Origin of the sequence: Streptomyces sp. NPDC001634 (assembly GCF_040298185.1) — a bacterium.
GTDB lineage: Bacteria > Actinomycetota > Actinomycetes > Streptomycetales > Streptomycetaceae > Streptomyces.
In genome coordinates, this window is the sequence record NZ_JBEOZU010000055.1 from 1 (window position 1) to 48,654 (window position 48,654).

Annotated in this window: 41 protein-coding genes and 2 pseudogenes; 25 read left to right on the forward strand and 18 right to left on the reverse strand. The window is 69.5% G+C overall.

The window, feature by feature from the left end; translation table 11 throughout:
* Positions 1-405: 405 nt before the first annotated feature.
* The 5 genes from ABT186_RS30395 to ABT186_RS30415 all read left to right on the forward strand — a co-directional run bounded on the left by ABT186_RS30395 (position 406) and on the right by ABT186_RS30415 (position 6,062).
* Positions 406-1,023: an aldo/keto reductase gene (locus ABT186_RS30395; RefSeq protein WP_351927754.1), complete on the forward strand. Its 618-nt coding sequence runs from the start codon at positions 406-408 to the stop codon at positions 1,021-1,023.
* 43 nt (positions 1,024-1,066) lie between these two features.
* Positions 1,067-1,984 (forward strand): NAD(P)-dependent oxidoreductase, encoded by a 918-nt coding sequence (locus ABT186_RS30400; protein ID WP_351927756.1) that lies wholly within the window; start codon positions 1,067-1,069, stop codon positions 1,982-1,984.
* 31 nt (positions 1,985-2,015) lie between these two features.
* Positions 2,016-3,494, forward strand: a complete 1,479-nt coding sequence (locus tag ABT186_RS30405; protein ID WP_351232306.1) for an MFS transporter — start codon at positions 2,016-2,018, stop codon at positions 3,492-3,494.
* A gap of 171 nt (positions 3,495-3,665) precedes the next feature.
* Positions 3,666-4,970 carry a Dyp-type peroxidase gene (locus ABT186_RS30410; RefSeq protein ID WP_351927758.1) on the forward strand — a complete coding sequence of 435 codons (1,305 nt, stop codon included), beginning with the start codon at positions 3,666-3,668 and terminating at the stop codon, positions 4,968-4,970.
* A gap of 51 nt (positions 4,971-5,021) precedes the next feature.
* Positions 5,022-6,062: a YVTN family beta-propeller repeat protein gene (locus tag ABT186_RS30415; RefSeq protein WP_351232310.1), complete on the forward strand. Its 1,041-nt coding sequence runs from the start codon at positions 5,022-5,024 to the stop codon at positions 6,060-6,062.
* Positions 6,063-6,377: 315 nt separating this feature from the next.
* Here ABT186_RS30415 and ABT186_RS30420 read toward each other — a convergent pair whose 3' ends face one another.
* Entirely contained in the window at positions 6,378-7,436 is a 1,059-nt protein-coding gene (locus ABT186_RS30420; RefSeq protein WP_351232312.1) for a sulfite oxidase, read from the reverse strand.
* A gap of 73 nt (positions 7,437-7,509) precedes the next feature.
* Between ABT186_RS30420 and ABT186_RS48065 the strand changes: the two are divergent.
* From ABT186_RS48065 to ABT186_RS30430, 3 genes and pseudogenes are all read left to right on the forward strand, one after another.
* Positions 7,510-7,656 (forward strand): annotated as a pseudogene (locus tag ABT186_RS48065) (IS110 family transposase); the annotation flags it as partial.
* 813 nt (positions 7,657-8,469) lie between these two features.
* The gene (locus ABT186_RS30425; protein ID WP_351927799.1) at positions 8,470-9,939 is read left to right on the forward strand and encodes a YncE family protein; all 1,470 of its coding nucleotides are present in this window, start codon (positions 8,470-8,472) and stop codon (positions 9,937-9,939) included.
* 100 nt (positions 9,940-10,039) lie between these two features.
* Positions 10,040-10,414, forward strand: a complete 375-nt coding sequence (locus ABT186_RS30430; RefSeq protein WP_351927760.1) for a CPCC family cysteine-rich protein — start codon at positions 10,040-10,042, stop codon at positions 10,412-10,414.
* A 379-nt stretch (positions 10,415-10,793) separates the two neighbouring features.
* Here ABT186_RS30430 and ABT186_RS30435 read toward each other — a convergent pair whose 3' ends face one another.
* The 8 genes from ABT186_RS30435 to ABT186_RS30470 form a co-directional block, all read right to left on the reverse strand.
* The gene (locus ABT186_RS30435) at positions 10,794-11,768 is read right to left on the reverse strand and encodes an aldo/keto reductase (RefSeq protein ID WP_351927762.1); all 975 of its coding nucleotides are present in this window, start codon (positions 11,766-11,768) and stop codon (positions 10,794-10,796) included.
* Positions 11,769-11,914: 146 nt separating this feature from the next.
* The gene (locus ABT186_RS30440; protein ID WP_351927764.1) at positions 11,915-13,216 is read right to left on the reverse strand and encodes an MFS transporter; all 1,302 of its coding nucleotides are present in this window, start codon (positions 13,214-13,216) and stop codon (positions 11,915-11,917) included.
* A 161-nt stretch (positions 13,217-13,377) separates the two neighbouring features.
* Complete coding sequence (locus ABT186_RS30445) at positions 13,378-13,572, reverse strand: DUF2180 family protein (RefSeq protein ID WP_351232320.1); 195 nt, start codon at positions 13,570-13,572, stop codon at positions 13,378-13,380.
* Between the two features lie 59 nt (positions 13,573-13,631).
* A complete protein-coding gene (locus ABT186_RS30450) occupies positions 13,632-13,934 on the reverse strand; it encodes a catalase-related domain-containing protein (protein WP_351232322.1) in 303 nt (100 codons plus the stop codon).
* Positions 13,935-14,062: 128 nt separating this feature from the next.
* Positions 14,063-15,256 (reverse strand): PP2C family protein-serine/threonine phosphatase, encoded by a 1,194-nt coding sequence (locus ABT186_RS30455; protein WP_351232324.1) that lies wholly within the window; start codon positions 15,254-15,256, stop codon positions 14,063-14,065.
* 12 nt (positions 15,257-15,268) lie between these two features.
* Positions 15,269-16,933, reverse strand: coding sequence for an ATP-binding SpoIIE family protein phosphatase (locus tag ABT186_RS30460; RefSeq protein ID WP_351927766.1), 1,665 nt, complete (start codon positions 16,931-16,933; stop codon positions 15,269-15,271).
* A 611-nt stretch (positions 16,934-17,544) separates the two neighbouring features.
* The gene (locus ABT186_RS30465; RefSeq protein ID WP_351927801.1) at positions 17,545-18,060 is read right to left on the reverse strand and encodes a Fur family transcriptional regulator; all 516 of its coding nucleotides are present in this window, start codon (positions 18,058-18,060) and stop codon (positions 17,545-17,547) included.
* Between the two features lie 133 nt (positions 18,061-18,193).
* Positions 18,194-18,373, reverse strand: a complete 180-nt coding sequence (locus ABT186_RS30470) for a hypothetical protein (RefSeq protein ID WP_351927768.1) — start codon at positions 18,371-18,373, stop codon at positions 18,194-18,196.
* 642 nt (positions 18,374-19,015) lie between these two features.
* Here ABT186_RS30470 and ABT186_RS30475 point away from each other — a divergent pair.
* From ABT186_RS30475 to ABT186_RS30495, 5 genes are all read left to right on the forward strand, one after another.
* Positions 19,016-19,678, forward strand: coding sequence for a hydrolase (locus ABT186_RS30475; protein WP_228626459.1), 663 nt, complete (start codon positions 19,016-19,018; stop codon positions 19,676-19,678).
* Positions 19,679-19,966: 288 nt separating this feature from the next.
* Positions 19,967-20,587 carry a YoaK family protein gene (locus ABT186_RS30480; RefSeq protein WP_351237861.1) on the forward strand — a complete coding sequence of 207 codons (621 nt, stop codon included), beginning with the start codon at positions 19,967-19,969 and terminating at the stop codon, positions 20,585-20,587.
* 99 nt (positions 20,588-20,686) lie between these two features.
* The gene (locus tag ABT186_RS30485; RefSeq protein WP_351237860.1) at positions 20,687-22,576 is read left to right on the forward strand and encodes an amidohydrolase; all 1,890 of its coding nucleotides are present in this window, start codon (positions 20,687-20,689) and stop codon (positions 22,574-22,576) included.
* A 52-nt stretch (positions 22,577-22,628) separates the two neighbouring features.
* A complete protein-coding gene (locus ABT186_RS30490) occupies positions 22,629-23,123 on the forward strand; it encodes a DoxX family protein (protein WP_351605471.1) in 495 nt (164 codons plus the stop codon).
* A 41-nt stretch (positions 23,124-23,164) separates the two neighbouring features.
* Positions 23,165-23,758: a MarR family winged helix-turn-helix transcriptional regulator gene (locus ABT186_RS30495; RefSeq protein ID WP_351927770.1), complete on the forward strand. Its 594-nt coding sequence runs from the start codon at positions 23,165-23,167 to the stop codon at positions 23,756-23,758.
* 36 nt (positions 23,759-23,794) lie between these two features.
* Here ABT186_RS30495 and ABT186_RS30500 read toward each other — a convergent pair whose 3' ends face one another.
* The 6 genes from ABT186_RS30500 to ABT186_RS30525 all read right to left on the reverse strand — a co-directional run bounded on the left by ABT186_RS30500 (position 23,795) and on the right by ABT186_RS30525 (position 29,571).
* On the reverse strand, positions 23,795-24,298 hold the full coding sequence (locus ABT186_RS30500; RefSeq protein WP_351234090.1) for a MarR family winged helix-turn-helix transcriptional regulator: 504 nt from the start codon (positions 24,296-24,298) through the stop codon (positions 23,795-23,797).
* A gap of 79 nt (positions 24,299-24,377) precedes the next feature.
* On the reverse strand, positions 24,378-25,283 hold the full coding sequence (locus ABT186_RS30505; protein WP_351234088.1) for a 3-hydroxyacyl-CoA dehydrogenase: 906 nt from the start codon (positions 25,281-25,283) through the stop codon (positions 24,378-24,380).
* Positions 25,280-26,239, reverse strand: coding sequence for a 3-hydroxyacyl-CoA dehydrogenase NAD-binding domain-containing protein (locus tag ABT186_RS30510; protein WP_351927772.1), 960 nt, complete (start codon positions 26,237-26,239; stop codon positions 25,280-25,282). The genes ABT186_RS30505 and ABT186_RS30510 overlap by 4 nt, the downstream gene beginning before the upstream one ends.
* An 88-nt stretch (positions 26,240-26,327) precedes the next feature.
* Positions 26,328-27,110: a crotonase/enoyl-CoA hydratase family protein gene (locus tag ABT186_RS30515; RefSeq protein WP_351234084.1), complete on the reverse strand. Its 783-nt coding sequence runs from the start codon at positions 27,108-27,110 to the stop codon at positions 26,328-26,330.
* Positions 27,107-28,339, reverse strand: a complete 1,233-nt coding sequence (locus ABT186_RS30520; protein WP_351234082.1) for a CaiB/BaiF CoA transferase family protein — start codon at positions 28,337-28,339, stop codon at positions 27,107-27,109. Before ABT186_RS30520 ends, ABT186_RS30515 begins: the two co-directional genes overlap by 4 nt.
* Before the next feature lie 5 nt (positions 28,340-28,344).
* Positions 28,345-29,571 carry an acyl-CoA dehydrogenase family protein gene (locus tag ABT186_RS30525; RefSeq protein ID WP_351234080.1) on the reverse strand — a complete coding sequence of 409 codons (1,227 nt, stop codon included), beginning with the start codon at positions 29,569-29,571 and terminating at the stop codon, positions 28,345-28,347.
* A gap of 403 nt (positions 29,572-29,974) precedes the next feature.
* Between ABT186_RS30525 and ABT186_RS30530 the strand changes: the two genes are divergently transcribed.
* From ABT186_RS30530 to ABT186_RS30550, 5 genes are read left to right on the forward strand one after another with little or no spacing between them, the layout of a single operon-like run.
* The gene (locus tag ABT186_RS30530) at positions 29,975-31,903 is read left to right on the forward strand and encodes a maleylacetate reductase and hydroxyquinol 1,2-dioxygenase domain-containing protein (RefSeq protein ID WP_351927774.1); all 1,929 of its coding nucleotides are present in this window, start codon (positions 29,975-29,977) and stop codon (positions 31,901-31,903) included.
* Positions 31,904-31,920: 17 nt separating this feature from the next.
* Positions 31,921-33,693, forward strand: a complete 1,773-nt coding sequence (locus ABT186_RS30535) for an FAD-dependent oxidoreductase (protein ID WP_351234076.1) — start codon at positions 31,921-31,923, stop codon at positions 33,691-33,693.
* Positions 33,694-33,704: 11 nt separating this feature from the next.
* Complete coding sequence (locus ABT186_RS30540; RefSeq protein ID WP_351234074.1) at positions 33,705-34,463, forward strand: CoA transferase subunit A; 759 nt, start codon at positions 33,705-33,707, stop codon at positions 34,461-34,463.
* Positions 34,460-35,107, forward strand: coding sequence for a CoA transferase subunit B (locus ABT186_RS30545; RefSeq protein ID WP_351234072.1), 648 nt, complete (start codon positions 34,460-34,462; stop codon positions 35,105-35,107). Before ABT186_RS30540 ends, ABT186_RS30545 begins: the two co-directional genes overlap by 4 nt.
* Entirely contained in the window at positions 35,107-36,297 is a 1,191-nt protein-coding gene (locus tag ABT186_RS30550; protein WP_351927776.1) for a thiolase family protein, read from the forward strand. Before ABT186_RS30545 ends, ABT186_RS30550 begins: the two co-directional genes overlap by 1 nt.
* A 25-nt stretch (positions 36,298-36,322) precedes the next feature.
* Here ABT186_RS30550 and ABT186_RS30555 read toward each other — a convergent pair whose 3' ends face one another.
* On the reverse strand, positions 36,323-37,192 hold the full coding sequence (locus ABT186_RS30555) for a helix-turn-helix domain-containing protein (RefSeq protein WP_351234068.1): 870 nt from the start codon (positions 37,190-37,192) through the stop codon (positions 36,323-36,325).
* Positions 37,193-37,348: 156 nt separating this feature from the next.
* Here ABT186_RS30555 and ABT186_RS30560 point away from each other — a divergent pair, with 156 nt between their 5' ends.
* Both ABT186_RS30560 and ABT186_RS30565 read left to right on the forward strand, forming a co-directional pair.
* Positions 37,349-37,795 (forward strand): zinc-binding dehydrogenase, encoded by a 447-nt coding sequence (locus tag ABT186_RS30560; protein WP_351927778.1) that lies wholly within the window; start codon positions 37,349-37,351, stop codon positions 37,793-37,795.
* Positions 37,796-37,967: 172 nt separating this feature from the next.
* The gene (locus tag ABT186_RS30565) at positions 37,968-38,897 is read left to right on the forward strand and encodes an NAD(P)H-binding protein (RefSeq protein WP_351234064.1); all 930 of its coding nucleotides are present in this window, start codon (positions 37,968-37,970) and stop codon (positions 38,895-38,897) included.
* Between the two features lie 350 nt (positions 38,898-39,247).
* Here the strand turns inward: ABT186_RS30565 and ABT186_RS30570 are convergent, their stop codons facing one another.
* Positions 39,248-40,282, reverse strand: a complete 1,035-nt coding sequence (locus ABT186_RS30570; RefSeq protein ID WP_351927780.1) for an Lrp/AsnC family transcriptional regulator — start codon at positions 40,280-40,282, stop codon at positions 39,248-39,250.
* 107 nt (positions 40,283-40,389) lie between these two features.
* Here ABT186_RS30570 and ABT186_RS30575 point away from each other — a divergent pair, with 107 nt between their 5' ends.
* The 4 genes from ABT186_RS30575 (at position 40,390) to ABT186_RS30590 (ending at position 47,301) form a co-directional block, all read left to right on the forward strand.
* Positions 40,390-41,550, forward strand: a complete 1,161-nt coding sequence (locus ABT186_RS30575) for an alpha-hydroxy-acid oxidizing protein (protein ID WP_351234060.1) — start codon at positions 40,390-40,392, stop codon at positions 41,548-41,550.
* 280 nt (positions 41,551-41,830) lie between these two features.
* Complete coding sequence (mdlC, locus tag ABT186_RS30580) at positions 41,831-43,450, forward strand: benzoylformate decarboxylase (protein WP_351927782.1); 1,620 nt, start codon at positions 41,831-41,833, stop codon at positions 43,448-43,450.
* A 52-nt stretch (positions 43,451-43,502) separates the two neighbouring features.
* Complete coding sequence (locus ABT186_RS30585; RefSeq protein WP_351224952.1) at positions 43,503-44,264, forward strand: SDR family oxidoreductase; 762 nt, start codon at positions 43,503-43,505, stop codon at positions 44,262-44,264.
* Between the two features lie 208 nt (positions 44,265-44,472).
* Complete coding sequence (locus ABT186_RS30590; protein ID WP_351927784.1) at positions 44,473-47,301, forward strand: LuxR C-terminal-related transcriptional regulator; 2,829 nt, start codon at positions 44,473-44,475, stop codon at positions 47,299-47,301.
* A 174-nt stretch (positions 47,302-47,475) separates the two neighbouring features.
* On the opposite strand, the gene ABT186_RS30595 is transcribed toward ABT186_RS30590, so the two are convergent.
* A complete protein-coding gene (locus ABT186_RS30595; protein ID WP_351224948.1) occupies positions 47,476-48,108 on the reverse strand; it encodes a UbiX family flavin prenyltransferase in 633 nt (210 codons plus the stop codon).
* A gap of 298 nt (positions 48,109-48,406) precedes the next feature.
* On the opposite strand from ABT186_RS30595, the pseudogene ABT186_RS30600 reads away from it, so the two are divergent.
* Positions 48,407-48,654: pseudogene (locus ABT186_RS30600) on the forward strand (hypothetical protein); the annotation flags it as partial.

A 48,654-nucleotide genomic window follows, 5' to 3' on the forward strand; every position in this document is an offset into this window, starting at 1 on the left:
TGCGCAGGACTCTGCGCGTCATCTGGGACGGCGCCTCTACTCCGCCGAGCGGTGTGGCACGGGACCTGATCGCTCACATCACCCGCCGCGATCAACCTTGGCGGACACGCAGGCCCGCATTCGGCCAGGAGCCGGCCACCGGCGCCGGTATCTCCCGCCGTTCTGCCTCCTGACCTCGCTGGACCCGCACCATGCGTTCTCTGCGTGCGTCTGCGGTCGCCGGCCTGGCCCCGGCCTCCGGCATCGGCTGACCGCCCCGTCGGCAGCGTTGTGCAGCCCTCGGGGATTGTGACGCCTGTCCGCTACAGGAACGGTTTGTATCCCGGCAAGCACAGGGCCACTACCGGCGGCTTCCGGTGGGTGTGAGCGTCGAGGCAGGAGATTCCACCCACCAAGGGGGTCGACATGCAGACGGTGAGACCGGGCGCATCCGGCCTGGCGGTGACGCCTGTCGCGTGCGGCACATGGCAGTACGGCGCGGACCGGGGCCCCATGGCCAAGCCCGGCGCGTTCCAGCCGATCGAATACGCGAGGCCGCTGGGCGCCAACTTCTTCGACACCGCCCGGGCCTACGGGTCCGGCAGCTCCGAGCGGCCGCTCAAAGTGGCAGCGCCAGACGAACTCGGCTCGGCCCGCGAGTCGGTCGTGATCGCCGCCAAGGGCGGCCTGCGCAGGGACGGGGACCGGCTGGTCCACGACGTCGGTCCGGCATGGCTGCACAAGGGTGTCGAGGCCGGCGCTGCTGCGCTCGCTGAACTGGTGGCGCAAGGCCTGATCCCTCACGTGGGGGTCTCCGACTGCACCGTGGCGCAGATGGCCGACTTCGCCACCGTGCTGCCGGTGGCAACCGGCCAGCCGCCCTACCGTCTCTTCCGCCGCGACATCGAATCGGACCTGCCGGGCCGCCCGCCGTGCAGATCGCCGGCGTCGGTGGCCGCACCCCGGCCCACCTGGCGCAGAGCCTCGGCGCACGCCGCCGCCACCTCAGCCTGTCCGACCTGGCCGAGACCGACCACACCATGACCGCCACAATCCCGTTCGGCGATCCCACCCTGGAGGCAATGTCATGACCACTACCCAGCCCACATCGCCGGCCGACACACCGGCCTCCCCCGGCGGCCGCGCGCCGAAGACACCCGTCATCGCCTTCCTGGGCACCGGGCGGATGGGCGGCCCCATGGCCGTGAACCTGGCCCGGGGCGGCTTCCAGCTTCGGGTGTGGAACCGAACCAGTAGCCGTGCCGCCGCCCTGGCCGGTCACGGAGCGTTCGTCGCACACACCCCTGCGGAAGCGGTCCAGGGCGCCGGAATCCTCATCACCATGTTCGCCGACGGGCCGGCCACCGAGCGGGCCGCGAACGGCCCGGACGGGTTCCTGGCCCGGTGCCCCGGACTGATCTGGGTGCAGATGGCCACCATCGGAGCCCGCTGGTCGGCCCGACTCGCCGTGGCCGCCGCCCGCCACGGGGTGACGTTCGTGGACGCCCCGGTCTCCGGCAGCCAGGGACCGGCCGAGGCCGGACAGCTGATCATCCTGGCCAGCGGTCCCGATCGGGTGCGTGACGTCCTCAACCCGGTGTTCGGCGCACTGGGCCGAGCCACCGTCTGGCTGGGACCGGCCGGCGACGGCACCAGGGCGAAGCTGGTGCTGAACAGCTGGCTCGTGGACCTCGTCGAAGCCACCGCGGAGGCTCTGTCCTTCGCCGGCCGGCTCGGCCTGGACCCCGCCTCGATCGTGGAACTGCTGCAGTCCACCCCGCTCGGCTCGCCGTATGCGGTACAGAAGGCCACCACCATGCTCGCCGGCGACTTCACCCCCGCTTTCGCGCTCAAGCACGCGGTCAAGGACGCCGAACTGGCCGTACAGGCCGCGTACGGCCTCGGCACCCACCTGCCGCTCACCGAAGCGCTGCTGCCCCGCTGGCGGCACACCGCCCTCGAGCACGCCGACGACGACCTGTCCGCGGTATACATCACCGCGTGATCGAACCGGCCCGACGAAGGGTTGCACGGCCATGAGGACACACGCCGGGCCCATCGGCCCCTCCTCGCCGTACGCCGCCACGACGCGGTCCCACGACTGCACGACCACGGACCACCACGACCACCCCGGAACGGGCGCGCATGGACGGCTGGGGCTGGCCCTCATCCTGGTGGCCGCCTTCATGGTGGTCCTGGACTTCAGCATCGTGAACGTCGCCCTGTCGTCGATCCAGCGTGAACTCCACGTCTCCGCAGCCTCGGTCCAGTGGGTGGTCACGGCCTATGCCATCGCCTTCGGCGGCCTGCTCATCCTCGGCGGCCGAGCCGGCGACCTCTACGGGCGCCGGCGTCTGTTCCTCTCGGGGATCGGCGTGTTCACGGCCGCATCCCTGGCCGGGGGGCTCGCCCGCGACCCGGTACTGCTGATCGCCGCACGCGTGGTGCAAGGCACCGGGGCCGCGATGGTCGCGCCCGCCGCGCTGTCACTCATCACCACGGGTTTCGCCGAAGGCCCGCGCCGGACCAGAGCACTGGGCCTCTACGGTGCGACGGCGTCCATCGGCTTCGTCGCCGGCCAAGTGCTCGGCGGCGTACTGGTGGAGTTCCTCAGCTGGCGTTCAGTGTTCCTGGTGAACGTTCCGGTGGGGCTGGCCGCCCTGCTGCTGGCCCCCCATGTCCTGCGGGAGTCGAGACTGGCGCGTGCCGGTCGGAAGCTGGACACCTTGGGTGCGGTCCTGATCACCCTGGCCGTGGCCGCCCTGGTTTTCGGTGTCTCCCAGATCGCCACCACCGGTATCGGCTCCGTCCCCGTGCTGGCCCCGCTCGCACTCTCCATCCTCGCGGGCACGGCCTTCGCGGCGAACGAACACCGGCACGCCGACCCGCTCGTGCGTCCGGCGCTGCTGCACACCTACGGCTTGCGCAACGCCAGCACTCTCATGCTGCTGCTCGGCATGTGGAACGGCGGTGAAATGCTCGTGCTCTCCGGATACCTCCAGCAAATTTTGCACATGTCCCCGCTCGATGCCGGGCTGAGCATCGCTCCGCAGGGGATGGTCGGACTGGCCACCGGCCTACTGGGCGCACGGCTGACCCGGCACCTCGGCATTCAACGCGTGCTGGTGGTGACCGGAACAGCCGCCACCGCCGGCTTCGCCGCCCTGACCCAACTCCCCCTGGCCGGCGGTTCCCACCTGCCGCTCGCGGCCGTGATGCTCGTCGGATTCGGCACCGCCGGCATGGCATTCGGCAGCATGGTCACCGCGAGCGCCGGAGTCGCCGACCATGACCAGGGCCTGGTCGGCGGAGTGATCAACACCAGTCGGCAACTGGGTGCCGCGACGGGGGCCGCGCTGCTTCCCGCGGTCGCCGACGCGGTCGACCGAACGAGGCACACCTCCATGGCAGCCGGCGATCGAGCAGCCATGCTCGCCGGGCTGCTGACAGCCGCACTCGCCACCCTCGTGGCGCTGAAGACCTGGCATGGGGCACCGCGGCACTCTGTCACCTGACTCATGTCAATGAAGCTTGACGGCGGAGACACTTTCGTGTAAAAGCCTGCTCGCCCGAATCTCCACGGCGTGATCTCGCCATGCCGTCGTACTCCCGAGTGGTGGGACTGACGCGTCCGAAATAGCGTATGAAGCAGAAGTTCGGCGGATGTTCGGTCGATGGAGGACATCATGACCGACAACACGTCTCCGGACGGAGAATGGAGCGGGACGGAATGCCCGATGGGGGCGTTCGCCCGGCGGACGTTTCTGCAGGGCACCGCTGCCGGCCTCGTGGTCGGCACGGCGGGCGAAGCCGCCCTCAGAGGCGGTACAGCGGCCGCCGCAACGGCGCCCGAGGCCGACGCAGAACCCACGTCCCGGACGATCCCATTCCACGGCTACCACCAGGCGGGCATCGCCCTTCCTCCTCACCCGCAACGGGTCGCCATTTTTGTCGCGCTCGACGTCACTGCGTCCGGCCGCAAGGAACTCACCGAGCTGTTCCGCACGCTGACTGCGCGCGCCCGCTTCCTCACGGCGGGCGGAAGACCGCCCGAAACGTCTCCGACTGCGGCACCGTCAAGCTCGGGCATCCTGGGACCCACGGTCGTGGCAGACGGTCTCACGGTGACCGTGGGTGTGGGCGCCTCTCTCTTCGACGACCGATACGGTCTGCGCGCCCGGAAGCCGGTCCAGCTCGTCACGATGAAGGCATTCGAGCATGACGACCTGGATCCGGCGCTGAGCCAGGGGGACCTGCTGCTCCAGATATGCGCCGATAACCGGGACACGACGGTGAACGCCCTGCTCGACATCCTGATGCACACCAAATCCGTGGCGAAACTGCGCTGGCGCATCGACGGACAGCGCAATCCGCACCGCCCCGTCGGTGTCCGGCGCGACTGGTTCGGTTTCAAGGACGGCATCTCCAACCCTGACACCACCAGCGCCTCCCAGATGGACCAGGCGGTCTGGGTCCAGCCGAAGAGCGCCGAACCGGCCTGGACCGCGGGCGGCACCTATCACGTGGTGCGTATCGTGCACTTCTTTATCGAGGCGTGGCAGAAGGTGCCCGTCGCCCAACAGGAGCGCATCTTCGGCCGTCGCAAGGCGAGCGGCGCCCCCCTGTACGCGCTGGGCGAGAACGACAACGACAAGTTCGACCCCATCTACACGAACGACCCCCAGGGACTCATCACCCCGCTCAACTGCCATATCCGGCTCGCCAACCCCCAGACCCCGGAGACCGCGGCGACCAGCACCATCCTGCGCCGGAGCTTCGACTACGACCGCAGTCCCAACCTGCCCGAGCTCGACATGGGACACGCGTTCAACTGCTTCCAGCAGGAACTCAACACCTACATCGCCATGCAGACCCGGCTGGAGAACGAAGCACTCGTGCCTTTCATCAGCCCTCGGGGTGGAGGCTACTTCTTCACGCTTCCCGGCGTCCGGGACAAAAGTGACTACTACGCCCGCGGGCTGCTGACCTGATACCGGGCCGAACCATCGGACCGGACCACGGCACCGCGCACAGGAGGCGAGATGTTGTCTGCCGCGCGGACCCCAGCAGCGAGCCGCCGAAGCCGCGGCGGGACACCACGGCCGGTCCTCGCGGCGGGAGTTGCCGCGCTGGTGGTCCTCTGTGTGCCCACCGCCTCCGTGCACACGGTGGCCGCCGACCTGCCGTCCGCGGCTGCCCGCGCGGACAGCCGCGTCTACGTCACCAACCAGCAGGACGACACCGTCTCGGTGATCGACGGCCACACCCACAAGGTGGTCGCGACCGTGCAGGCCGGCAGGGCGCCCGAGGGCGTGACGGTCGCCAAGGACGGCAGACGCCTGTACGTCGCCGACAGCGGCTCGGCCCGCGTCTCGGTCCTCGACACCCACACCTACAAGACCGTCGCCACGGTGCCCGTGGGCAAGAGCCCCACCGGAGTCGCCTTGAGCCCGGACGGCGGGTCCCTCTACGTCACCAACGGCACCTCGAACACGGTCTCCGTGATCGACACCCATACCCAGCGGGCCTCAGCCACCATCCCCGTCGGCAGGTCCCCGGTGAACGTGGCCCTCAGCCGCGACGGCACCCAGGCGTACGTCGCGAACGCCGGATCGGGCACCCTGTCGGTCATCGACACCCGCACCCACAAGGTCACCCGGCAGCTCCCCGCGGGTCGCTCCCCGGTGGCCGTCGCCGTCACCAAGGACGGCAAGGCGGCCTACGTCGCCGACGAGGTCGGGACGCACGTCCTCGCCATCGCCACCGACAGCGGCAAGGCGACCACCGTCAACGTCGGCACAGGCCCCTTCGGCGTCGCCATCAGCCCGGACGGCCGCTACGCCTACTCCGCGAACCTCGGTCCCGGCAACGTCTCCGTGATCGACACCGGCAGCACACACGTCTCGGCGACCATCGCCCTCGGCCCGCCCGGCACCGACCCGTTCAACCTGGCGGTCACCGACGACGCGATCTACGTCACCAACCAGGGAGCGGGCACCCTCGCCGTCATCGATTCCGCATCCCACAAGGTCGTCGCGACGGTCACCGTGGGCGCCCAGCCGTACGGGGTGGCGGTGAGCTGAGGCAGCCGATCACGACGAACGGGTTCGGCCCAGGGAGTATCACACCGCTCACGGGGAGTCGCGTGCGGCAGTCGCGCCAGATCCCGGTCCGCGCTCCGCTGGAGGGCGGATCACGCACCGTCTCCGCTGACTCCTCCAGGGCGAACAGTGCCTCGCGGCTCTCTCCGCTGCTTACCCAGGTCGATCTTGCCCTGCTGGAGCACCTGACTTCGCGCGCCACGCTCCGTCAAGCCGGGTCTTCAAAGGTGAGCGGTGCGGAGGTGTCCGCGGGCTCACCGTCGTGCCGTCGGGATCTGCGGCCTGGCCGCCCGCCTTTCAGCGGTCGCAGGTGACGTGGAGGCGGGCCCAGGCGTTGTTGGCGTAGCCCTTTGGGTTCCAGACCGTCCCTGGGGACTCGGGCTGTACGGCTGCGGCGGAGTCCCAGGCGCGGGCGAGGACTTCCGTCTCCCCCGCCGGGAGCATGAGCGTGGCGCGCCAGTGCTGCCACGTCCACGGGTTGTCCGGTGCGTTCAGATCGGCGTGGACCCACGTGGTGCCGCCGTCGGCGGACACGTCCACGCGTGTCACCGTGCGGTCGTCGCCGGCGAAGGCCACGCCGACGACCTCGGTAGCTCCGGACGGCAGCTGGGCGCCCTTGCCAGGCCGCAGGATGGCGATGTGAATGACGACCGGCCCGAGCGTGATGCCGTCGCCTGGTCCTGCCTTGTGGGGGTCTGCCTCGGGAGGCAAGAGGCTGTATTCCCACTGGAAGTAGTTGTCGGACGGCTCGGTCTGTGCGGTGATGCGCTGGAGCCATTTGACGCTGCGGGCGCCGATGTAGCCCGGGACGACGGCGCGCAGCGGGGCACCGTGCGCGACGGGAAGAGCCTGATCGTTCATCGCCCAGGCAAGGAGCACCTCGCTGGAGGTGGCCTTCGCCGCCGGTATGGAGGCGCCGAAGGGCTGTGGTGGGTCGGCGTCCTGTGACATGTCGGCACCGGTGAAGGCGATGTGGGCCGCTTCTGCGTGCAGCCCTGCCTCTGCCAGTACATCCGCCAGGCTCACACCGGTCCACCATGCCGTGGAGATGGCTCCGGGGCCCCAGGGGACCTGGCCGGGTATGTCGTGGAACTCCATGAGGTCGGCGCGGCGGTTGCCCGCGCACTGCAAAGTGGCGAGCACTTTCCGTTCGGGGAAGCCACGCCGCAGGTCGTCCAGCGACAATTCCAGCGGGCGGTCGACCGCGCCGTCCACCCCTAGCCGCCAGCTCGCCCCGTCCACGCGGGGGATCGGGGCATGGTTGCGGCCATAGAAAGTGTCCAGAGGGGTGACCGGGTCCACGAGCGCGCCACAAGGTGGTTCAGCATTGAAGGGCTCGGTCTGGTGCACGATCATGTCATCCCGTTTGCCCCATATACCCATACCGCCACTATGCTCGAAGTTCTTCCAAGCGGCACCTTCGATCCCGCTCAAGAAACCAGCCCACGGCCACAAACACATCCCCGCCGTCATCGCCCTCGCCCGCCGCCGCGTCGACGTCCCGTGGGCCCTGCTCCGCGACAACCGCCCCTTCACCACCGCGCCACCAACACGGACAGCGACGAGCGCAGCCTGACGGGCACGAAGCCCTCGGCCCTCCCGATCGCCTGCGACGCACACCGGGGTTGGCTACGTTGACGATCAACCGACCGACATGCTGCATGCGGCCACGCACTCATTCGCCCACACCGCGTCCCCGCCGCGGAGCAGCAACCGACCGCGTCCCCACCGTGATCGCCCCCACCACAACCGACGAGGACGATCTCTTCCGCATCACACACAGCACATCAGAGTCACCGCCCACACCCCCCACCTGCGCCGACTGCCGTCACGGGTGGGCACGGGAAGAAGGGACCGGCACCCCGAAGGGTTGACCCGGTCATTGAGACTCCGCCGACCGTGCGGGCTACTGCCCCGCCTGACCTGCGATCGCATTTGTGGTCGGCACGTCGCGAACCAACGTGAACCCGTTCGGCGTACACCGCACGAAGCCTGAACACTCGTACATTTGTTCGCAATTCACCGACAGATGGCCCATCCGAGTGAAGACCTCCGATCAAGGTGAGTATGTCTAAATTATCGGTTAGATTCCTTTAGGGCTCGAGACGTTCCAGGTGACCAGCATCAGGCGTTCAGGCGTCACGGACCTCGGCGCCACGATGACAAGCGCTGCCCTCACTAGCGGCCTTTGATGAACACGGCGACCAAGCCCGCCCGAAAAACCTCTCACGCCACGCGGCGCCGTCCCCACGACTCAAGCGCCGCGGCAGCTTGCAATGCGGGGCATCCGTCGGCGACGTGACCACAAGGAGTGAACATGGGCATAAGACCCACCTTGACCCACATGCTCATAGCGATGGTCGTGTACGCATCAGTCACCGCTTGTGTGATGCCCGGGACGCCGGAATCTGCGTCCTCCCCCCTGGATCCGGTGCAGGGCCCCATAGTCGGGTCGAACGCCAGCCCCTCAGTGCATGGCACGCCGATCCAGGCTCCGGCGCTGCCCGGGGCACAACCGATCTCGGGGAACGACCGGGTATACACCGCCGACCAGGACTCCAACACGGTGAGTGTCATCAACCCGGCGACGAACACGGTGCTGGGCACCATCGCCCTGGGCAAGCCGCGGTTGAGTCCCAGCGCGGACGTGCTGGGGGCCATGTACGACGGGGAGATCGACGTGCACGGCCTGGGCTTCTCCCGGGACGGAAAGTGGCTCGACGTCATCGACGTGACCACCAACGCCATCCATGTCATCGACACCGCAACCAACAAGGTAGTGCGCACCATGTACGTCGGCCGGGCGCCGCACGAGGGGTTCTTCTCGCCGGACGGCACACGGCTGTGGGTGGCGGTGCGCGGCCAGGACTACATCTCGGTGCTTGACTGGCGGGCCGGCAAGGAGGTCGACCGGATCTACAGCGAGGACGGGCCGTCGAAGGTGGTCTTCAGCGCCGACGGCAAACTCGCCTACGTCAACCACCTGCGCGCCTCGAGGCTGGACATGATCGATGTGGCCTCCCGCCGGATCATCAAGCGCCTGCCGATCCCCCAACAGGCGGGTGGGTCCTCCGACGAGGCCATCTCACCCGACGGCCGGGACATCTGGCTCGGCATGCCCACCAACGGCCGGACCACCGCTGTGGTCAATGCACACACCTTCCGTGTGGAGGCGGTGCTGAACACGGGACCGCGCACCAACCACCCCAACTTCGTCACGGTCGGCGGCGTCGACTACGCCTACATGACCGTGGGCGGACTGAACGAAACCTTGGTGTACCGCCGATCGAAAACCGGGGCGCCGCCCACGCTGGTGAAGACCATCCACAACAACGGCCACGGTCCCCACGGCATCTGGCCGAGCCCCGACAACACCAGGATCTACGTCGCCCTGCAGAACTCCGACGCCCTCGACGTCATCGACACGCACACGAACTCGGTGATCAAGACCCTCCCCATCGGCCAGTCACCCATGGCGCTGGTGTACGTGGCCCGCAGCACTCCGGCCACGAGCACAAACAACCTGGGCCGGCAAGGTCTGGGCATGCGCACACAGAACATCGCCCTGCGCGTCGAGGGCAGCTCCGGCCAAGGCACGGCCCTGATCCGGGAACTCCCGGGCATCAACGAAGTCACCATCGGGGCCACCGGGTTGCCACCCAACCAGCAGTTCACCGCCTACGCCGGCGACGGCACCCGCACGACCGCTCTGATGTCCATGATGAGCAACCAGTTCGGCAACATCGACGAAGCCCTCTCCTATTCGTACTTCTTCGCCAACCACTACACCTCCGTCGCCCTCAAGCCTGGAGCTCCGTCCGGCGAGCGGGAGCCAAGCACGGCAATGCCCCAGGCATGACGGAACAAGAGGGCAGGGCGGCATAGCCGATGTGGTCAGGGCGTGCCGGTGACCGTGGCGGCGACCCGGGCGGCTTCCGCAGCGCCGACCGCCTGACACCGTGTGGTGCCGCCTCCAATGGCAGGCTGCGACGCTCACTCAACACGACGTCGCGCCAGACGACGAGGTGCCGGCCAACGCCTGGTTCCACTTCTGGTCTCAGTCGCACGTGTACCGCCCTGTCACCCTGCCCGAGCGCGGAGCGCTTGAGAACTCTGATGTCTGCTCCTGGGAGGACGACGGCCAGGACGAGCACGACGTCGACGAGGTGCGCGGCGGCCCCAACCACGACCTCAGCCTCCGGCAGGCACGCCAGAACTTCGAAGCGATCGGCGCGTGCAACAGTACTGCGCCCAGTTCGTACGCACCGCGGTCTGTTGAACACCCGGATAGCGGCACGCCCTGGGGAACGGGCACGCTCTGTTCGTGGGCCTGAACGCCCAGGCCCCTACCGCACCTCAACCGCACCAGATCGAGCGGAGAACAGCGGGGAATCACGGTGAATGCAGGGCATGCCGACAAGGCCGCAGACGTCCCTTGGTGACTGCGTCTGTCCGCGAGTGGCACGACGATCGCGCTCTCGGCGGCGGCGCGTCGGTCGGCACGAATGATCAGGAACTCGGCGTCCGGGGCCGCCCGGCCGGCGAGGCGGCGACATACGCGCGGCTGCCGGCCAGCACCTCGGCCTTCTGCCGGTTCCGGTTCCACACCCGCACATAGAACCCGGCATGCGACAGATCCGCGCGATGGGGGCTCGCATGACGCCGGTGCCTATACAGCGACCGGCGTCTGCCCATTCCCATCCCGCCCACCCGTCACACACCCTCCGGGGACGGGCCGGAGACGGGGACGGCCGCGGCCATGATCGAGTCGATTTCCTTCAAGTCGTCCTCGTCCAACGACAGGTCTGCCGCCGCGAGGCTGTCCTCGACGTGGTGGGCGCGCCGCGTACCGACGATCGCCACGTCCACCCCCGGCTGAGCCAGGGTCCACGCGACGGCCAGTTGACTCACCGTCATGTCGCGGAATGCGGCGAACTCCTGGAGCTCGCGTACGACAGCGAGGTTGCGCCCATAGGTCTCGCCTCGGAAGACGTTGCTCTTCGCCCGCCAGTCGTCGGCAGGGAAGACGGTCTCCTTGGAGAGGATGCCCGATAGCAAGCCGTGCGCGAGGGGGCCGTAGACCAGGACACCGATGCCGTGCTGCCGGGTATAGGGCAGCTCGGTGTCCTCGATCTCGCGGCGGAAGAGGTGGTACGGCGGCTGCAGCGTCTCCACCGGAAGGGTGCGGGAGAACTCGGCCATCTGCTCGGCGGAGTAGTTGGAGACGCCGACATGCCGGAACTTGCCCGCCTCGACCAATTCCTTCAGTGCACCTGCGGTTTCGGCGAACGGCACCTTCGGGTCCGGCCAGTGCACCTGGTAGAGGTCGATGTGGTCGACGCCGAGCGCGGTCAGACTGGCGTCGACACCCTCGCGCAGCGCCCCGGGACTCGCATCCCGGGCGATGCCGGTAGCGGTCCTGCGCAGACCACCCTTGGTGGCGATCACCAACTCGTCGCGTCGGCGCCGCAGTTCGTCCCGCAGCGCGGCGCCGAGCAGTCTCTCCGAGGCACCGAATCCGTACGCCTGGGCGGTGTCGAAGAAGTTCACCCCGAGCTCGCGGGCCCGGTGGATGGCGGCCTTGGCATCGTCCTCGGCGAAGGCGCCCCAGTCGCCCCCCAGCTGCCAGGTGCCGAGAGCGATACGGGAGACCTGCAGGCCGGTCGATCCCAGTGTGGTGCTCCGCATGGTTGTCCTCCGTGCGTCATTGATCGTGCGGTTTTTCTCATACTTCGGGGCAGGAGGCCTGTTCATCGGTCAGCCGGTTCCGGTGCCGATCACATGCCCGATGCCGAAGACAGCGGACACGGCGCCGACGCCCACCGGGTGATCCCTCATGATCGCCGTCGCAAAGTGCCGGGCGTCTCGGCAGCCGTGCCGGGGCCGTGGCGGCTCGTCCGTACGGCGACGGCGGCGAGGAGTGCCAGCACGACGACGGTGAACCACGTCGTCGCATCGGTCAGGCTCATGGACCGGCTGGCGACGCCCAGGCCGACGGGCAGCAGGGCCAGGCCGAGGTACGAGGCGAGGAACAGGCCGGCGAGGGCTTCGCCGCGCTGAGCCGGGGCGGCCATGGCGGCCACGTGTCCGACGGCGGACTTGAACAGCACACCGGCACCGGCACCGGCGATGGTCCCCGCGAGCAGGAACACGGGCAGGCTCCCAAGGCGCATACCGACTGCGAGAACGGTCATGCCCACCGCCTGGGCGAGCAGCCCGAGGTACCAGCGCGTCCGGGTGCCGAGCCGGCCGGTACCCGTCTGGGCCGCCGCGGCGGCTCCGAAAACCGCGAATACGACCAGTCCGGCCAACGCACGGGACGGCTGGTGCAGGACCCCGCCGAGGAAGCCTGGGACCACGGACGTGAAGAGCCCGAACACGGCCATGGACGTGAATCCGGCCGCGGCGGCGGCGAGATGTCCACGGTCGCCGTGGGCGGCCCGGACCCGTTGGGGCCGGTAGGCCGGCCTGACCGCGGGCTTGCGAACGGTCTCGGGGGTCAGAGCGATGGCAGCCATTCCGATCAGCAGCAGCACGACGAAGACCGCATACGGCAGTCGGAGCGGCGCGACCATGTACTGGGCGAGCACTCCCGCGGTGATGGGTCCCAGCCCGAGGCCACCGATGTTGGCGACGGTCGACACGATCTCGAACCGCCGCGTCGAGGCGCCGGGCAGGTGGGTGCTGTGCAACTCCTGCAGATACGCGGTGGCGGTCGCCGTCAGCATGCCGACGCCGAGACCGGTGACCAGCCGGGCGACGATCAGCACCGGCAGAGACGGCGTGGCCAGGAACAGCGCGGCTGCGAGCAGTTCCAGTGCCAGCGCCGACGCCATGACCTTCTTGCGGCCCAGCCAGTCCGAGATGTGCCCGGCGAGCAACAGGCTGGTCAGGACCCCGATGGCGTAGACGGCGAACACGATGGTGACCGTGAAGGTCGAGAACCCGTCATGGGCCTGGTAGAGGGGATACAGCGGGGTGGGAACCGTGGAGAAAGCCATCGCCGTCACGAACACCGCGGCGACCGTCCAGAACCCTGCGCCGTACCTGCGAGCGGCGTGTGTCTCCTCGTGCGCGCGGGCCTGTCGGGTGGAGACACGGTTCGCGTGCGGACCCATGGCCGATGTCACTGACATCAGAGCACTCCGATCTTTGACGGTGGATTCCGTCGGCGGGGGGAACGAAAGGTGACCGCTCATTCACCGCCGTTCGTGCCAACACGCGGACGCACCCGTTGTTTCCCATTGAAGAGAGATAGTCCAAGATGACGGTTATCGACGTAGGAGATAGCCAGCTCTCAGGCGACCGTCTGCGTCCCGCAACATGTCGTGCAGGCAAGGCGGCGCGTCACGACGACGAGGCCGATCACGCGCTTGCCGGGAGCCGGGGTGATCGTCGCATGGTTGGCGCACACGGCCAGACCGCAAAGGGAACATATGCCGATGGCGGCGCTGTCATCCCGCCCCGCTTGGGTGCACTCGTAGCACGTCATTTCTGCCTCCTATGAGGGATTCAGGTGATTCCGGTGGTAGTGGGCTCGGGAACGCCGGCTCATCGGCGTCGTTCCTTCACGCCCGCTTCCAGGTGGCTGCCGAAGTCGGAGTCGGCACGGCGGAAGTTGTCGATCGCCCGCTCGACGATGTCGTCACGGTCGGCGGAGACGCGGGCCAAGGCGATGGCCAGGTTGTCGATCAGGCGCTCCTTCTCCTTGAAGCGCGCCAGCTTCTCGAACAGTTGCTGATCCTGGACGAGCAGCGGCCCGCCGCGGCCGGCCGTCTCGGAGTTCTGATTGTCCGCGACGGGCGCACCCGTCTCGGTGGTGAGAAGGGGACGCCCTCCGTCTTGTGTGGTCACCTTGTGCCTCCGCCGGCATGGATCGTTGAGGAAACCGGCATCGGACATGACTGCCCTCTGCCTTTCGCTTCGTTTGCGTTGTCGGTGTGTCTGCCTGGTTTCGCGGCCGCCGGGCCCGTGCGAACGTGTCAGACGTGGCGATGATGTCGCCGTTCGCCCGGTGCGACGCGGTGAGCGACGAGCGCGGCGACGTCGTCGTCGCGGGTGCCAGGAACGTAGGCGTTGATGTCGTGGTGGAGGTGGTGCAGGAGTTGGTGGGGTGGGGCCGAGGCCCATCGGCGGATGCGTTGGGCGAGGGGGTAGAAGGTGCCGGTCAGGTCGCGGCTTTCGCTGATGCCGTCGGTGTAGAGCAGCAGGCGGTCGCCCAGGCCGAAGGGGATGGTGTCGAGCTGGTAGTGGTCGCCCAGAAGGGCAGCCATGTTGATGGGCGGCGAGGGTGCGCTGGGCTCCACCTCGCGCACCTCGCCGTTGTGGAGCAGCAGCGGCGGGGGGTGTCCGCAGTTGACGAGGCGGGCGATGGGCTCCTCGGCGGGGATCTCGGCGAGCACGATGGTGACGAAGCGCTCGAGCGTGTCGTCGGTGAGGACCGATTCGAAGTGTTCGTGCATGCTTGCTTCCAACATGTGTGCCAGATACGGCAGATCGGGCGCGTCCCGCACATTCGCCCGGAAGGAGTTGAGCATCGTTGATGCGGCTTCGACGGCGGGAAGTCCCTTGCCGCGCACATCGCCGATGATCAGCCGTACGCCGTGCGGAGTCCGGCGCGCCTCGTAGAAGTCGCCGCCGATGCGGGCATGCGCGGCAGCGGCCTGGTAGATGGTCTCGATGTCGACGTGCCCGAGGTGGCGTGGGATCGGGGGCCGCAGTGCGTGCTGTGCGGTTTCCGCCACGCTGCGGACCGCAGCGAGGGTGCGCTCCCGGTGCTGCCGTACCCGACTGGCGTATGCAGCGGCCAGCGTGATGGCCGTGATCGCCACGACGGTGAACACACTGGGTGTCTGACCGAGATCGTGGTGGGTGGCGGCGAGGGCGATGCCGGCTATCAGGGCCAGCAGTCCGATGACCAGCGTGCCGGCCACGGGCCACATGGCGGCGGCCAGCGCCGGCGCCACGCCGAGCAACCGGTTGAACTGCAGGTTGGGTGTGAGCAGATCCGCCGTCGTGGCCAGCGCGATCACCAGCAGAGGGGCGACGAGCATGGACTCGCAGGCGCCGCTCCTCTCCCGCATTCGTTCAGGAAGTCGTTTCGGGATGATCACCCGGGCGAGCGATGGGAGTTTGTTCCAGCGGGACGGGATGGGCCTTTCGGCCTGTACACCCATGTCTTCAGCTCCTCACGTCGAGTGGGACTGTTGGGTCCACACGGTCTTGCCGCGAGCGGTGAGGCGCGTCCCTTGGTGCTGTGTGAGCTCGGAGACGATGGACAGGCCGCGGCCGCCCTCGTCGCTCGGGCGGGCCTTGTGCAGACGGGGAACGGCACCGTTGGTGTCGGAAACTTCGCAGATGAGTGTGTGACCGTCGTTGATCAGGCGCAGTTCTGTCGGCCCGGTCGCGTAGCGGAGGGCATTGGTCACGAGTTCACTGACGATCAAGGCGGTGGTGGAAGCGAGTTCGTCGAGCATCCATGTCGCCAACTGCCGGCGGGTCCAGGCGCGGGCAGCGGCGACGGCTGCAGGGTCGGACGGTACGGCCAGACTTGCGACGTTCTTCGCGTCCAAGGCCTGTGCCCGGGCCACGAGCAGGGCCGGCTCATGGCCCGGGGCCACGTCGCGACGGGCACTCTCGATGATCTTCCGCACGTCGAGGCCGGACCGGTTCACCACCTCATGGAGGTGTTCCGTGGCCGCGTCGCCGTCGGGGTGGGCATCGTCGATGCCACCGCTCTTGAGGAGCAGGACGGTACCTGGGGGTACGTCGACCTCGGTGCTCTCATAAGGAGGCCCATCGGTACCCAGAGCCGGATGGGAGGGCAGGCCCGGCGCGCCGACAACACCGTCGGGGTGGATGATCACCAGCTGTGAACCGCCGGCCTGGGACGAGGTGCAGCGCCCGGTGACGGGGTCGTACACCACCAAGAGGCAACTGGCGCCTGCATACTTCACATCGGACGGGAGCCGGCCCGACATCAGGTGCTCTCCCAGGCGGGTCGCCATGTCCTCCAGGCGCGCGAGTATCTCGTCCGGCGCCAGGTCCTCCATGGCCAGCGTGATGATCATCGCTCTCAACTGGCTCATGCCGACCGCGGCATCGACCCCCCAACCTCGTGCGGCTCCCACCACCAGGGCCGCGCGTGCACCGGACAGCGGGATGATGTCGAACCACTCGCCTCCTGAGCCCTCCACCGGAAGCTCCCCTTCCGCAGCCTCGATCACTCCGAAGGACGGAAGCGCCTCAGGGAGCAGCTTTCGCTGCAGGAGCTGGGCATGGACACGTCCCTGGATCCGGTCACGGACCGCGTCCAGACACTGCGCGGCCCGGTCCGCGAAGCTGACGGCCGCCTGGAGGTCGTCCACGTCGAAGGGAGCGGACTCCGCCCGCCGATACAGGGCCAGCAGGCCGAGAACGGCGTCCCCGACGATCAGGGGGATCACCATGGCGGAGTGGGCCCGCGCCTCCCGGATGCGGTGTGCGCGGGCAGGATCATGCACCGGCCACCGCCCGTCGCGGACCAGGTGGGCGATGAGGCGAGGGCGCAGATCGACGAGGGCCTGCCGGTAGGGGGTCGCACGCGGGATCCGGGACACGTCACCCACCGCGTACGCGGGCCTGACGTCGGTCCCCGGCTTGGACTGGAAGGCGGCACGTCGAAACGGTGTGCCGCTGCGCAGAGGGCGGGGTATGGACACGTCGCCGTGCAGTATCGGCTCCGACACCTCGATGGCGACGAAGTCGGCCAGTTCGGCCACCGCGGCCTGAGCGAGCTTGTCTGCGGTGTGGAAGACGTCTGTGCTGGTGCCGAGGGCGGGACTCTCCGGCCCTGGGCGGATGCAGGTAACCACGATGATTGTCCTGTGTTGAATGGACACCGGTTCGCGAGGCGCCGAGCGCGAACCCACCTCATGGACGCCGTCGATGCGCCGCTGGTGGATGTGTGACCGCGCAGTGGTGCTGCTGGGGTCCGTTCCTCCTCTACCGCTGAACTCTGCGGTGCTGGGGTCCCGGATCTTCGTGAGCTCCACTCTACTTTGTGGAGTGACTCCAGACAATGGAAGCAGTTAAAAAACTTGACAAGGTACTGGAATTGCCCTCGGGACGCACCATGAAGACGACGTGCCGCGATGCAACGCCGCGCACGAAACCAGCACTGACCGGCGCCAAAAGCGCGCAGCTCCAGGCCTACGCCATGGCGGAGCGACGTTTGTACGTCACTCCGCCATGGGGAGTCCGGCATGGGGCGCATGTATCGCTGCGAGTCCGCGCCAGGAAGCGACGAGGTCCGGCAGTCGCGCGGGGCGGCGTGGGACAGCGGGAGCCGCAGCCGACGAGGCGGGATCCCGTCGACCGTCGACGTTCATGAATTCGCCGCCCGCAAGCGCGGCTTGGAGAGGAGGCCCAAGCGTCGCCGCATCTCGTGGACATACGACGCCTGGGTCATGTGTCGGCGAGGCGATCAGCGCCGCTGGGCGGCGCAGCGCTCGCAGGCACCCCAGAAGGTGACTGCAGCTTCATCGACCCGGTAGGAAGCGGGCAGGTTGCCCTCAAGGCAGGGTGCCGCACCGACCACGCATTCCACATCGATGATGTCGCCGCAGAGGCGGCACACGAAGTGGTGGTGATTGTCGTTGCGTTCGGGTTCGTACCGTGCCGACAGGCCCGCGATCTGGGTGCAGCGGATCATGCCCGCCTCCGTCAGCACACGAAGGACGTTGTACGTGGCTTGCAGCGACAGTCGACCGGTCACCTGCTGCGCCCGGGCCCGAATGGCTTCGACCTCGGGATGCCCGGGCAGCTCCTCGACAGCGGCGAGTACGGCCATGCGCTGCGCAGTCACCCGAAGCTGCGCGTCGCGCAGACGCGTGGCAGCTCGGGCCATCGGCTCCTGTGCTGCTCGATCCCCGTCTACTGTCGGGGCATGGCGGGCGTCTGGGTGTCCGGCGCCGGTCGGCATCGATCGATTCCTGACCATCACTGCCTCCAGAGCGCACAGACTCGCCGTCGGAGTCGTTTGCACGCTTCATCCAGAATCTTTTATGTATCCAATCCTAGTTCTGGAGCGACTCAAGTCAATAGAGTCCTACTCAATATCTGGCCGCAGCCAGTCATTCGGGGCAGTCGGAGTTCTTGACGACCTCGACGAAGTCGGTGGGCCGGAGGCCGGGAACGTAGTGAGTCGGCACATCCACCTTGATGTTCCCGAAGGTGGCGTCTGGCCAGCCCTCGATGCCCTCGGTGAACGCGACAAGGATCCGGACCCCGGCCACCAGGGCCGGTGGGACCATCGTCGAGCCTGTCGCGCCAGCGACATGGACCGCCGCACGGCCGGCCCAGAACGACAGCCAGGCCCGCGAGCCAGAGAAGACCGACCATCGTCGCCGCCACACCCAGCCCGGCACTCGTCGGCATGATCGGCGGGCTCGATGCCGATCGGCGGCGCAGCAGCCGGGCACACGCAGCAGGAACGCCATCGGTTGATGCGGCCCCGGTCAAAGGGCAGGGCATGCGTGCCGACACAGCGACACGGCTGGGCCGATTGCCGCGACCGGCAGCTCGCGACGCCAGGGGGCCCGAAGATCCACGCATACAGATCCCGAGCACCTCGAGCGCCCACGCGGCCGCGGTCTGCGCACGTGTCAGACAGCGAGACGCCCGGGAGCGCACGTGGGCGACGTGAGACACCTCACCCCACTAGTTCATCGTTCAACCTCTCGCGCAGAAATATCTGGCTTGGAAGATTGATTGATATGGGCGTCCCACCCGGGGACGGATCCCGTCCTCACGAGACACACGAGGAGGCCGCAATGCCGGCATCCGAGAACCGACCGCAGGGACTGCTCGCGCGGATCGGCCGCTTCTTCGGCCGACCCTCCGGCAGGCACGCAGGACGCGCGTCCCTGCTCCTTTCAGAACAAGAGGAACCCATCATGTTCAACATCGCCAATGTCAAGGCCGCCCCCAGCCCGGATCTGCTGACCCCTGAGAACTCGGTGATGCTGTTCGTCGACCACCAGCCGCAGATGTTCTTCGGGACCGCCAGCGGCGACCGCACCGCGATCGTCAATGCCACCGTGGGCCTGGCGAAGGCGGCCAAGGCGTTCGGTGTGCCGACGGTGCTGACCACCGTGGCCGCCGAGTCCTTCTCCGGCCCGCTCCTGCCTCAGCTGGCCGAGGTCTTCCCCGGTCAGGAGATCATCGACCGCACCACGATGAACGCCTGGGAGGACAACGCGGTCGTCGAGGCGATCAAGGCCACCGGCCGCCGGAAGATCGTCATCTCGGGCCTGTGGACCGAGGTGTGCATCGTTCTCCCCGTGCTGTCCGCGCTCGGACAGGGCTACGAGGTGTACGTCGTGGCCGACGCCTCCGGCGGTGTCACCCCGCAGGCTCACGAGCACGCCATCGAGCGGATGGTCAATGCCGGTGCCGTGCCGGTGACTTGGATCCAGGTCCTGCTCGAGCTGCAGCGCGACTGGGCCCGTGCCGAGACGTACCTCCCTGTCATGGAGATCGTCAAGGAGCACGGCGGCGCCTACGGTCTCGGCGTCGTCTACGCCCAGTCCGTCATCGGCGCCCACGCCGCGGGCTGATCCACCGGGTCGCCGGCCCGAGGGCACCCCGCCCCTGGGCCGGCACCGGCCCGCAGCCCAAGACCTCGAAGTACCCGCCGTCCCGGGGATGCAGCGGCGCAGAGGTCATCCCGCGTCCCAGAAGCAGCGGGCCTGCCACCGAGCGGCCGGCCCATGGACGGCCCACGTTCGCGTGCGCGAGCAATCCGAACCCGGCATGGGCCGTGACCCAAGGAAACGACAGTGAACCTCAATCATTCCTCGGCGCCCGGCGCGCCGGGCGGTCGCGAGCGGCTGCTGCCGGCCCTGATGACCGTGACGGCGGTGAGCGGGCTCATCGACGCGGTCAGCTATCTGGGGCTGGGCCATGTCTTCACCGCGAACATGACCGGCAACGTGGTCATCATCGGCTTCGCCGCCGCCGGCGTCCCCGGCTTCTCGGTGCTCGGCTCGCTGGTGTCGCTGGCCGCCTTCCTTCTCGGGGCGGGGGCGGCCGGCCGTCTGGCAACCGTGATGGGCCACTGGACGTCGCCGAGCCGGCTGCGCTGCATCCTGCTGCTGGAAACGGTGCTGCTGGCCACGGCCACCACCGTCGCCTTCGTCGCAAGCCATGCGGTCCATGCGCTCATCGCCCTGATCGCGCTAGCCATGGGCCTGCGCAACGGGACGGTCCGCAAACTCGCCGTTCCGGATGTGACCACGACGGTGCTGACCCTGACGCTGACCGGACTCGCATCCGACTCGGCCCTGGCAGGCGGTACCAATCCGCGTGCCGGCCGTCGGCTGGCCTCGGTGCTGGCGATGCTGGCAGGCGCGTTCGGAGGAGCCCTGCTCGTGCAGCACACGGGGCTCGGCTGGCCTCTGCTGGCAAGCACATTCGGTACCGCTGCCGCCGTCCTGGCCCTACCACGCGGCCCGTCCGCGGGCTGACTCAAGCCCGCCTGTCAGTCCCCCCTCACTGCGGCCCCAGCAGCCGCTTCACCCCCCACACCCCCCATTTTTTGGGCTTGCTCATTGGAGATGATTTCCATGGCCACTATGCCCGTGGCTGGCCTCCCCCCTGTCAGCGACGACCACGTCGCCGACCTCGTGATCCGCAACGCCAAGCTCTACACCGGCGACCCGACAAACCCCCAGGCCAGCGCCGTCGCCATCAAGGACGGCAAGGTCACCGTGGTCGGTGACGACAACGACGTCGCCCGACTGATCAGCGGCCGGACCCGAGTGGTCGACGCGCTGGGCCGCCGGGTCGTGCCCGGCCTCAACGACTCCCACCTGCACGTGATCCGCGGGGGCCTGAACTACGTCCTGGAACTGCGCTGGGACGGCGTACCGACGCTGCGTCAGGCACTGGCGATGCTGCGCGAGCAGGCCGCCCGCACCCCCAAGGGGCAGTGGGTCAGGGTGGTCGGCGGATGGTCGGCGGACCAGTTCGCCGAGAAGCGCCTGCCGACCCTGGCCGAGCTGAACGCGGCCGCTCCGGACACACCGGTGTTCGTGCTGCACCTGTACCAGTCCGCCCTGATGAACCGCGCGGCGCTGAAGGCGGCGGGATACACCAAGGCCACGCCCGACCCCAAGGGCGGCCAGCTCGTGCGCGGCCGTGACGGGGAGCCGACCGGCATGCTCCTGGCCGCCCCCAGCGCGCTGATCCTGTACTCCACCCTCGCCGCGGCACCGACCCTGCAGGGCGAGGACCTGAAGACCTCCACCCGCCACTTCCTGCGCGAGCTGAACCGATTCGGTCTCACCTCGGCCATCGACGCGGCCGGCGGCTTCCAGAACTTCCCCGACAACTACGGCACCGTCATCGACCTCGCCAAGGCCGGCCAGCTGTCGCTGCGCATCGCCTACCACCTCTTCCCGCAGACCCCGGGACAGGAGATCGACGACCTCAAGCGCTGGATCGACATGGTCAAGCCCGGAGACGGCGACGCATGGCTCCGGCTCAACGGCGCCGGAGAGAACCTGACTTGGTCGGCGGCCGACTTCGAGAACTTCACCGAGCCCAGGCCCGAGCTGGCCGCGGGCTACGAGGGCGACTTCGAGAAGGCCGTACGGCTGCTGATGGAGAACGGCTGGGGCTTCCGGCTGCACGCCACCTACGACGAGACGATCCGCCGCGACCTCGCGGTCTTCGAGAAGCTCGCCGCCGAGGGCCTCTTCCCCGCCGGCAACCGCTGGCTGTTCGACCACGCGGAGACCGTCTCGGGCGAGAGCCTGGACCGCGTCGCGGCACTGGGTGGCGCCATGTCGGTCCAGAACCGGATGTCCTTCCAGGGCGAGGCGTTCGTACGCCGCTACGGCGCCGCTGCCGCAGCAGACGCACCCCCGGTGCGCGCCATGCTGGAGCGCGGCCTGACCGTCGGCGCCGGCACGGACGCCACCCGGGTGTCCTCCTACAACCCGTGGGTCGCGCTGCACTGGCTCGTCTCCGGCCGGACCATCGGCGACCTGACGATCTACCCGCCGGAGAACCGCGTCAGCCGGGAGACGGCACTGACCATGTACACCCAGGCCGGCGCCAAGCTCACCGGTGAGCAGGACGTCAAGGGCATCCTCAAGCCTGGCTTCTACGGCGACCTCGCCGTCCTCTCCGACGACTTCTTCACCGTCCCGGAGCAGGACATCCCGCACATCGAGTCCCTCCTGACCGTCACCGGCGGACGCATTGTGTACGCCGCCGCCGAGTACGAAGGTCTGGACGAGGCGATACCGGCGATCAGCCCGGCTTGGAGTCCGGTCGCCCACTACGGGGGCTACCAGGCCACCGTCAAGCCCAGCATCTCGGGCGCGCGACAGGCGGAGCTGCTCGGCCAGGCCGTCGCCGAGTCCGAGCAGCACCGGCACTGGCGCGCCCAGCGCGGCTTCGCGCCGGAGGCTCCGACCGAGATCTTCGACACCTGCTTCGTGCTCTGAGGCACCGCACCCGACCTCTACCGCACCACCCACCACGCACGAGGAGAGTGTGATGAACACCGGACTGCTCATCCTGAGGCTGGTCGTCGGCCTGCTGTTCGCCGGGCATGGGATCCAGAAGGTCAGCCACCGCCTGGGAGGTCACGGGATCGAGGGTGGAGCTGCGGAGTTCCGAGCGGACGGGTTCCGTGGCGGCCGGCTCACTGCGGCCGCCGCGGGCCTCGGACAGATCACCGCAGGTCTGCTGCTCAGCGCGGGAGCGCTCACCCCTTTGGCGGCCACCATCTCGGCGGGAGTCATGACGGTCGCGGCCACGGTGAAGTGGCGCAACGGGCTCTGGGTGCAGCACGACGGGTACGAGTACCCACTCGTCCTGACCGTCCTGCCGGCCGTGCTGACGCTCACCGGGCCCGGCCGCTGGTCGGTCGACCAGGCCATCGGCCTCCTTCCCTGGGCCCCCTGGTGGGCGGCCTCGGCCGTCGGCCTCGGCATTCTCAGCGGGCTGACGACCCGCGCCGTCCTGGCACGGCCGGGCCTGCCCGTCTGAGTCATCAGGAACATCTGCGCCGCCGTCGCGTTGAGACTGGCATGGAGAGAGAGACGAGAGGGCGGCGGAGGGCGGAGCCCACGCCGCCCTCCACCAGTGGCGACGTCCGTGGTGGCGGCGAGAGCATCGACCGTGAGCTGCTCGACGGGTGGATGCTGGTGATGCAGGGCTTCCAGGCCACGCAGGACTCTCTCGCGAGCGAACTGGCCGAGCGCTTCAACCTCCGCCAAGGCGCCGCCGAGGTTCTGGTGCGCTTGCTCACCGCGCCCAAGAACCGGATGCCGATGACACGCCTGGCACACGAGACACGCATGTCCAGTGGTGGGTTCACCAAGCTTGCCGACCGGCTCTGTGCGGCCGGCCTGACTCGGCGTATGGCCTGTGAGGAAGACCGGCGCCTCATCTACCTCGAACTGACGGACCTGGGCAAGGACACGGCCCGGGCCATCTCCGAGGCGGTTACGGGGATTCTGCGCGATCGAGTCCTCGCCCCTCTCGGCCGCGACGGGTTGGGCAAGCTCGCCGATGCCATGCGCGCGGTGCGCGACGCCAATGACGATCCGGGGAAGTTACGTCGGCACGCGGGACGTCCGAGGACAGAAACGTCGTCTGCGAATGAACTTCCTCATGGGTGAAGCGCAATTACCGAGTTGCGGTGGAGGAAGGCGACGTCAGGCTGACCGTTCCGAGTATTCCGAATCCGCACCGACGCCTTCGTCGTGGTGGTCCACCGGCCCGATAAGTGCCTCACTGATCTCACGCAATTGCTCAACCTGGGCAGGCGTCAAACGGTCGAGGAAATGAGAGCGCACGCAGGCGAGCTGAAGGGGAGCTGCGGCCCGCAAGACATCTCTTCCCGCACCGGTCAGCCTCGCCAGAACGATACGACGGTTGACGGGATCCGGTACGCGCACCACCCAGCCATGCTCCCGTGTGCGGTCCACCAGATGAGAGAGTCTGCTGGTCGATATGCCCATCCGCCGGGCCAACTTGGTCAGGCCCAATTGCCCCTCAGGAGCTTCCGCCAGCCAAGAGAGCATCTCATAGTGGATCTGCCACATGCCGGTCTCACGTCGGAATCCCTGCCCGACCTGCTCAGTGAGCCACCGTGCCGCACTACTGAAGACGCGCAGAGAGTGCTGCGCGTCAACGCCGGCCGATTCAATGCTCTCCACATGGACTCCTTGAATTCCGCGACACTCCTCAGTGTAATTTAATATTGAACCAAAGGGGAAGTGTGACGTACGCACTTGGTCAGACGCCTTTTCCGGTCACCAGCACGGCATGGGCGATTCCGGTGAGGTTGCCCTGTGCGACGAGGATCTCCTTGCGGTCCGATCCGTCGAGGCCGGCGGTGTAGATGCTGCCGCCCAGGTCGGTCACGTACATACGGCCGCCGTCCGGGTCGAGGGCGATGCCGATGCCTTCCATCAGGTGGGTGAGGAGGATCTCGGGCGAACGTACTGCGTTCGGCGGGTGCATGGGTGCGCGATTCACGGTGTTGCCCCGGGGCGGGTCGCCGCGGTCCGTCCAGTACAACAGGCGCTGCGCGTGGTCGAGTTCGAGGTCGATCGGCTCCGGCAGTCCTTCGAAGAGCACTTCGATGTCGCTGCGTTCGGCCGCGCTCTGCCCCTCGGGAAGGTCGATTCCGGCCCGCAGGATCTTCCCCTCCCCCGCGTCGCTCGGGCCCTTCTGGGACCAGTAGAGATGTCCGCCGACCGGGTCGACGGCGACTCCCACGCACCACCTTCTCTCGTCCTGGCGGTCGTCGGCTCCCTGTCCCGTCTGCACGAGTGTCTCGACGTTCGAGCCGTCGAGTTCGCAGCGCATCACGCGCATGCCCTCACGATCACCCCAGTACAGCTTCCGGCCCACGGCCTCGAAGTGGAGCTGCTTCGGGGTGTGCGTGACGCCGCTCGGCACGATCGTCGTCCGGTTGCCTCCGTCCAGGTCCACACGCTCGATCGAGCCGTCGTTCTCCCCCGGCACACCCATGTTCGTCCAGTAGATGTGCCCGGCCGCCACATCGACCGCCACCCCGTCAGGAACCCTGCACCCGGTGACGAGGACCGTCTTGCCCGAGCCGTCGGGATGCACGCAGAACAGCCGGCCGCCACCGCTGGCTTCGAGTACGAACAGCCTTTCCTGCCGCTGCGTCATGCCCCCTCCTCTGTCACGGGGTCGGCTGTGGACCCCGGGGCGGAGGAGTCATGCCGGGCGCGCACGGCCAGCAGGGCCGAGAGCATCGCGTCGCGCCGGTCGGCCAGCTCGTCGACCGAGTGGCCGCTCGCCTCATCGAGGACACCGGCCACGATCGTCTGCTGGAGCTCGGGTGTGAACTCGGGGGTGCCCAGGTCCTGCCAGGACGCCACCATCCGCGGCATGAGCGTCTCCATGAAGTGCTGGATGCCGCCCTCTCCTCCGCCCAGATGCCACAGCAGATGGGGTCCCATGACACCCCATCTGAGCCCCGGGCCCCAGGACACCGCGTCGTCGGAGTCGGCCACGTCGAGCACGCCCTCCTGGACCAGGTACACCACCTCGCGGTACAGCGCGGCCTGGATGCGGTTGGCGACGTGCCCGGGAAGTTCCTTCTTGAGGTGGACCGGTTTCTTGCCGATCGCGGCGTAGAACGCCATGACGTCCCGGACCGTGTCCGGATCGGTCCTCGTGCCGCCGACGACCTCGACCAGAGGGACGATGTGCGGCGGGTTGAAGGGATGCCCGATGACGGTCCGCTCCGGGCGCCGACACTCGGCCTGGATGACGCTCATCGTGATGCCCGATGAACTCGACGCGAGAATCGCGTCCGGCGGCGTGGCCTCGTCGATGTCGGCGAACAGCTTCACCTTGAGCTCCGGCCGCTCCGGTGCGTTCTCCTGGACGAAGTCGGCGTCCGCGACGGCCTGACGCAGGTCAGTGGTGAAGCTCAGCCGGTCGGGCGAAGCCCCGGGCGCGAGCCCGATCGAGGCGGCCGCGTCCCATGCCGCCTCCACGTACGCCCGCAGAGCCGTCTCCGCGGTGGGGGCGGGATCGGTCGCCGTGACGTCGAACCCGCGAACGAGATAGTGCGTCGCCCAGCTCGCACCGATCGTGCCGGTCCCTACGATCGCCACACGCTGGACAGGCCTGTGCGCATTCATGACTGGTCACTGCTCCTGAGAGAATTGGATACGGGGACGTAGGGGGCTGACGTGACCGGTATCAACGGCCGTGCCAGACGGGCGCGCGCTTCTCGGCGAACGCCAGTGCGCCTTCCCGGGCGTCCTCGCTGGTGGCCAGCCCGCTCGTGAGCTCGTCCTGGCGTGTGAACGCGTCGCTCTCGTTCAGGCCCTGGGTTTCGCGCAGGACCTCCTTGACGGCTGCGAGCGCCAGCGGTGCGTTCCGCGCGACGCGCTCCGCCAGTTCCCGGGCCACAGCCAACGCGGTGCCAGGTGGAGTGACTTCGTTGACGAGCCCGTACTGCTTGGCTTCTGCAGCGGTCAGCGGCTCGCCGGTGAGCAGTACGCGCGCGGCGACGTGGTACGGAAGGCGGCGCGGCAGCCGGACCAGTCCGCCCTCTGCCGCCACGAGACCGCGGGTGGTCTCGGGAAGCCCGAACCGGGCGTCCTCCGCGGCGACGATCAGATCGCAGGCGAGCACCATCTCGAAGCCGCCGCCGAGCGCCCAGCCCTCGACCGCGGCGATCAGCGGCTTGCGCACCGCCGCGCGGGTGAGCCCGCCGAACCCCCGGCCGGGGAGCACCGGCAGCTCCCCCTTGGTGAAGGCTTTCAGGTCCATGCCGGCGCTGAACACCCCGCCTGCACCCGTGAGGACGCCGACCGAGAGTTCCGGGTCCGCGTCGAGCAGATCCACGGCCGCCGCGAGTTGTACCGCGACCTCATGGTCGACGGCGTTCTTCTGTGCCGGGCGGTTGATGGTGACGGTCAGCACTCCGCCGCGGCGCTCGTGCAGCACCATGGCGGCCGCTTCGGGCGCCGTGCTCATTGCGGCGCCTGCGCTTGCGTCGAGCCGGGAATCGCTCCCTGGGCGCGCAGTTCGGCGATGTCGGCAGGGCCGAATCCCAGCTCGGCGAGGATTCCGTCGTTGTGCTCGCCAAGGTCCGGGGCCCGCTTCGCCGGGACTTTCTCGACGCCTCGCACAGTGACCGGGCTGTTGATGGTGTACTCCAGCCCGCTGACCCCTGCCAGCGGCACGACGATGTCGTTCGCGAGCAACTGCGGGTCCTGTGCTGCCTCCTCGGGTGTCTGGATGAGGCTGTAGGTGACGCGTTCCCGGGTCAGGGCGTCCTTCCAGTGGGCGAACGGGCGTGAGCGGAACTCGGCGTCGAGCAGTTCCGTCAGCGCGGCGGAGTTCTTGACGAAGCCCTCGATGCCGGTGAAACGGGGGTCCTCGAGCAGCTCGGGATGCCCGATGGCCCGCGTGAGTCCCGGCCAGTGCGGGGGTGAGGCCACCAGCATGAACCACTCGTCGTCCGCGGTTCGGTAGGGATTGATCAGGGGGTTCGCTGGTGCCTTCCGGTCGTGCAGCTCGAACGGGGTGCCGCCGGCGAGCGCGCCGGCCACGAGTGTTCCCGTCGCCCATACGCCTGCGGCGAGCAGCGACGTCCCGACACTGGCCCCTTGTCCTGTCCGCTCGCGGCGGTAGAGGGCGGTCACGATCGCGGCGTAGATCGCGATCGCCGACATGTAGTCACCGCTGCCCCAGACCGGCACCGTCGGCGGCGCTCCCGCGTCCCGGGTGGAGGCCAGCAGCCCGCTGCGCGACCAGGCGGCGGTCAGGTCGAAGCCCGGCAGTCCGGCGTCGGGACCGGCATCCCCGAAGCCCGTGATGTCGGCGTAGACGACTCTCGGGTTCCAGCCCGAGACCTCCTCGTAGCCGAGGTGCAGCTTCTCGCGCGTGCCGTGCGGGAAATTGGTGATCACCACGTCGGCCCACTGGACGAGCCGCTTGAGAACCTCGGTGGCCGCTGGGGACTTCAGGTCGAGCACCATGCCCCGCTTGTTGCGGTTGGCGAGGTGCCAGCTGTAGTTGGCCTCGGCCCGGGGGCTGGGCGGCACGGAGCTGAGCCGCCGCTGGGGGTCCCCCTTGTCCGGTGGCTCGATCTTGATGACGTCCGCTCCGAAGTCGGAGAGTACGGTGGCCGCGGCCGGTCCCGCGATGAAGCTCGACGCGTCGAGGACCTTCAAGCCGGTGAAGACGGATTCGGTGGTCATGGTCGTCACCTCACGAAGGCGCTCAGGCCGCCGGTCACGGCACGTCCGACGATGAGGGTCTGGATCTCCCGTGTGCCCTCGTACGAGTAGATGGCCTCCGCGTCGGCGACGAAGCGGCCGATCTTGTAGTCGAGGACGATCCCGTTGCCGGCCATCAGCTCCCGCGCCCACCCGACGTTCTCGCGCATCCGCACGGTGCAGTGGGCCTTCGCCAGCGCGGACTGCTCGTCCCGGTACACCCCGGCGTCCTGCAACTGGGCCAGTCGCGTCACCATCCCGCAGGATGCCGTGGCGTTGCCGAGCATCTTCACCAGCAGGTCCTGCACGAGCTGGAAGCCCCCGATGGGGCGACCGAACTGCTCGCGCTCCTTCGCGTAACTCAGGGCGATCTCGTAGGCGCCGAACATCACCCCCACCGCCTGCCACGCCACGCCGCTGCGCGTCTGGCGCAGGATCTTGGCGGTGTCCTTGAAGGAGTTCGCGTTCTGCAGCCGGTTGGACTCCGGGACGCGGCAGCCGTCGAGCACGATGTCGGCGTTCTGCACGATCCGCAGCGCCATCTTGTTCTCGATCTTCGTCGCGGTGAACCCGGGGGTGTCCTTCTCCACGACGAATCCCAGCACATGCTGTGTCTCGACATCGCGGGCCCAGATGACGACCAGGTCGGCGAACGTCGCGTTGCCGATCCATCGCTTGGCTCCGTCGAGGATCCATCCGTCGCCGTCACGTCGCGCGGTGGTCCGCAGGCCGCCCGCCACGTCGGATCCGCCGTGCGGCTCGGTCAGCCCGAAGGCGCCGATCTTCTCGAAGCGGCTCATCGCCGGCAGCCACCGCCGCTTCTGCTCGTCGGAGCCGCAGGCGAGGATGGTGCCCATGGCCAGACCTGTGTGCACGCCGAAGAACGTCGCCAAGGACGCGTCGAAGTGTGCGAGCTCCAGCGCGGTGAAGCCCGAGAAGAGGTTGCTCGGTCTGGATTCCGGGGAGTCGGGGTCGGCCCATTCCATCAAGCCCAGCTTCCCGAAGCCCTCCACCAGCTGGAAGGGGAACTCGGCCCGGGCCCAGTAGTCGTCGACGAGCGGGGCGGCCTGCGTGCGCAGGAAGTCGCGCAGGGATGCGATCTTCCCCCGTTCCTTCTCCGACAGCAGTTCCTCATGGGCGTAGAAGTCGGCGGGCAGCAGCCCTGCGTCCAGGTAGGGACCGGACGGTGTCGGCAAGGTCGTCGTACCGCTCATGGCGATCTCCCTCAAGCGCTGTGGGCACGGCTCGCAGGTCCGTGCCCTGGAGCGCACTTCTGCGCGGCGATTCGGTTCTCTGGCGCGATTGAACGAGGAGTCGTGGCCGGTTCCCCGGACCCGCGCCGCCATGGGGTGCCTTTGCCACCGTGTATCACCCCAGTGGCCCGCCGCAGCCCGGTGAGACAGGGGCGTGGGAAGAGTCAGCGCGCTCATCGGGGCCCCGCGAGTGGCCGTGGAGTCCAGCAGGGCCCGCGTCCGGTGTCGGTTGGGTCCGCCGCGGCACGCACGCCTGTTTCGTGCAGGGCGGCGCGCGGATCGTGCAGGAATTCACGCGGACGTCATTCGCATACTCGGTGGCTCAAGGGAACGACGCGACCGGATGACACGCGGAGGCAGTTCGATGCGGACGTTCGTCTACACATCCCACCCCTCGCGGGTGGTCTTCGGTGCCGGCACGGTCGGCCGCCTCGGCGAGGAGGTCGAGCGGCTCGGCTGCTCCCGGGTGCTGCTGCTGTCCAGTGGGCCCCTCGCGGCGGCCTCCGGCCGGGTGCGCCAGGCGCTCGGCGGCCTGCTGGCGGCGGAGTTCGACGGCGCGGTCATGCACACCCCGGTGGAGGTGACCGAGCGGGCTCTCGAGGTGCTCGGCGAGGCCTCCGTGGACGGCATCGTCGCCGTCGGGGGCGGTTCGACGACGGGCCTGTCGAAGGCGCTGGCTCTGCGTACGGGACTGCCGCAGGTGATCCTGCCGACCACGTACGCCGGGTCGGAGGTGACCCCTGTCCTCGGCGAGACCCAGGAGGGGCGCAAGGTCACCCGGTCGTCTCCGGAGATCCTGCCCGAGACCGTCGTCTACGACGTCGACTTCACCCTGACCCTGCCGCTGTCCCTGACGGTCACGAGTGGCATCAACGCGCTCGCCCACGCCGTCGAGGCCCTGTACTCCGCGGATGCCAACCCCGTCACCGACCAGCAGGCCCTCGACGCGATCTCCCGTATCGCCCGGGCGCTGCCCCGCCTCGCGGCCGACCCGGCCGACCTGGAGGCGCGCGCCGATCTGCTGCACGCGGCCTGGCTCGCCGGGACCTGCCTCGCGACGGTGGGTATGGGCCTGCACCACAAGCTGTGCCACACGCTCGGCGGCAGCTTCGATCTGCCGCATGCCGAGACGCACACCGTCGTGCTGCCGCATGCCATGGCCTACAACGCGCACGCGGTGCCCGGCGTGATGCGCCGTATCGCCGACGCCCTGGGCGTGCCGGACGCCCCGAGCGGCGCGTACGACCTGGTCGCTTCCCTGGGCGGCCCGACCTCGCTGCGCGATCTCGGCATGCCGAAGTCCGCCCTCGCCCGCGCGGCCGCGCTGGCCACCTCGGCGCCGTACCCGAACCCGCGCGAGCTGACCGCCGAGGGCATGGCGGAGCTGCTGGCCGGTGCCTGGCACGGACGCCGCCCCGAGGGCCCTCGGTCCACGGAAGCACAGGTTGCCCGTCTCACCGAACAGGTCGTGGCCAGCTTCGCGCAGGCCCCCGACCCGCGCGTCCGAACCCTGCTGAGCGACCTGGTCCGCCATCTGCACACCTTCGTCACCGCCAACGACGTCACCGACACCGAATGGCAGTACGCCATCGACTTCCTCACCCGCACCGGCAGCATCTGCAGCCCGACGCGACAGGAGTTCGTGCTGCTGTCGGACACACTCGGCGTCTCGAGCGCCGTGGACCTGCTCACCAACTCCCGTACGCCGCACACCACCCCGTCCGCGGTGCTCGGTCCCTTCTACGTGGAGGGCCCGCCCGACACCCCGCACGGCGGCGACATCTCCGGCGGGCTCCCCGGCACCCCGCTCTGGGTGGACGTGCGGGTCACGGACGCCCACGGTGCGCCGGTCAGGGACGCGGTCGTGGACGTGTGGCAGTCCAACGAGGACGGTTTCTACGACGTCCAGCTCCCGGACCTGGAAGGGCCCGTGCTGCGTGGCCGGCTGCGCACCGACGCCGAGGGGCGGATCACGTTCTGGTCGATCCTGCCCGCGGAGTACCCGATCCCGCAGGACGGGCCGGTCGGGCGGATGCTCGCCGCTCTCGGGCGCCATCCCTACCGGGCACCCCACCTCCACTTCATGTTCGACGCGCCCGGCCACCGCCGGCTCGTCACCCAGCTGTTCGTGTCGGGCGGCGCCTACCTGGACAGCGACACCGTCTTCGGCGTCAAGGACGAGCTCATCGTCGACTTCGCCCCGCAGACCGGCCCCACCCCCGACGGCCGCCGGGTCGACGGCGAGTGGCGCCGGCTCGACTACACCTTCCGTCTCGCCCCCCTGGCCGGATGACCGAGGAGCGCCCACCCATGACCATCACCTCCGCTCACGACACGTACGACACCGACGTCCTCGTCGTCGGCAGCGGGCCCGCCGGGGGTTCCGCCGCGCTCCTGCTGGCCGACTACGGCATCCGCACCCTCCTGGTGACGAAGTACGGCTGGCTGGCCAACACGCCCCGGGCGCACATCACCAACCAGCGCACCATGGAGGTCCTGCGCGACCTCGGCGTGGAATCCGAGGCGCTGGCCGTCGGCAGCCCGTCCCACCTCATGGGCGACACGGTGCTGTGCACCTCGCTGACCGGGCACGAGATCGGCCGCATCCGCACCTGGGGCACCGGGCCCGAGAGAGTCAGCGAATACGCGGGCAAGAGCCCCTGCGAGATGATCGACCTGCCGCAGACCTACCTGGAGCCGATCCTCGTGAACAACGCGGCGGCCCGCGGCGCCAAGGTCCGCTTCGACACCGAGTTCCTCAGTTTCACCCAGGACGAGAGCGGCGTCACCGCACGACTGCGCGACCGGGTCCGCGGCGACGAGTTCACCGTGCGGGCCCGCTATCTGATCGGCGCGGACGGCGGGCGCAGCACGGTCGCCGAGCAGCTCGGCCTTCCCTTCGACGGCCGCATGGCCAAGGCCGGCAGCATGAACATCGTCTTCAAGGCCGACCTCACCCGGTACTGCGCCCACCGGCCGAGCGTCCTGTACTGGGTGCTGCAGCCCGGGGCGGAGACCGGCGGCATCGGGATGGGCCTGGTCCGCATGGTCCGTCCGTGGAACGAGTGGCTGCTGGTGTGGGGTTACGACATCGAGCAGCCTCCGCCGGAGGTGGACGAGGAAGCGGCGCGGCGGATCGTGCGCGACCTGATCGGCGACCCCGACCTGCCGGTGGAGATCACGTCCACCTCGCTGTGGACGGTCAACCACAGCTACGCCTCGGCGTACGGGTCCGGGCGGGTCTTCTGTGCGGGCGATGCGGTGCACCGTCATCCGCCGTCCAACGGGCTCGGCTCCAACACCTCCGTACAGGACTCGTACAACCTGGCCTGGAAGCTCGCGATGGTGATCCGCGGCGAGGCCGGCCCCGAGCTGCTGGACACCTACTCCGCCGAACGGGCCCCCGTCGGGCGGCAGATCGTCGAGCGGGCCAACCTCAGCCGCGACCAGTTCGGCCCGATCTTCGACGTCCTCGGCATCGGTGGCGGCAGTGACCACCAGGCCATCACCGAGGGGCTCGCCGCGATAGGCGCACCGACGCCGGAGGGCGCCAAGAAGCGGCGCCGGCTCGAAGAGGCGATCCAGCTCAAGAACTACGAGTTCAACGCACACGGCGTCGAGATGAACCAGCGCTACGTCTCCTCCGCGGTGCTTCCCGACGACGACTTGGCCGAAGTCTGGGAGCAGGACCGAGAGTTGGTGGCCCAGCCGACCACCCGACCCGGCGCGAAACTGCCGCACGCCTGGCTCGTCGATGCCCACGGCGAACGTCTGTCCACGCTCGACGTCGTCGGCGACGGCACCTTCACCGTGCTGACCGGCCTGTCGGGCGATGTCTGGGACACGGCCGCGACCGCGTGCGGGGCAGAACTCGGCGTTCCGCTGCGGGTGGCGCGTATCGGTGACGCCGACTGCCGTGACGTGTACGGCGAATGGAGCCGGGTCAGCGAGATCGCTGAGGACGGCGTGCTGCTGGTGCGCCCGGACGGCTACGTCGCCTGGCGCCGCGCCACCGCCCCCGAGTCCGCGCAGACGGCGCGGGACGAGCTGCTCGGCGTACTGCGCCGGGTGCTGGCCCGGTAGGAGAGAACGGGATGGACAAGGTGATGGCCACGGCCGCGGAGGCCCTGGCGGACGTGACGGACGGACGGTCGTTCGCCGTCGGCGGCTTCGGGCTGAGCGGTGTCCCGGAGGTGCTCATCGGCGCCCTGTACGAGAGCGGGGCGAGCGGCCTGACGGTCGTGTCGAACAACTGCGGCGTCGACGGCCGTGGCCTCGGGATCCTGCTGGCCGCGGGCCGGATCAACCGGGTCACGGGCTCGTACATCGGCGAGAACAAGGAGTTCGCCCGTCAGTACCTCGCGGGCGAGCTGGAGGTCGAGCTGACGCCGCAGGGCACGCTCGCCGAGCGGCTGCGGGCGGGAGGCGCGGGGATCCCGGCCTTCTACACCCCGGCCGGCGTCGGCACACAGGTCGCCGAGGGCGGCCTGCCGTGGCGCTACGCGGCCGACGGCTCGGTCGCCGTGGCCTCGCCGGCCAAGGAGGTGCGGACCTTCGACGGCGTCGACCACATCCTGGAACACGCCATCACCACGGACTACGCGCTGGTCAGGGCGGCACGCGGGGACCGCCACGGCAACCTCGTCTTCCGCCGCGCGGCCCGTAACTTCAACCCGCTGGCCGCCATGGCCGGGCGCATCACCGTCGCGGAGGTGGAGGAGCTGGTCGAGCCGGGCGTACTCGACCCCGACGAGATTCATCTGCCGGGGGTGTTCGTGCAGCGCGTCGTGGCGCTCACCCCCGAGCAGGCGGCCGACAAGGGAATCGAGAAGAGGACGGTGCGCGAGCGATGAGCTGGAGCAGGGACGAGATGGCGGCGCGCGCCGCGAGCGAGCTGCGGGACGGAGACTACGTCAACCTGGGCATCGGGCTGCCCACCCGCGTGGCCGACTTCCTGCCCCCGGGCGTCGACGTCGTCCTGCACTCGGAGAACGGGCTGCTCGGCGTCGGGCCGTACCCGTCGCCCCACGAGGTCGACGCCGACCTCATCAACGCGGGCAAGGAGACCGTGACCGTACGGCCGGGAGCGTCCTTCTTCGACTCCTCGCTCTCCTTCGGCATGATCCGCGGCGGCCACATCGACACCGCCGTCCTCGGCGCCCTCCAGGTCTCGGTCCGCGGGGACCTCGCCAACTGGGCGGTCCCCGGAAAGATGATCAAGGGGATGGGCGGGGCGATGGACCTCGTGCACGGCGCCGGCCGGGTCGTCGTACTCATGGAGCACACGACGAAGGACGGCACCTCCAAGATCGTCGAGGAGTGCACGCTGCCCCTGACGGGCCGTGGCTGCGTGGACCGGATCATCACCGACCTGTGCGTCCTCGACGTCACGCCCCACGGGCTCGAACTCATCGAGACCGCACCGGGTGTGACGGCAGATCAGATCGCTGCCCATACGCCCCTGACCACCCATAGCTGGACTGCTGGGAGCAACTGATGATCGAGCGAACGCGTGACGTGTACGTCGTCGACGCCGTCCGAACCCCGTTCGGCCGCTACGGCGGTGCCCTGGCGGGCGTACGCCCGGACGACCTCGCCGCCGGTGTGCTGCGCGCCCTGGTGGAGCGCAGCCCCGGCCTGGACCCCGCGCGCATCGACGACGTGCTGCTCGGCAACGCCAACGGCGCGGGCGAGGAGAACCGCGATGTGGCCCGCATGGCCGTCCTGCTCGCCGGACTCCCGGTCACCGTGCCCGGCGCCACGGTCAACCGGCTGTGCGGATCCGGCATGGAAGCCGTCATCCAGGCGGCCCGCGCCATCGCGCTCGGTGACGCCTCCATCGCGGTGGCGGGCGGTGTCGAGTCCATGAGCCGCGCGCCCTGGGTGCTGCCGAAGCCGGAGCGGGCCTTCCCGGCGAAGGACCAACAGCTGTACTCCACGACCCTCGGCTGGCGCATGGTGAACCCGCGGATGCCCGCGGAGTGGACGATCCCGCTCGGCGAGAGCGCGGAGCTCGTGGGCGCCAAGTACGCCGTCACCCGGGAGGCGCAGGACGCGTTCGCCCTGGCGAGCCACCGCAACGCCGCCCGCGCCTGGAGCGAGGGCAAGTACGCGGGAGAGGTGGTCCCCGTCGACGGGGTGGACCTGACCCGCGACGAGGGCATCCGGGACAACACCTCCCTGGAGGCACTCGCCCGGCTCAAGCCCGCCTTCACCTCCGACGGCACGATCACGGCCGGCAACGCCTCGCCGCTCAACGACGGGGCGGCCGCGCTGCTGCTCGCCGACGAGGACGGCCTCGCCGCGATCGGGCGTGAGCCCCTGGCCCGGGTCCGGGCTGCGGCGGTGACGGGCATCGAGCCGCAGTACTTCGGACTCGGCCCGGTCGACGCCATCCGCAAGGTGCTCGACAAGGCGGCGGTCGCCCCGGGCGATCTCCACACGATCGAACTGAACGAGGCCTACGCCGCCCAGGCGCTGGCCTGCCTGGCCGCTCTGCCGGGGCTGGACCCAGAGGTCGTCAACCCGCGCGGCGGCGCCATCGCCATCGGCCACCCGCTGGGCGCGTCGGGCGCCCGTATCACCGGAGCGGTCGCACACCAGCTGGCCGCCGCGGGCACCGGCACGGGCCTGGCGGCACTGTGCATCGGGGTGGGCCAGGGGCTGGCGCTGGTACTGGAACGCTGAGGGCCGGGGTCCGCGAGAGGCCTCCTCAGCCGGACCGGCGCAGCGCGGCCGGGGTGGTGCCCAGCCGGGCGCGCATCACCCGGGTGAGATGCTCCTGGTGGGAGAAGCCGCAGGCGACGGCCACCTCCGCGATCGGAGTGGAGCCGGTGCGCAGCATCCGGCACGCGGCCTCCACGCGCAGCTTGAGCAGGAACTGGTGGGGCGACTGGCCGGTGCTCGCCCGGAACCTCCGCGTGAACTGGCTCGGGCTCAGCGAAGCGGCGTCGGCGAGGTCCGCGATCGGCAGCGGTTCGGCGAGGCGCTGCTCCATGAGGTCGCGGACGGCGGCCAGCTGCCGGTCGGACAGTCCGGACCGGTCGGGTGGTGGTGTGGTCGCACGGGCGCCGTGACGGCGTACGAGCTGCGCGGCGAGCATCCCGGTCAGGTGGTCGGTGTACGTGCGGGCCGACGGCTCCCAGGAGCGGACCGCGCCCTCCAGCGCGAGCAGGAGCTGTTCGGCGAGTGGATCACTGACCCCGAGTTCCTCGGTCAGCTCCACGGGCCGTCCGCCGTTCGCGTCGCACAGGGCGTCGTCCGTGAGGTAGGCGTGGATCGTGTCCAGGCGCCCGCCGAGCTCGACGGCGAGACTCCGGCCGGCCGGCTGCAGGAAGAGCCCACCGGCCGGGATCGTCCGTGACCGCGTGCCCGCACCATGCCCCCGCCGTACCGTGACGGGGCCGCTGAGGTGCAGGATCACCAGATGGGTGGGGGCCGGACCGAACGCCGCGCGGTAGGGCTGCTCCATCTGCGCGGAGAGGTACAGCCGGTCCCATCCAAGCCCTGAGCTGCTGTGTCGTGCGCCCACACCAGGCTGTAGCAGGATGCCGAGGGTGTCGGTCAGGCCGAGTTCCGTCATGTATTGCGACCTCCTCACGGCAACCCCATATAGTTGAAGAGTAAACCAGGCGCCGTCCGTCGAGAAGTGACCGAATCGCCCGAACGCGATCCATTCGAGCGCGGAGCGCAACCACGAACGGCACGTGATGTGGCGCTGCGTCGCAGGTGACAGCCTGTGCACACAGGCAGCACCCGCCGTCCGGTCGTGTCGACCGAGCATCCAGGCTGGGCCGACGAGGTCGGTGGGGCAGCCGCCGGCCGCCCGGTGAGTGTGGCCTTCGACCCGATCGGCGGGAAGCCGGCGGAGAGCCTTCTGGACCTGTTGACGCCGGGCGGGAAGCTGGTCAGCTACGGGCAGATCGCCCAGGAGCCGATCTCGGTGCACGCGTCGACGCTGCTGCTCAAGTCGCTGACGCTGCGGGGCAAGAACATCGGCCGGTGGCTGTCCGAGGTCTCCGCCGAGCGGCGGGCATCCGACGTCGCCGCCGCGAAGCTGATCGCGCCGGCGCTCAAGGACCAGTTCGAGGTGGCCTCCACGTACGGCCTCGGCGGACTGGCCGACGCCGTCGGACACGCAGTACGGCCCGGCAAGGTCGGCACCGTCCTCGTCCGCCCTTGGTAGCTCCCACTGCCCGGGCGGGGGCATAGAGCGACCGTCGGCACGCCCGCCATCCTGGCCGTCGTCACCATCCGTGATCACCCTGCGCCGCCGGAGCCGGGCATCGTTGCCGGACCGCCGGGGGTGCGTCGGCCTCCGGTTTGCACGCCGACGATGTGCACAGCAGGCTGCTCCTATGGACCACACCCCGAAAGGCAGCGTGCTCCCTCTGCTGGTGACGGGCGCGGCGGGTAGCGTCAGCGCCGTCGGACGAACCGTGGTCGAAATTCTCCGGCAACGGGACCTGCCCGTGCGGGCCATGGTGCGTCGCGACGACGAACGGGCGGAGGCGCTGCGCGCGAAGGGTGCCGAGGTCGTCGTCGGAGACCTCACGCGTGCGGGCGATGTGGCTGACGCCCTGTCCGGTTGCGGGCGGATGTACTTCGGCATGAGCGTATCGGCGCAGTATCTGGAGGCTGCCATGACGGTGGCGGCCGTGGCGCGTGCGTACGGGCGCCTGGAAGCGCTCGTGAACATGTCGCAGCTGACCGTCTCCGAGATGGACCTCACCAGCGACTCCGAGTCTGTGCAGCAACGGCACCACTGGCTGGTGGAGCAGGTCCTCGGCTGGTCAGGCCTGCCCGTCGTCCAGATCAGGCCCACCGTGTTCATGGAGAACCCGCTGTTCCGTGTCGGCTTCTCCTCGATCGCGAAGGACGGAAGCATCAGACTGCCCTTCGGCCAGGCGAAAACCTCCCCCGTGGCAGCCGGGGACGTCGCCCGGGTCGTGGCGGAGATCCTGGCCGATCCGTCCCGGCACACCGGCCGCATCTATGAGCTGACCGGCCCCCGCTCGGAGGACATCTCCGCCATGGCGGCGGAGGTTTCCACAGCTCTGGGCCGGCCGGTCAGTTACACCGACGTCGGCCTGCAGGAATGGATCGACGACGACCTCAGACCGCTGGGGCTGCCGGACCACGTCTTCCAGCACATCTCGACCATGGCTCGCCTTCACGCGGAGAACCGATACGACCGCAAGGCGGACGGCGTCGAGCAGGTCACAGGGCGGCCTCCTACCGGGGTGGCCGAATACGTCCGTGAGAACCCCAGCCTGCTCAGTCCCTGAAGCCGAATCCTCGCGGATCGGGTCGCGTAGATGTCAGAAGACGCTTCCGCGAAGTCGTCCACATACCGGGCAGCTGGGGCAGTCACGACGCGTGGCCGCCACCGCTCCACGCCGCCATGAGCTTCGAGGACATCCGAGACCAGGTCGCTCATTGTCTCCTGCTGTCCCAGTGAGCCGGGTGCCGTCCAATACCACCTCACGCACGTCTACTCGAAGCTCCGCATCTACTCCCGCAGCGAACTGGTTGGGTCAAATCCCTCGCTCTGTTGGCGCTTCCAGCGCGACATGGCTGTACGCACGCTCGGCCCTGACGAACGTGGAGGAGTCGGCGGCTCGGGGCACCGTGTGCGTCACATCTCCGGCCCCGACCAGAAGTCGGGCGGGACGATACCGACGGAGCGGCCGTGGGGGTCCAGGAGGCGCCCCATCAGCTTGTCCTGGCGCAGGGCGATGACGCGGTCGACGATGTCGAGGCTCGGGTGGGCGGTGGCGAGCTGGGTCTCCAGGCGCAGGACGTCGCTGGCGGAGTGCAGGCTGGCCTGGAGGATGAGGTTGTGAGGGCCGCTGACGGCGGCGCAGTTGCGGGTCTCGGGCAGACGGACGAGGGCGTGCCCGATCTCGGGGAGATCGGCGGGTGGGACTCTGGCCCAGAGGGTGACCGCGACGGGCCAGCCACCGAGGGGGCGGGCGAAGTCGCAGCGGAACCGCAGCAGGCCGCGTCGGGTGAGCTGTTCGGTGCGGCGTTTTGCGGTGTTGAGGCTGACGCCGAGGTCGCTCGCCAGGGTCTGGTAGGAGGCGCGGCCGTCGTGGGCGAGCCGGGTGATGAGGACGCGGTCGAAGAGGGTGATCTCGCCCGGGGCGGCAGGGGTTCGGGCCGGGGGCGGGCCGGTCAGCTGGGCACGCTGGGTTGGGTCCAGGGCGGCGATGCGCCATCGGCCGCCCTCGGTGAACATGTGGGTGACGATCCGGGCCTCCACCTTGGTGATACCGGGAAGGCGCGGGAGCAGGTCCAGGGTGTAGCGGGAGAGGGCCGGCAGGTCGCGGGTGGCGACGATGGCGAGGATGTCGTGGCCGGCGGCCGCGCGTTCGATCGTGAGCATGTGGGGGTGGGCGCTCAGTGCCTGGGCGACCCCGGTGGTGGCGCCGGGAGCGCAGTCGATCACGACGAAGGCCACGCAGATCTGCTCGAACAGGCGTGGGCCGGGTGAGAATCCCACCCAGGCGGCGCCCTGCTCGGACAGGCGGCCGAAGCGGCGGGCGACGGTGACCGGGTCGACCTCCAGGGCACGCCCGAGCTCGGTCCATGAGGCCCGCGGCTGCAGCTGCAAGGCGTTGATCAGCGCCAGGTCGTCCTCTGTCAGCAGCGCTGGTGCATCATCCTGCATGATCCTCTCCTGCGAGGCATAATCCTGCGTTTGGCGGCTTTCACGCGTCACTCTCCCATTGTGGACTTCAGGGGCCCGCACCTGTCGAGCATGAGGAGGGCCGGACCATGGCGTACGGCGACTATCAGGACGAGATCTACATGGACGGGCTGCGCGGGGTCGTGCCGCGCTTCCCGATGACCTACGACGAACTGGAGCCGCTGGCTCAGGCCGCGATGCCCGCCTCGGTGCGCTCCTACGTCATGGCCGGAGCAGGCGACGAACGCACCCAGCGAGCCAACGTCACCGCGTTCGAACGCTGGGGTCTCGTCCCGCGGATGATGGTGGGGGCCACGGACCGGGACCTGTCCGTCGACCTGTTCGGGATGCGTCTGCCCTCACCGCTGTTCATGGCCCCGGTCGGCGTGATCGGGCTGTGCGCGCAGGACGGCCACGGCGATCTCGCCACGGCCCGTGCCGCCGCCCGCACCGGCGTGCCGATGGTCGCCTCCACCCTGACCGTCGATCCGCTGGAGGAGGTCGCCGCCGAGTTCGGCGCCACCCCGGGCTTCTTCCAGCTCTACACGCCCACAGACCGTGAGCTGGCCGAGAGCCTGGTGCACCGGGCCGAGAAGGCCGGCTTCAAGGGCATCGTGGTCACCCTGGACACCTGGATCACCGGCTGGCGCCCCCGCGATCTCGCCGTCAGCAACTTCCCCCAGCTGCGCGGGAACTGCCTGACCAACTACACCAGCGACCCCGTCTTCCGCGCCCGCCTTGCCCGCAGTCCGGAGGACGACCCGGCGGCCGCGGTCACCGAGTGGGTGCGGATCTTCGGCAACCCGCTCACCTGGGACGACCTGTCCTGGCTGCGCTCGATCACCGACCTGCCGCTGATCCTGAAGGGCATCTGCCACCCGGACGACGTCCGCCGCGCCAAGGACGGCGGCGTGGACGGCATCTACTGCTCCAACCACGGCGGCCGCCAGGCCAACGGCGGCCTGCCCGCCCTCGACGCCCTGCCCGGCGTGGTCCAGGCCGCCGACGGCACGCCCGTCCTGTTCGACTCCGGTGTCCGCACGGGAGCCGACATCATCAAGGCCATCGCCCTGGGCGCCACCGCCGTCGGCATTGGCCGCCCCTACGCGTACGGCCTCGCCTACGGCGGCGAGGCCGGCGTCGTCCACCTCCTGCGGTCCCTGCTCGCCGAAGCAGACCTGATCATGGCCGTCGACGGCTATCCCAGCCTCGCCGACCTCGCCCCCGAGGCCCTCCGCCGCCTCACCTGACAGCCGCCGACCAGTCGGGGCGGACGCATCGGCGGTACCTCGCTCACCGAGTGGTCGGCCATGGTCCACCTCCTCAGCGACCTGGGCCCAGCCCTCCCATCAGGCCCGTCACCGAACGGTGTGTATGTCATGACAAATACCTATTTGTGCAGCAGGATCAGACTGGCGCACGCTTCCGGCACCCCACGACGCCGAAGACGGCACTCGACACCGCATGGAATAGCGCGCACCCCTCCACCAGACCCCTCGAACCAGAAACCCAGCCCCAGCAAGGAAGTCGATGGCAACCATGACTGAGAAGTCCACCGTCCGCAGCGTGACCTACGACCTGCTGCGAACCCTGAAACTCACCACGGTCTTCGGTAACCCCGGTTCCACCGAGCAGCCGTTCCTGCAGGAATTCCCCGAGGACTTCACCTACGTCCTGGCGCTGCAGGAGGCTTCCGTCATCGCGATGGCCGACACCTTCGCCCAGGTCACCGGCCGACCCGCGCTGGTCAACCTGCACTCCTCGGCCGGGATGGGAAACGCGGTGGGCAACCTGGTGGCGGCCTACCACGGCAACACACCCCTGATCATCACCTCCGGCCAGCAGCACCGGGAGCTGGTGATCGGCGACCCGTATCTCGGCAACCGAGAGGCCGTCACGCTCCCCAAGCCGTGGGTGAAGTGGTCGTACGAACCGGCCCGCGCCGAAGATGTACCGGAGGCCTTCATGCGGGCCTACGCTGAGGCACTGCAGCCGCCGACGGGCCCGGTGTACCTGTCGATTCCCATGGACGACTGGAAGCGGCCCCTGTCCGGCTTCACCCGGGTGCGGACAGTCAGCGACCGCGTCGCCCCCGACACCGCGCGGCTGCGCATGTTCGCCGATCGCATCTCGGCCAGCCGTCGTCCCGCACTGGTCTTCGGTCCGGAGGTGGACCGGGCCGGTGGCTGGGACGCGGCCGTCGCCCTGGCGGAGAAGCTGCGCGCGGCCGTCTACGGCGCCCCGCTGCTGGACCGGGCTTCCTTCCCCGAGAACCACCCCCTCTTCGGCGGCCCGCTCGGCATGTCGGTCAAGACCATCAGCGATCGGTTGACGGGCCACGACCTGGTGGTCGTGATCGGCGCGGAGGTGTTCCGCTACTACCCCTACGTCCCCGGGCCGTACCTGCCGGAGCGCACGGAGCTGCTGCAGATCACCGGCAACCCGGCGGTGGCCGCGGCGGCGCGGGTCGGTGACAGCCTCCTGGGCGATCCCAAGACGGCGATCGAGCTGCTCCTGGACATGGTCGCTGAGGGTTCGGCGCGGACCGCGCCGGAACCGATGCCGCGGCCCCGCGAGCTCCCCCAGGCGCCTAACGCCCCGCTCACCCCGCCGGAGGTGTACGCCACCCTCAGCAGGGTCCGGCCGGCCGACGCGGTCATCGTCAACGAGTCGACCTCCACGATGGCGCAGCAGATCGAGTGGCTCCCCACCAGCCGGACCGGATCGTTCTTCGCCACGGCCAGCGGAGGCATCGGCTGGGGCACCCCGGCCGCCGTGGGCGTCGCACTCGGCGACCGGGACAGGGGCGCCGAACGGCCGGTGATCGGCCTGATCGGCGACGGCTCCTTCCAGTACTCCGTGCAGGCCATCTATACGGCCGCCCAGCACAACCTCCCGATCGTCTACGTGGTCATGCGCAACCAGGAGTACTCCATCCTCAAGTCGTTCGCCGTGCTGGAGGAGACCCCCGGAGTGCCGGGGCTCGACCTGCCCGGACTCGACATCGCCTCCGTCGCTCGCGGCTTCGGATGCCGCGCGGTGGACGTGGAGACCACCGAGGACCTGGAGCGCGAGTTCAAGTCGGCCCTGACCGCCGGCACCACCACCGTCATCGTCGTCGCCACGCAGCCCCAGAAGGCGATGTTGTAGGCCGCGCGGATCGCACGGTCGAAGAAAGAACAGCGGAGAGAGGACAACAAACATGGACTTCGGACTGAAGGACCGGGTGTACATAGTCACCGGCGGCACCCGCGGGCTGGGCATGGCCGCCGCGCGCGAGCTGGTGGCGGACGGCGCGCGGGTGGTCGTCAGCGGCCGCGACGAGAAGTCGGTCGCCGCCGCTCAGGCCGACCTCGGCGGCCCGGGGCAGGCAGTCGGCGTCGTGGCCGACAACGCCGACGCCGACACTCCGGAGCGGCTGATCGCCGCGGCCCGTGACGCGTTCAAGCGCCTGGACGGAGTGCTCATCAGCGTCGGCGGGCCCCCGGCAGGCACCTCGGACACCATCGACGACGACCAGTGGCGCGCCTCCTTCGAGTCGGTCTTCCTCGGCGCGGTGCGGCTCTCCCGCGCCGTCGCCGCCGAGCTGGGCGAGGGAGGTGCCATCGGCTTCGTCCTCTCCAGCTCCGTGTACGAGCCCATTCCCGGCCTCGCGATCTCCAACGCCCTGCGGCCGGGGCTGGCCGGTTACGCGAAGAACCTCGCCAACGAGCTGGGCCCCAGAGGCATCCGTGTCGTCGGCCTCGTGCCCGCCCACATCGAGACCGACCGAGTACGCGAACTCGACGCACGGCACGGTGACGCCGACGCCGCCCGCGAACGCGCCACCGCCGGCGTCCCCCTGCGCCGCTACGGCACCCCGGACGAGTTCGGCCGCAGCGCCGCCTTCCTGCTCTCGCCCGCAGCGTCGTACCTCACGGGCGTGATGCTGTCGATCGACGGCGGCGTTCGCAAAGGCTTCTAGAGTCTCCGCGGTCAAGACCGCGAATCGAGCGGGTTCACGCTGGGCGGTCGCCGGGGAAGCGCCGAGACCGTATGGCCGCCCTTTCGCCGCAAGCGCCGTACGGCGGTGAAAACAAGCACGCCATCGGCCCGAGCACACCCCGTGAGGTGGGCGGTACGCGCGCGGTCAGCGTTGTGCCGTGCTACGAGCGGAACCTATCCTCACCACTGTGGCGACTTCCGAGAGCCGGAGGTATCCCGCGCAGCCCGCCGGTTGCGACTCTGGCGGCCTCGTGGGGCGCGCGCACGAGCTGGCGCTGATCGACTCGCTGTTCGCCGATCAGGATCGCACCGGGTACGGCCCCGTCGGCCGCGGGTTGCTGCTGCGTGGTGACCCAGGGGTCGGGAAGACCGCGCTGCTCGACGTCGCCGCGGCCCGGGCGAGTGCCGCCGGCAGGCGTGTGCTGCGCGCCTGCGGCGCGGAGTTCGAAGCCGGGGTCAGTTTCGCGATGATCCACCAGATGCTCTACCCACTGCGCGGGGACGCCGATCTCCTGCCCGGCCCGCAGCGCGATGTCCTCTGCCGGCTCTTCGACCTGACGCCGGCGGCTCTCCCGGACCCGCTGACCGCCGGGACAGCCGTACTCGCCCTGCTCGGCGCGGCCGCCGCCGAATGCCCGCTGCTGCTGGTGGCCGATGACGCGCCGTGCATCGACCCGGCCAGCGCCACGGTACTGGCCTTCGCCGTGCGTCGACTGGGCCAAGCCCCTGTGGCGCTGCTGGCCGCTGCCCGTACCGGGCTGAAAGGGTTTCTCCCCTTTGTGGGGTTGCCGGAACGGACGGTGCCACCCCTGGACGACCAGTCGGCGGCGGAGCTTGTCGAGGCCCGGTGGCCTGACCTGGCGCCGACCGTCCGGCGCCGGCTGCTGGCCCAGGCCGCGGGTAACCCGCTGGCCCTCCAGGAGCTACCGACGACTCTGAACGACCGGCAGCGCTCCGGCGCACAGCCGGTGCCCAGCGTGCTGCCCCTGTCCGAGCGGCTGCTGGACACCTTCGCCCCCGAGCTCGATCAGCTGCCCGGCGCGACCAGAAAGGCACTCCTGCTGGCCGCACTGGCGGCCGACGACGACCTGGACACCATCAGGGTCACGACCCGATGCTCGCTGGACCTGGACGACCTGGCCCCGGCACAGCGGGCCCGGCTGGTCCACGCCGACACCGCCTCCGGACAGGTCACCTTCAGCCATCCGCTGACCCGCTCGGCGGTTGTGTACCTGACCCCGCCGGGCGAGCGCCGGGCCGTGCACCAGGCACTCTCCGAGGTACTGGTCTTCGATCCCGAACGGCAGGCGTGCCATCTGGCCGAGGCGAGCACCGGACCCGACGAGGCGGTGGCCCGGGCGCTGGACAAGGCGGCCCTGCTCGCGCGGCTCCGCGGCCGTGCCTCGACCGCGGTGGCCACCCTGGTGCGCGCGGCTGAACTCAGCCCGCACCCCGGAGACCGCTCCCGGCGCCTGGTCGAGGCCGCCCACCTCGCCACCATGGCCGGACAGCTCGACCAGGTCACCTGGCTGCTGGCGGACGCCGGGCAGACCCCGCAGACCCCGGACGTGCTGGTCTTCGCCGCCACCGCCCACCTGCTCACGAACAACGAAGGCGACGTCACCGCCGCGTACCGGCTGCTGACCCGGGCGCTTGACTCCACAGAGGATGCCGGGCCGGACTCCTGGGACAGGTACGGCATCCTCTACGCCCTGCTGCTGGTCAGCCTCTACACCCTGCGGCCGGAGCCGTGGGAGCTGCTCAGGAAGGCCATGGTCCGCTTCGAGCCCGAGCAGGTCGTCCCGTTCCAGCTGTGTTACGACGCGTACGTCGATCCCACCCGGACCTCGGACGCCATCCGGGAGGGCCTGGACCGCGCCTTCGCCGCGCTCCCGCCGGCCGCTGCGCCCTGGGAAGTGATTCCGCTGGCCTTCGCCGCGGTCGCGATGGACACCCTGTCCGACTACCGCTACGCGGTCCGCGGCATGATCGAGCGGGAACGCGACGGCGGCGCCATCGCCATGGTGGTGCCCGCGCTGATGCTGCTCTGTCAGGACTCCTACGTACACGGCCAGTGGGACGAGGCCGAGAACCTCGCACAGCAGGGGCTGGAGTTGGCGACGGGCTATGGCTACTCGTTCTGGGAGCGGCAGATCCGGGCCGTGCTGGCCTCCGGTGCCGCTCTGCGCGGCGATGTGGACCTGGCCCGGGCCCGCAGCAAGGAGACCACCACCTGGGCGGCGCCCCGGGGCATGGGCGTCACCTTGGCGTACGCCCGTTCAGCCGGCCATCTCGCGGCCATGGGCCAAGGCGACTTCGAGGAAGCCCACACCCAGGTGGCGCAGATCGACCCGCCCAGCGCCCCCAGCGCCGGCATCCCCAACCGGTGGGTGGTGCTCGACCTGGTCGAGGCGGCGATGCGCACCGGACGCCGCGAGGAAGCCCGCGCACACGTCGTCGCCGCCCAGCAGGGCGGCCTCCCCCGCATCGGCACACGCATCGCGATCATCACGGCGGGAGCCGCGGCCGTGGCTGCGGACGACGAGGTGGCCGGCGCCCTGTTCGAGGAGGCCCTGGCCCTGCCCGAAGCCGCCCGCTATCCCTGGGAGCAGGCACGGATCCAGTTCGCCTACGGACAGTGGCTGCGCCGTACTCGGGACACCGCCCGCGCCCGCATCCAGCTGCGTGCCGCCATGGAGACCTTCGACCGGATCGGCGCGCGAGCGATGGTGCAGCGCGCCCGCAACGAACTGCGCGCCACCGGCGTGGCCGCCGCCACGCGTTCCGACCCGGCGGCACCCGAACTGACCGCCCAGGAACGGCAGATCGCCGAATTGGCCGCCACCGGACTCACCAACAAGGAGATCGGCGCCCGTCTGTTCCTGTCCCACCGCACGGTCGGCTCCCACCTGCACCGGATCTTCCCGAAACTCGGCATCACCACCCGCGCTGCGCTGCGCGCCGCACTGGAAGCCGGCGCCCACGAAGCCCATTCCGAAGGTCAATTCCAGTCGTAGACGCGCACGGCCTACACCTCCGGTACGACGGCTCGTCAGCCACGAGCCGGTCCGCGGGTCGGGTGTCGTGTTTGCAGGGCGGGGAGGCGGCGTCCACCCTCAGCGGCGGAAGCGGTGGCCTGGTGAGCCGTGGCCGTAGGCGAGGCCGTGGCGGGTGTGCCGAGCGTTTCGAGTTCACAAAGGTGGGTCCGGAGGTCGATGATCGCGGACATCGGTGCTGGTTCCCTGCAGCGCCGGCGAGTGGGACATGCCGTTCCAGCGCTGTGCCGACGGCACGTGAATGTCCAACTGGTCCAGGACGCGGACGACGACATGGCTGACCGGATCCCCAATCGTCTCGGGACGGTAGTAGCAGGCCGGCATCGGCGGGACGATCCGAGCCCCCATACGCGTGAGCGCCAGCATGTTGTCCAGGTGACTCTCGCTGAGCGGGTCCCGTGCCACGAGTACCAATCGGCGCCCGGCCTTCAGCGTCGCGTCGGCCGCACGGGAAATGAGCCCCTCGGCACAGCCGGTGCATATTCCGGCCAGCGTCTTCAAGCCGCACGGCGCGATGACCATGGCGTCCCCCCGGAACGACCCCGACGAGATCGGCGCGCCCTGATCGTTCCACGCGTACGTCGCGTCCGCGAGGTCGGTGACCTCGTGCGCCGACAATCCGGTCTCCAGTCGCACGGTCGACCTGGCCCACGGGGACAACACCAGATGGGTCTCCACATCCGGCTGCTGCCGCAGTCGGCGCAACAATTCGACACCGAACACGGCCCCGGTCACCCCCGTCATCCCCACGATCATTCTCCGTGGCATGGGTATCCACCGCCTCCGCATGCGATCACTTCGAGCGGAACTACCCACGCATCGTGAAGGTCCTGAGTGCGAACGAGCCGCTCGAAACTGGCTGCGACCGATTCTCACCACGCGGCGGGGCCGTTCCGCATGCGTCAGATGACTGAACAATCCGGGAGCGGTCGGGCAGGAAGGCGACCGACTGACGTGCATGCAGTCAATCGACCGAAGACGAGGCCGTGAACCGCGACGTAGTTTCGCGCTCAGTCGATGTTCTGAGTCTCGCCGTCGATGCTCCGTACGGCCGAAGGACGCCATCATGACCGAGAACTCCTCTGTCCACAGCGTCACCTACGACCTGCTGCGCTCCCTGCAGCTCACCACGGTGTTCGGGAATCCCGGGTCGACCGAGCAGACCTTCCTGCAGGAGTTCCCCGAGGACTTCCAGTACGTCCTGGCCCTCCAGGAGGCGGGGGGGGGGGCGCGGGGGGGCGCCCGGGCGGCCGAGGCGCCCGCCCCCCGCGCGGGGGGAACACGGGACACAAAGCGGGGGGGGGGGCCCGCGGC

Coding starts and splice junctions, on each gene's coding strand:
- ABT186_RS30395 (WP_351927754.1), top strand. CDS start 406: ATGCAGACGGTGAGACCGGGCGCATCCGGCCTGGCGGTGACGCCTGTC.
- ABT186_RS30400 (WP_351927756.1), top strand. CDS start 1,067: ATGACCACTACCCAGCCCACATCGCCGGCCGACACACCGGCCTCCCCC.
- ABT186_RS30405 (WP_351232306.1), top strand. CDS start 2,016: ATGAGGACACACGCCGGGCCCATCGGCCCCTCCTCGCCGTACGCCGCC.
- ABT186_RS30410 (WP_351927758.1), top strand. CDS start 3,666: ATGACCGACAACACGTCTCCGGACGGAGAATGGAGCGGGACGGAATGC.
- ABT186_RS30415 (WP_351232310.1), top strand. CDS start 5,022: ATGTTGTCTGCCGCGCGGACCCCAGCAGCGAGCCGCCGAAGCCGCGGC.
- ABT186_RS30420 (WP_351232312.1), bottom strand. CDS start 7,436: ATGATCGTGCACCAGACCGAGCCCTTCAATGCTGAACCACCTTGTGGC.
- ABT186_RS30425 (WP_351927799.1), top strand. CDS start 8,470: ATGCCCGGGACGCCGGAATCTGCGTCCTCCCCCCTGGATCCGGTGCAG.
- ABT186_RS30435 (WP_351927762.1), bottom strand. CDS start 11,768: ATGCGGAGCACCACACTGGGATCGACCGGCCTGCAGGTCTCCCGTATC.
- ABT186_RS30440 (WP_351927764.1), bottom strand. CDS start 13,216: ATGTCAGTGACATCGGCCATGGGTCCGCACGCGAACCGTGTCTCCACC.
- ABT186_RS30445 (WP_351232320.1), bottom strand. CDS start 13,572: ATGACGTGCTACGAGTGCACCCAAGCGGGGCGGGATGACAGCGCCGCC.
- ABT186_RS30455 (WP_351232324.1), bottom strand. CDS start 15,256: ATGGGTGTACAGGCCGAAAGGCCCATCCCGTCCCGCTGGAACAAACTC.
- ABT186_RS30465 (WP_351927801.1), bottom strand. CDS start 18,060: ATGGTCAGGAATCGATCGATGCCGACCGGCGCCGGACACCCAGACGCC.
- ABT186_RS30470 (WP_351927768.1), bottom strand. CDS start 18,373: ATGGTCCCACCGGCCCTGGTGGCCGGGGTCCGGATCCTTGTCGCGTTC.
- ABT186_RS30475 (WP_228626459.1), top strand. CDS start 19,016: ATGTTCAACATCGCCAATGTCAAGGCCGCCCCCAGCCCGGATCTGCTG.
- ABT186_RS30480 (WP_351237861.1), top strand. CDS start 19,967: ATGACCGTGACGGCGGTGAGCGGGCTCATCGACGCGGTCAGCTATCTG.
- ABT186_RS30485 (WP_351237860.1), top strand. CDS start 20,687: ATGGCCACTATGCCCGTGGCTGGCCTCCCCCCTGTCAGCGACGACCAC.
- ABT186_RS30490 (WP_351605471.1), top strand. CDS start 22,629: ATGAACACCGGACTGCTCATCCTGAGGCTGGTCGTCGGCCTGCTGTTC.
- ABT186_RS30495 (WP_351927770.1), top strand. CDS start 23,165: ATGGAGAGAGAGACGAGAGGGCGGCGGAGGGCGGAGCCCACGCCGCCC.
- ABT186_RS30505 (WP_351234088.1), bottom strand. CDS start 25,283: ATGACGCAGCGGCAGGAAAGGCTGTTCGTACTCGAAGCCAGCGGTGGC.
- ABT186_RS30515 (WP_351234084.1), bottom strand. CDS start 27,110: ATGAGCACGGCGCCCGAAGCGGCCGCCATGGTGCTGCACGAGCGCCGC.
- ABT186_RS30520 (WP_351234082.1), bottom strand. CDS start 28,339: ATGACCACCGAATCCGTCTTCACCGGCTTGAAGGTCCTCGACGCGTCG.
- ABT186_RS30525 (WP_351234080.1), bottom strand. CDS start 29,571: ATGAGCGGTACGACGACCTTGCCGACACCGTCCGGTCCCTACCTGGAC.
- ABT186_RS30530 (WP_351927774.1), top strand. CDS start 29,975: ATGCGGACGTTCGTCTACACATCCCACCCCTCGCGGGTGGTCTTCGGT.
- ABT186_RS30535 (WP_351234076.1), top strand. CDS start 31,921: ATGACCATCACCTCCGCTCACGACACGTACGACACCGACGTCCTCGTC.
- ABT186_RS30540 (WP_351234074.1), top strand. CDS start 33,705: ATGGACAAGGTGATGGCCACGGCCGCGGAGGCCCTGGCGGACGTGACG.
- ABT186_RS30545 (WP_351234072.1), top strand. CDS start 34,460: ATGAGCTGGAGCAGGGACGAGATGGCGGCGCGCGCCGCGAGCGAGCTG.
- ABT186_RS30550 (WP_351927776.1), top strand. CDS start 35,107: ATGATCGAGCGAACGCGTGACGTGTACGTCGTCGACGCCGTCCGAACC.
- ABT186_RS30555 (WP_351234068.1), bottom strand. CDS start 37,192: ATGACGGAACTCGGCCTGACCGACACCCTCGGCATCCTGCTACAGCCT.
- ABT186_RS30565 (WP_351234064.1), top strand. CDS start 37,968: ATGGACCACACCCCGAAAGGCAGCGTGCTCCCTCTGCTGGTGACGGGC.
- ABT186_RS30570 (WP_351927780.1), bottom strand. CDS start 40,282: ATGCAGGATGATGCACCAGCGCTGCTGACAGAGGACGACCTGGCGCTG.
- ABT186_RS30575 (WP_351234060.1), top strand. CDS start 40,390: ATGGCGTACGGCGACTATCAGGACGAGATCTACATGGACGGGCTGCGC.
- mdlC (WP_351927782.1), top strand. CDS start 41,831: ATGGCAACCATGACTGAGAAGTCCACCGTCCGCAGCGTGACCTACGAC.
- ABT186_RS30585 (WP_351224952.1), top strand. CDS start 43,503: ATGGACTTCGGACTGAAGGACCGGGTGTACATAGTCACCGGCGGCACC.
- ABT186_RS30595 (WP_351224948.1), bottom strand. CDS start 48,108: ATGCCACGGAGAATGATCGTGGGGATGACGGGGGTGACCGGGGCCGTG.